Annotated in this window: 53 protein-coding genes, 3 tRNA genes and 1 pseudogene (2 of these 57 only partly in view); 31 read left to right on the top strand and 26 right to left on the bottom strand. The window is 51.7% G+C overall.

Features of this window, described 5'->3' with window-relative positions:
- Nucleotides 1-330, bottom strand: the 5' portion of a protein-coding gene (locus L3K52_10555) for a hypothetical protein (GenBank protein UOG90643.1). 72 nt of this gene lie to the left of the window's left edge; the window shows 330 of its 402 coding nt (coding positions 1-330); it begins with the start codon at nt 328-330; the stop codon falls past the left edge of the window.
- 24 nt (nt 331-354) lie between these two features.
- Here L3K52_10555 and L3K52_10550 point away from each other — a divergent pair, with 24 nt between their 5' ends.
- The 3 genes from L3K52_10550 to L3K52_10540 all read left to right on the top strand — a co-directional run bounded on the left by L3K52_10550 (nt 355) and on the right by L3K52_10540 (nt 3,968).
- On the top strand, nt 355-1,521 hold the full coding sequence (locus tag L3K52_10550) for a polysaccharide lyase (protein ID UOG90642.1): 1,167 nt from the start codon (nt 355-357) through the stop codon (nt 1,519-1,521).
- Nucleotides 1,521-3,872: a mechanosensitive ion channel gene (locus tag L3K52_10545; protein ID UOG90641.1), complete on the top strand. Its 2,352-nt coding sequence runs from the start codon at nt 1,521-1,523 to the stop codon at nt 3,870-3,872. Before L3K52_10550 ends, L3K52_10545 begins: the two co-directional genes overlap by 1 nt.
- 21 nt (nt 3,873-3,893) lie before the next feature.
- Nucleotides 3,894-3,968, top strand: a tRNA-Arg gene (locus L3K52_10540).
- A 71-nt stretch (nt 3,969-4,039) separates the two neighbouring features.
- Here L3K52_10540 and L3K52_10535 read toward each other — a convergent pair.
- From L3K52_10535 to L3K52_10490, 10 genes are all read right to left on the bottom strand, one after another.
- Nucleotides 4,040-4,116: transfer RNA gene (locus L3K52_10535), tRNA-Pro, on the bottom strand.
- Nucleotides 4,117-4,167: 51 nt separating this feature from the next.
- Nucleotides 4,168-4,551 carry a MerR family transcriptional regulator gene (locus L3K52_10530; GenBank protein UOG90640.1) on the bottom strand — a complete coding sequence of 128 codons (384 nt, stop codon included), beginning with the start codon at nt 4,549-4,551 and terminating at the stop codon, nt 4,168-4,170.
- Nucleotides 4,529-4,837, bottom strand: a complete 309-nt coding sequence (locus L3K52_10525; GenBank protein ID UOG90639.1) for an integration host factor subunit alpha — start codon at nt 4,835-4,837, stop codon at nt 4,529-4,531. The genes L3K52_10530 and L3K52_10525 overlap by 23 nt, the downstream gene beginning before the upstream one ends.
- A 15-nt stretch (nt 4,838-4,852) precedes the next feature.
- The gene (pheT, locus tag L3K52_10520) at nt 4,853-7,240 is read right to left on the bottom strand and encodes a phenylalanine--tRNA ligase subunit beta (protein ID UOG90638.1); all 2,388 of its coding nucleotides are present in this window, start codon (nt 7,238-7,240) and stop codon (nt 4,853-4,855) included.
- A 13-nt stretch (nt 7,241-7,253) separates the two neighbouring features.
- Nucleotides 7,254-8,273 carry a phenylalanine--tRNA ligase subunit alpha gene (gene pheS / locus L3K52_10515; protein UOG90637.1) on the bottom strand — a complete coding sequence of 340 codons (1,020 nt, stop codon included), beginning with the start codon at nt 8,271-8,273 and terminating at the stop codon, nt 7,254-7,256.
- Nucleotides 8,274-8,390: 117 nt separating this feature from the next.
- Nucleotides 8,391-8,750, bottom strand: a complete 360-nt coding sequence (gene rplT / locus L3K52_10510) for a 50S ribosomal protein L20 (GenBank protein UOG90636.1) — start codon at nt 8,748-8,750, stop codon at nt 8,391-8,393.
- A gap of 17 nt (nt 8,751-8,767) precedes the next feature.
- The gene (gene rpmI, locus L3K52_10505) at nt 8,768-8,968 is read right to left on the bottom strand and encodes a 50S ribosomal protein L35 (protein ID UOG90635.1); all 201 of its coding nucleotides are present in this window, start codon (nt 8,966-8,968) and stop codon (nt 8,768-8,770) included.
- 74 nt (nt 8,969-9,042) lie between these two features.
- The gene (infC, locus tag L3K52_10500) at nt 9,043-9,570 is read right to left on the bottom strand and encodes a translation initiation factor IF-3 (GenBank protein UOG93995.1); all 528 of its coding nucleotides are present in this window, start codon (nt 9,568-9,570) and stop codon (nt 9,043-9,045) included.
- A gap of 4 nt (nt 9,571-9,574) precedes the next feature.
- Nucleotides 9,575-11,503: a threonine--tRNA ligase gene (gene thrS / locus L3K52_10495; GenBank protein UOG90634.1), complete on the bottom strand. Its 1,929-nt coding sequence runs from the start codon at nt 11,501-11,503 to the stop codon at nt 9,575-9,577.
- A gap of 61 nt (nt 11,504-11,564) precedes the next feature.
- Nucleotides 11,565-11,641, bottom strand: a tRNA-Val gene (locus tag L3K52_10490).
- Between the two features lie 164 nt (nt 11,642-11,805).
- Here L3K52_10490 and htpG point away from each other — a divergent pair.
- The 5 genes from htpG to L3K52_10465 all read left to right on the top strand — a co-directional run bounded on the left by htpG (nt 11,806) and on the right by L3K52_10465 (nt 19,985).
- The gene (gene htpG, locus L3K52_10485) at nt 11,806-13,695 is read left to right on the top strand and encodes a molecular chaperone HtpG (GenBank protein UOG90633.1); all 1,890 of its coding nucleotides are present in this window, start codon (nt 11,806-11,808) and stop codon (nt 13,693-13,695) included.
- Between the two features lie 153 nt (nt 13,696-13,848).
- On the top strand, nt 13,849-14,280 hold the full coding sequence (locus L3K52_10480) for a hypothetical protein (GenBank protein UOG90632.1): 432 nt from the start codon (nt 13,849-13,851) through the stop codon (nt 14,278-14,280).
- A gap of 14 nt (nt 14,281-14,294) precedes the next feature.
- Nucleotides 14,295-14,912: a hypothetical protein gene (locus L3K52_10475; GenBank protein UOG90631.1), complete on the top strand. Its 618-nt coding sequence runs from the start codon at nt 14,295-14,297 to the stop codon at nt 14,910-14,912.
- Nucleotides 14,913-14,949: 37 nt separating this feature from the next.
- A complete protein-coding gene (locus tag L3K52_10470; GenBank protein UOG90630.1) occupies nt 14,950-18,732 on the top strand; it encodes a DUF1800 family protein in 3,783 nt (1,260 codons plus the stop codon).
- 14 nt (nt 18,733-18,746) lie between these two features.
- Nucleotides 18,747-19,985 carry a DUF1501 domain-containing protein gene (locus tag L3K52_10465; GenBank protein ID UOG90629.1) on the top strand — a complete coding sequence of 413 codons (1,239 nt, stop codon included), beginning with the start codon at nt 18,747-18,749 and terminating at the stop codon, nt 19,983-19,985.
- 6 nt (nt 19,986-19,991) lie between these two features.
- Here the strand turns inward: L3K52_10465 and L3K52_10460 are convergent, their stop codons facing one another.
- Nucleotides 19,992-20,438: a PAS domain-containing protein gene (locus L3K52_10460; protein UOG90628.1), complete on the bottom strand. Its 447-nt coding sequence runs from the start codon at nt 20,436-20,438 to the stop codon at nt 19,992-19,994.
- Between the two features lie 88 nt (nt 20,439-20,526).
- On the opposite strand from L3K52_10460, the gene L3K52_10455 reads away from it, so the two are divergent.
- Nucleotides 20,527-20,724, top strand: a complete 198-nt coding sequence (locus L3K52_10455; GenBank protein UOG90627.1) for a hypothetical protein — start codon at nt 20,527-20,529, stop codon at nt 20,722-20,724.
- A gap of 10 nt (nt 20,725-20,734) precedes the next feature.
- Here L3K52_10455 and L3K52_10450 read toward each other — a convergent pair whose 3' ends face one another.
- On the bottom strand, nt 20,735-20,983 hold the full coding sequence (locus tag L3K52_10450; GenBank protein ID UOG90626.1) for a hypothetical protein: 249 nt from the start codon (nt 20,981-20,983) through the stop codon (nt 20,735-20,737).
- A 59-nt stretch (nt 20,984-21,042) separates the two neighbouring features.
- On the opposite strand from L3K52_10450, the gene L3K52_10445 reads away from it, so the two are divergent.
- The 3 genes from L3K52_10445 to lolD are packed head-to-tail and all read left to right on the top strand — an operon-like array spanning nt 21,043 to nt 24,227.
- Complete coding sequence (locus tag L3K52_10445; GenBank protein UOG90625.1) at nt 21,043-22,290, top strand: lipoprotein-releasing ABC transporter permease subunit; 1,248 nt, start codon at nt 21,043-21,045, stop codon at nt 22,288-22,290.
- Nucleotides 22,283-23,554, top strand: a complete 1,272-nt coding sequence (locus L3K52_10440) for a lipoprotein-releasing ABC transporter permease subunit (GenBank protein ID UOG90624.1) — start codon at nt 22,283-22,285, stop codon at nt 23,552-23,554. Before L3K52_10445 ends, L3K52_10440 begins: the two co-directional genes overlap by 8 nt.
- Nucleotides 23,547-24,227 carry a lipoprotein-releasing ABC transporter ATP-binding protein LolD gene (lolD, locus tag L3K52_10435; GenBank protein UOG90623.1) on the top strand — a complete coding sequence of 227 codons (681 nt, stop codon included), beginning with the start codon at nt 23,547-23,549 and terminating at the stop codon, nt 24,225-24,227. The genes L3K52_10440 and lolD overlap by 8 nt, the downstream gene beginning before the upstream one ends.
- Here lolD and L3K52_10430 read toward each other — a convergent pair.
- Nucleotides 24,224-24,781, bottom strand: a complete 558-nt coding sequence (locus L3K52_10430; GenBank protein ID UOG90622.1) for a DUF2062 domain-containing protein — start codon at nt 24,779-24,781, stop codon at nt 24,224-24,226. The two genes, lolD and L3K52_10430, sit on opposite strands and share 4 nt — an antisense overlap.
- 55 nt (nt 24,782-24,836) lie before the next feature.
- Between L3K52_10430 and L3K52_10425 the strand changes: the two genes are divergently transcribed.
- From L3K52_10425 to purH, 3 genes are all read left to right on the top strand, one after another.
- Nucleotides 24,837-27,137, top strand: a complete 2,301-nt coding sequence (locus tag L3K52_10425) for a DNA internalization-related competence protein ComEC/Rec2 (protein ID UOG90621.1) — start codon at nt 24,837-24,839, stop codon at nt 27,135-27,137.
- Between the two features lie 113 nt (nt 27,138-27,250).
- Complete coding sequence (locus L3K52_10420; protein ID UOG90620.1) at nt 27,251-29,575, top strand: hypothetical protein; 2,325 nt, start codon at nt 27,251-27,253, stop codon at nt 29,573-29,575.
- A 93-nt stretch (nt 29,576-29,668) separates the two neighbouring features.
- Nucleotides 29,669-31,237: a bifunctional phosphoribosylaminoimidazolecarboxamide formyltransferase/IMP cyclohydrolase gene (gene purH, locus L3K52_10415; protein ID UOG93994.1), complete on the top strand. Its 1,569-nt coding sequence runs from the start codon at nt 29,669-29,671 to the stop codon at nt 31,235-31,237.
- A gap of 47 nt (nt 31,238-31,284) precedes the next feature.
- Here purH and L3K52_10410 read toward each other — a convergent pair whose 3' ends face one another.
- From L3K52_10410 to L3K52_10380, 7 genes are all read right to left on the bottom strand, one after another.
- The gene (locus L3K52_10410; GenBank protein UOG90619.1) at nt 31,285-31,644 is read right to left on the bottom strand and encodes a hypothetical protein; all 360 of its coding nucleotides are present in this window, start codon (nt 31,642-31,644) and stop codon (nt 31,285-31,287) included.
- A 106-nt stretch (nt 31,645-31,750) separates the two neighbouring features.
- Complete coding sequence (locus L3K52_10405; GenBank protein ID UOG90618.1) at nt 31,751-32,482, bottom strand: arginyltransferase; 732 nt, start codon at nt 32,480-32,482, stop codon at nt 31,751-31,753.
- Nucleotides 32,483-32,485: 3 nt separating this feature from the next.
- Complete coding sequence (locus L3K52_10400; protein ID UOG90617.1) at nt 32,486-33,190, bottom strand: Crp/Fnr family transcriptional regulator; 705 nt, start codon at nt 33,188-33,190, stop codon at nt 32,486-32,488.
- A gap of 86 nt (nt 33,191-33,276) precedes the next feature.
- Nucleotides 33,277-33,936, bottom strand: a complete 660-nt coding sequence (locus tag L3K52_10395; GenBank protein UOG90616.1) for a DUF3365 domain-containing protein — start codon at nt 33,934-33,936, stop codon at nt 33,277-33,279.
- An 85-nt stretch (nt 33,937-34,021) separates the two neighbouring features.
- Nucleotides 34,022-34,489, bottom strand: a complete 468-nt coding sequence (locus tag L3K52_10390) for a hypothetical protein (GenBank protein ID UOG90615.1) — start codon at nt 34,487-34,489, stop codon at nt 34,022-34,024.
- A 25-nt stretch (nt 34,490-34,514) separates the two neighbouring features.
- Complete coding sequence (locus L3K52_10385) at nt 34,515-35,840, bottom strand: outer membrane beta-barrel protein (protein UOG90614.1); 1,326 nt, start codon at nt 35,838-35,840, stop codon at nt 34,515-34,517.
- An 81-nt stretch (nt 35,841-35,921) separates the two neighbouring features.
- Nucleotides 35,922-36,197, bottom strand: coding sequence for a DUF3817 domain-containing protein (locus tag L3K52_10380; protein ID UOG90613.1), 276 nt, complete (start codon nt 36,195-36,197; stop codon nt 35,922-35,924).
- Between the two features lie 185 nt (nt 36,198-36,382).
- Here L3K52_10380 and L3K52_10375 point away from each other — a divergent pair, with 185 nt between their 5' ends.
- On the top strand, nt 36,383-37,588 hold the full coding sequence (locus L3K52_10375; protein ID UOG90612.1) for a hypothetical protein: 1,206 nt from the start codon (nt 36,383-36,385) through the stop codon (nt 37,586-37,588).
- 3 nt (nt 37,589-37,591) lie between these two features.
- On the opposite strand, the gene L3K52_10370 is transcribed toward L3K52_10375, so the two are convergent.
- Nucleotides 37,592-38,290, bottom strand: a complete 699-nt coding sequence (locus tag L3K52_10370; GenBank protein UOG90611.1) for a Crp/Fnr family transcriptional regulator — start codon at nt 38,288-38,290, stop codon at nt 37,592-37,594.
- Nucleotides 38,291-38,462: 172 nt separating this feature from the next.
- On the opposite strand from L3K52_10370, the pseudogene L3K52_10365 reads away from it, so the two are divergent.
- The 6 genes and pseudogenes from L3K52_10365 (at nt 38,463) to L3K52_10340 (ending at nt 44,357) form a co-directional block, all read left to right on the top strand.
- Nucleotides 38,463-39,508, top strand: a pseudogene (locus L3K52_10365) (AAA family ATPase).
- A gap of 91 nt (nt 39,509-39,599) precedes the next feature.
- A complete protein-coding gene (locus L3K52_10360) occupies nt 39,600-40,115 on the top strand; it encodes a Spy/CpxP family protein refolding chaperone (GenBank protein ID UOG90610.1) in 516 nt (171 codons plus the stop codon).
- A gap of 184 nt (nt 40,116-40,299) precedes the next feature.
- Nucleotides 40,300-41,244, top strand: a complete 945-nt coding sequence (locus L3K52_10355) for a metallo-mystery pair system four-Cys motif protein (GenBank protein UOG90609.1) — start codon at nt 40,300-40,302, stop codon at nt 41,242-41,244.
- Between the two features lie 3 nt (nt 41,245-41,247).
- A complete protein-coding gene (locus tag L3K52_10350; protein UOG90608.1) occupies nt 41,248-42,441 on the top strand; it encodes a di-heme enzyme in 1,194 nt (397 codons plus the stop codon).
- Between the two features lie 3 nt (nt 42,442-42,444).
- The gene (locus L3K52_10345; GenBank protein ID UOG90607.1) at nt 42,445-43,644 is read left to right on the top strand and encodes a hypothetical protein; all 1,200 of its coding nucleotides are present in this window, start codon (nt 42,445-42,447) and stop codon (nt 43,642-43,644) included.
- Between the two features lie 92 nt (nt 43,645-43,736).
- A complete protein-coding gene (locus L3K52_10340; protein UOG90606.1) occupies nt 43,737-44,357 on the top strand; it encodes a hypothetical protein in 621 nt (206 codons plus the stop codon).
- Here L3K52_10340 and L3K52_10335 read toward each other — a convergent pair whose 3' ends face one another.
- Nucleotides 44,358-45,224, bottom strand: a complete 867-nt coding sequence (locus tag L3K52_10335) for a hypothetical protein (GenBank protein UOG90605.1) — start codon at nt 45,222-45,224, stop codon at nt 44,358-44,360.
- A gap of 10 nt (nt 45,225-45,234) precedes the next feature.
- The gene (locus L3K52_10330; protein ID UOG90604.1) at nt 45,235-46,530 is read right to left on the bottom strand and encodes a DEAD/DEAH box helicase; all 1,296 of its coding nucleotides are present in this window, start codon (nt 46,528-46,530) and stop codon (nt 45,235-45,237) included.
- A gap of 253 nt (nt 46,531-46,783) precedes the next feature.
- Here L3K52_10330 and pckA point away from each other — a divergent pair, with 253 nt between their 5' ends.
- The 4 genes from pckA to ssb all read left to right on the top strand — a co-directional run bounded on the left by pckA (nt 46,784) and on the right by ssb (nt 51,850).
- The gene (gene pckA / locus L3K52_10325; GenBank protein UOG90603.1) at nt 46,784-48,397 is read left to right on the top strand and encodes a phosphoenolpyruvate carboxykinase (ATP); all 1,614 of its coding nucleotides are present in this window, start codon (nt 46,784-46,786) and stop codon (nt 48,395-48,397) included.
- Between the two features lie 93 nt (nt 48,398-48,490).
- The gene (gene dbpA / locus L3K52_10320; GenBank protein ID UOG90602.1) at nt 48,491-49,867 is read left to right on the top strand and encodes an ATP-dependent RNA helicase DbpA; all 1,377 of its coding nucleotides are present in this window, start codon (nt 48,491-48,493) and stop codon (nt 49,865-49,867) included.
- An 82-nt stretch (nt 49,868-49,949) separates the two neighbouring features.
- Nucleotides 49,950-51,308: an MFS transporter gene (locus L3K52_10315; GenBank protein UOG90601.1), complete on the top strand. Its 1,359-nt coding sequence runs from the start codon at nt 49,950-49,952 to the stop codon at nt 51,306-51,308.
- 32 nt (nt 51,309-51,340) lie between these two features.
- The gene (gene ssb / locus L3K52_10310; protein ID UOG90600.1) at nt 51,341-51,850 is read left to right on the top strand and encodes a single-stranded DNA-binding protein; all 510 of its coding nucleotides are present in this window, start codon (nt 51,341-51,343) and stop codon (nt 51,848-51,850) included.
- A 230-nt stretch (nt 51,851-52,080) separates the two neighbouring features.
- Here the strand turns inward: ssb and L3K52_10305 are convergent, their stop codons facing one another.
- Nucleotides 52,081-52,794 (bottom strand): hypothetical protein, encoded by a 714-nt coding sequence (locus tag L3K52_10305; protein UOG90599.1) that lies wholly within the window; start codon nt 52,792-52,794, stop codon nt 52,081-52,083.
- Between the two features lie 37 nt (nt 52,795-52,831).
- Nucleotides 52,832-53,503: a DNA repair protein RadC gene (radC, locus tag L3K52_10300; protein ID UOG90598.1), complete on the bottom strand. Its 672-nt coding sequence runs from the start codon at nt 53,501-53,503 to the stop codon at nt 52,832-52,834.
- A 52-nt stretch (nt 53,504-53,555) separates the two neighbouring features.
- Between radC and coaBC the strand changes: the two genes are divergently transcribed.
- The 5 genes in view from coaBC to argB are tightly spaced (at most 34 nt apart) and all read left to right on the top strand, a layout consistent with a single transcriptional unit that may run on beyond the window.
- Nucleotides 53,556-54,779, top strand: a complete 1,224-nt coding sequence (gene coaBC / locus L3K52_10295) for a bifunctional phosphopantothenoylcysteine decarboxylase/phosphopantothenate--cysteine ligase CoaBC (GenBank protein UOG90597.1) — start codon at nt 53,556-53,558, stop codon at nt 54,777-54,779.
- Entirely contained in the window at nt 54,766-55,221 is a 456-nt protein-coding gene (gene dut, locus L3K52_10290) for a dUTP diphosphatase (protein ID UOG90596.1), read from the top strand. The genes coaBC and dut overlap by 14 nt, the downstream gene beginning before the upstream one ends.
- A gap of 3 nt (nt 55,222-55,224) precedes the next feature.
- Complete coding sequence (locus tag L3K52_10285) at nt 55,225-56,625, top strand: phosphomannomutase/phosphoglucomutase (protein UOG90595.1); 1,401 nt, start codon at nt 55,225-55,227, stop codon at nt 56,623-56,625.
- Nucleotides 56,626-56,659: 34 nt separating this feature from the next.
- Nucleotides 56,660-56,980, top strand: coding sequence for a DUF3144 domain-containing protein (locus L3K52_10280; protein UOG90594.1), 321 nt, complete (start codon nt 56,660-56,662; stop codon nt 56,978-56,980).
- A protein-coding gene (gene argB, locus L3K52_10275; GenBank protein UOG90593.1) for an acetylglutamate kinase crosses the window boundary here: on the top strand, nt 56,958-57,671 show its 5' portion. Its footprint extends 144 nt past the window's final position; the window shows 714 of its 858 coding nt (coding positions 1-714); the start codon lies at nt 56,958-56,960; its stop codon lies off the right edge, out of view. The genes L3K52_10280 and argB overlap by 23 nt, the downstream gene beginning before the upstream one ends.

The raw sequence follows: 57,671 nt of genomic DNA, 5'->3' as shown, positions 1-57,671 counted from the left end.
CAAGGTCACGAGATGCTGCACACGTTCAGCATCGAATTGCTCAATCTGCTCGATGACTTGAAGTAGCTCAGCGTATTCATCTGCGCTTAACGTATTTGCCCGTTGTTTTTGTGTTAGCAGGTCGTAGCGGCTTTGCACTGTGGCAGGCACAGGGCGGTTGATCAGTTGCAGCAATCTGCTTTCTTGTTCATTCAGGCTATTCGCTTTGCGTCTGGCACACAGCGCCAGCACACGAGCCACAAACTGCTCAAGCTCTTCTGTTGGCAGGCTTTCTACACCGTGCAATAAGTCTTCGGTGGAAACATGCGAGGTGATTTGTATGGTAGACATGGGTGTTACCTGTCAGGTGATTGCATGGTTGGAGTATACCAGTTGTGGCAGGAATGGGGTTTACTCCGCAAGGCTTGTACCGTTTTCCGCCCAGAAACGTTTATAATCCCTAACATGAACAGAAATATCACCCTATCCCTACTCCTCACCATCCTGCCATCCACCACCACGCTGGCAGCCCCGCAAGACGTGCGCACCATCCCCACCACCAACACCGCGCAACCCTTCGAGCTTGCCGCCAAACTGCAATGGAATCCCCACGACAAACAGTGGGACAAAGTGCTAGTGCTCTACAACGGCAACCCCAGCCCACCCACTAGCCACCCGGTGTGGGCATACCTCAACAGTATGCAAATCCCCACCCACCCCGCTACCAAAGCCGGGGAAAACCTCTACTACAAAGCCTTCCACAGCAACGCCTTTTGCGACGGCAATACCCCGCTCACCTCCGGCAAGCCGCTGCGCATCACCTTCGACCAAAACACCCCCGGCCATTACACCGAAAAAGACTACTTCCGCGACTGGAACTGCCCTGGCTGGAGCATGGGCTTAAACAACGTCAGCATCGTTGGCAAGCAAGAAGCCCGCAATGGTCAAGGGCAAGCCTTGCGCCTCCACATTCCCAAAGGCACATCCGGTTGCGTCAACGAAAAAGACTGCGCCAATTGGAAACCGCACATCGGCGCACAACTCGACAGCTTGTATTACTCGTACTGGGTGAAATTCCCGGAAAACTTCGACTTCGTGCGCGGCGGCAAACTCCCCGGCATAGGCAGCTTTGAACCCCGTGTCGGCGGCGTAAAACCCAATGGCAACGACGGCTGGAGCGTGCGCGTGATGTGGGACAAAGACGGCAAACTGGGGCAATACGTCTACCACCCCGACCAACCCAAAAACTTCGGCGACTTCTTCGTGTGGGATATGCCACCCGTGGAAAAAGGTCAGTGGTATCAAATCAAAACCTTGGTGCGTCTCAACACCCCCGGCAAACGCGACGGCATTATCACCACTTGGCTGAATGGCAAACAAGTGCTGGATAAACGTGACCTGCGCTTCCGCAACAGCAGCAATCTCCAGATCGAACGCTTCCTTTTCGCCGTCTTCTTCGGCGGCACAGGCGCAGAATGGGCACCCAAACGTGATGCGCTGCTTTATTTGGACGACTTTACCCTCTCTGTTGACCCACACTGATGATGCAAATTATTCATACCCTTCTCGCAAACCGTTATTGGGCTTGCATCGTTCTGTTAGCGTTATTCACCTTGCCGTTACCAGCAGCCGATGCTGAATTTTCTGTTGCGCATTTGGAAGAACTCAGTGCCGAACTCGATACGATTGAAACAACGTTCAAACAACTTAAGCAGCAAAAGCGGCTCGACATTAGCAAGCTCGATAATTTAACTACCCCCGCTGCTAATTTGGAACAAACCGCTAAAACCTGTGTTGTGCAACAAGAGCAACAACAAACTCAAACACAAGAAGCCATCGACAGTTTGGGCGAAGCCAACACAGATGAAGACGTGGAAGTTAAACGCAAACGCAAAGAACTGACCGAGAAAAAACAGCAACTGGATAAAACGTTATCCCAATGCCGCTTGCTCAGCCTGCGAGCAGCAACCTTATTGACCGACACCCGACAATCACGTCAAAACTTGCTCAAGCAGCAATTGTTAGCGCCTAGCGCGTCCATACTCGCTTACACAGAAGCACTCCTCCTAAACCCAACAGTATGGCAGATGGAAATCAGCAGTTTGCTCCAGACACTGAGCCATCTCCCCTTCAATAAAACGAATGTGTGGATTGCACTCGCCTACGGCTTAGCTGGATTGGTGGCGGGGTTGCTGTGGAGTATTCATAAGCGCCGCGAATACCGGGATGCCTTGCCACCGATTCACGCCACCAGCCCTACGCTGGCAGCGGTGTGGATCAGTCTGTTGCGTTTTTTACCTTATACCTTGTTTGCAGGCTTAGCGGCGTTGTCGCTTTATTTTGCGCCGCCTGGTGTGCCCATTGTGTTGCAATTGATACAAGCCTTGCTGTTATTCGGGCTCAGCTACGGCATTCTGCATTCGCTGTTGCGCCGTACCGGACAAATTGACGGTGTTGTCCCTACGACACAACCAATGGCTAAAAAACTGAATTTTTGGGCACGGCTACTCATTATCGTCACGCTAACGGGCACCGTTTTTCACTCACCGCTATTAGATTCTGCCCTGCAAGCCAGTACCGCCCCCAGTAACACCGTGGGCTTGCTACGCATTGTACTGGGTACAGTGGTTGGTTTTTCACTCGCTCGCTTGATTTGGCTCATGTCGAAGCACTTTTTATTTATTCAGCGCACGCATTTGCACTGGGCGGCAGTGAGCGCATTACTGATTGCTGTCGGCAGTTTATGGCTGGGTTATCGCAATTTCTCGGTATTCTTGTTCACCGGGGTATTTGGGACACTGTTTCTATTGCTGGCAGCTTGGCTGCTACTCAAAATTCCAGCAGAGATCTTTGATGGACTGGATGTCGGGCGCACGCCATGGCAACAGCGCTTGCGGCAGCAACTGGGGCTGCGCAACACTCAAATCGTACCGGGCTTATTGTGGCTACGCCTTGCCAATATGCTGATAGTTTCTGGCGCATTGCTCATCTTATTGCTGCGATTATGGGGAATGCCTGAACAAAACTTTACCCTATTGCTGACGCAACTGGCGAATGGCATCCAGATTGGCGGCTTTACTTTAGAGCCCTTGCGCATTATTGGTGGCTTGCTGATTGTAGGGCTGCTAGTCAGTCTGACGGATATACTGAAAAAGAATCTCGCAGAAAGCTGGTTGCACCGCACAACCTTGAGCCGAGGCGCACGCGAGGCAATTACCACGGTTTCAGGCTATGCCGGTGTTTTATTCGCCATTTTAGTGGGCTTGTCGGTAGCAGGTATTCAGTTTGAAAATCTGGCAATTATTGCAGGCGCATTATCGGTCGGGATCGGTTTTGGCTTGCAAAATATCGTCAATAATTTCGTATCTGGATTGATTTTATTGTTTGAGCGCCCGATTCGGCGCGGCGATTGGATAACAGTAGGCACAGCGGAAGGTTATGTGCGCGACATTAGTATTCGCTCTACTACCATCCAAACCTTTGATCGTTCTGACATTATTGTGCCCAATTCACAAATCATTTCTGGGCAAGTCACCAATATGATGCTGAATGATAATTTCGGCCGCGTGATTATCCCCGTCAATATTGCGTATGGTGCCGATACCGAACGTGTCCTGGCAATATTGCAAGAAGCAGCGAATGCACACCCCTTGGTATTAAAAGACCGTAGCGATATGAAAATTAGCGTGTTCTTTCGGTCATTCAGCGATCATGCGCTAAGTTTTGAATTACGTTGCTTTATTCGCGATATTGAAACCAAACTCAGGGTTACCAGTGATCTAAATCTAGCAATTGACAAAGCGTTACGCCAAGAAGAAATACCCATGCCATTTGTTCGCAACGAACCGTATACGTGGTCAGGAAAAACTGCTAAACCCGAAAATTTCAGTTAGAATATGCGCCTAGTATTGTTTGGCCTCATAGTTTAATGGATAAAACGGCCCCCTCCTAAGGGGCAGCTAGTGGTTCGATTCCACTTGGGGCCGCCATACCCGGATACTGACACACAAAAAAAGCCTTAACAGATTGCGACCTGTTAAGGCTTTTTAATATATTTTAATGGTCGGGACGATAGGATTTGAACCTACGACCCCCACACCCCCAGTGTGGTGCGCTACCAGGCTGCGCTACGCCCCGACTCGAAGGAACCAGAGTGTACTGTAATCGTTCTGCAAGCTCAAGCTGAAATCAGTGGTTGAGGATAAACAGAATGCGCTCCAACTCTTCAACCAGCGGCGCAACATCATTGCCATTCACCATAATCGGCTCCAACGGCAAGATTGCAGGCGGTGGCGTGTGTGCATCGTCCAGTAGTTTCTGCCGCGCACCACTGATCGTGTAGCCTTGCTCATACAGCAAACCGCGAATCTGGCGAATCAACAACACATCTTCGCGCTGATAATAGCGGCGATTGCCGCGTCGCTTCATCGGTTTGAGCGAAGGAAATTCGCTCTCCCAGTAACGTAACACATGCGTTTTCACGCAGCACAAGTCACTTACCTCACCAATAGTGAAATAACGCTTGCCGGGGATGGGCGGCAATTGACTGCTAAGCGGCGTCGCTGCTTCCATATTCCTCTACCCGCTGCTTGAGTTTTTGCCCAGGACGGAATGTCACCACACGGCGCGCTGTTACCGGAATTTCTTCCCCCGTTTTTGGGTTACGTCCCGGGCGTTGAGTCTTATCGCGCAACATAAAATTGCCAAAACCCGACAACTTCACATGCTTGCCGGTTTCCAAAGCATCACGGATTTCTTCAAAAAACATTTCCACCAAATCCTTGGCTTCGCGTTTGTTCAACCCCAATTCTTCAAACAAATGTTCAACCATATCTGCTTTGGTTAATGTTATTGTCATGCACTTTCTCCCTGTTTAACGCAACACCGCACCCACTTCATCCTGAAGTGAAGTAACGATTGTATCGACGATCTGATTGATTTCTGTATCTTCAAGAGTGCGCGAAAAGTCTTGTAAAATCAAGCTCAAAGCAACGCTTTTTTGGCCTTCTGGTATACCTTTGCCGGTGTAGACATCGAATAAATAATAGGACACTAATTGCGGAATTGCTGTTTTTTCCACAGCATTTTCCAACGCAACGGCCAATGCATCATCCCTGACTAACAACGCTAAATCACGTCGAATAGCTGGAAATTTAGAAACCGCCTGATACTTAGGTAGTACCCTCTGCATCAGCAACTGCATATTCAATTCAAACACATACACGGGCTGTTCCAAGCCCAACTGTGCTTCAATTTTAGGGTGCAACATCCCCATCCAGCCAACCACTTCGGCATCCGTCATCATTTGTGCGGACTGACCGGGGTGCAAGGCTGCATGAGCAACGGGCGCAAAATGGAAGCGAGTACCTGTCACCTGCTCCAACAATGCTTCCACATCCCCCTTTAGGTCGTAGAAATCGACCGGACGGTTCACTTGTCCCCATTGTTCTGGGTAAAGATTTCCGGTCAATACGCCGGATAGCATGGTTTTTTGCTGCGGTTTACCGTCTTCACCCTGCGAAAATGCCGGACCAATCTCGAACAAACGCACCCGACTTTGCTGCCGATTCACGTTATAGGCAACCGCACGCAATAAACCCGACCACAACGTACTGCGCATCACCCCTAAATCGGCTGAAATGGGGTTAGCCAGCGCAATGCTATCGACCGCAGGCGCCAAGATTTGCTCCATTTTCGGGTCAACAAAACTGAACGTAACCGCTTCCTGATAACCCCGCGCCACCAGTAGTTGACGCAAGTTTTCACGCTTTACGGCTGTTTCACTCGGCTGAGTAATACGCGGCGCACGCGGGCGCAATTCCGCCGGAATCGAATCATAACCGCGCACCCGCGCCAGCTCTTCGATCAAATCTTCTTCGATGTTCAAGTCGAAACGTGCCAACGGCGCTTGCACTTGCCAGCCCGACTCCACCGCAGTGAATGCACAATTCAAACGCGCCAACACGCCTTCAACCGTCGCCGCGTCCATCGTCACGCCTAACACCCGGCGAATACGTTCAGGACGCAGCAAAATCGTTTTGCGCTGCAATACACCAGCATCCGCTACCGTATCCACCAACGTACTGACTTCGCCGCCGCAAATGCTCACGATCAATTGGGTCGCCCGTTCCATTGCCTTAACCGGCATATCGGGATCAACACCACGCTCAAAACGCGCAGCAGAATCGGTTTGCAAACCGTAGCTACGTGCCTTGCCCATGATTTTTGCCGGGCGGAAATGCGCACTTTCCAGAAACACATTGCAGGTAGCAGCCGTCACTGACGTAGGTTCGCCGCCCATAATGCCCGCCATCGCCACCGGCTGTGCGGCATCGGCAATCACCAGCGTATCATTACGCAAGGTCGCGGTTTGCCCATCCAGCAACTTCAGCGTTTCGCCCGCATTCGCGTAACGCACCACAATGCCACCTTGCAGCGTGTCGAGGTCGAAAGCGTGCATCGGTTGACCAAGTTCCAGCAACACGTAATTGGTTACGTCAACCGTAGCAGAAATGCTACGCACACCCGCACGGCGCAGTTTTTCCTGCATCCAAATCGGTGTAGCGGCTTGCGGGTTGATATTGCGAATGATGCGCCCGACATAACGCGGGCAAGCCTCCGTCGCTGATAATTCAACCGGAAATGTATCAGTATGCTGAACAGTTTGCGCAGGGATTTCCGGCACATTCAACGGCACATCCATCACCAAAGCGGTTTCACGCGCCACGCCAATCATGCTCATGCAATCGCCACGGTTTGCAGTAATTGCCAGCTCGATCACTTCGTCGTCGAGTTGCAAATACTCGCGAATGTCCATGCCCACGGGCGCATCATCCGGCAATTCCAACAAGCCGTCGGACTTGTCGGACATGCCCAATTCGGTCGATGAACACAACATGCCGAACGACTCCACACCGCGCAGCTTGCCTTTTTTGATCTTTAAATCTGTGCCATCGGGTAGTGGTAATACCGCTCCAATCAACGCCAACGGCACTTTAATGCCTGCACGTACATTGCTTGCACCGCAAACGATTTGCAGGATTTCGCCACGCCCATTGTCCACTTTGCAGACGCTGAGTTTATCGGCATCAGGGTGTTTTTCACGTTCAACAACATGCCCCACCACGATATTGGTGAACGCGGTAGCTACTGCATCACGCGCTTCCACTTCGCAACCGGACATGGTGAGTTTGTCGGCAATTGCATCCAGCGTCAGCGGGGTATCAATCCACTCACGCAGCCATTTTTCACTGACTTTCATAAGGTTACTCCGCTTAGCTAAACTGTTTCAAGAAACGCACGTCGTTATCAAACATCACGCGCAAATCATTGATTTGGTAGCGTAACATCGCCAAACGTTCGACCCCGAAACCAAACGCGAAGCCGGTGTATTTTTCGCTGTCGATGCCGACATTTTTCAGCACGTTCGGGTGCACCATGCCGCACCCCATGACTTCCAGCCAGCCCGTGCCTTTGCACACGCGGCAACCGTCACCACCGCAATGCACGCACTGAATGTCGGTTTCGGCGGATGGCTCAGTAAATGGGAAGAACGTGGCGCGGAAGCGCGTCGGCAATTCATCCACTTCAAAGAAGACTTTAAAAAAGGCTTCGAGAATGCCTTTCAAATCCGCAAAAGTGACATCTTCATCCACCATCAACCCTTCCACTTGGTGGAACATTGGGCTGTGGGTCATGTCCGAATCACAACGGTACACCCGACCCGGCGAAATGATACGCAACGGTGGCGGGTTGTTTTCCATATGACGCACTTGCACGGAGGAAGTATGGGTACGCAGCAGCAAGCCGCTATCCATATAGAATGTGTCGTGCATAGCACGCGCCGGATGCGATTCCGGTATATTTAAAGCGGTAAAATTGTGAAAATCGTCTTCAATCTCAGGGCCTTCTGCCAAACTAAAACCCAACTGTGCGAAGATTTCGCTAATGCGTTGAATCGTCTGGGTAACAGGGTGCAAACTGCCCGTATCCATGCGGCGACCGGGCAAGGTGACATCCACCTTTTCCGCTTGCAAACGCGCACTCAAGGCTTCCGCTTGCAGGCTTTGCTTGCGGTCTTCAATCGCAAGAGTCAAGGCTTGCTTGGCAGTATTGATTTCCGCACCCGCCGTTTTACGCGCTTCATGCGGTAACTTGCCCAATTGCTTGAGTTGCTCGGTCAACAAACCTGTCTTGCCTAGATACTGCACACGCACCTGATCCAACGCGGCGAGGCTGACGGCTTGCGAAATCTGCTCGTGGGCTTGGCCCATCAATTCCAGCAAACTTTGCACGACGATTTCCTTAATGTAGAGGGTTATCGGTAAAAAGCAAAAGGCGGAGAGAAGTAACACCTTTCCCCGCCTTGCTCACCCGTTATACGGGTATTTTTCAGTGCATCTTAATGCAGCTTAAACAGCTAGGGCAGCTTTTGCCTTCTCTGCGACTGCACCGAACGCCGTGATGTCGTGGACTGCCAGATCAGCCAAAACCTTACGGTCAAGGCTAACATTGGCTTTCTTCAAACCATTCATCATGCGGCTGTAAGACAGACCGAACATCCGTGCACCGGCATTAATACGCACGATCCACAAAGCGCGGAATTGGCGTTTTTTCTGACGGCGGTCGCGGAATGCGTATTGACCAGCCTTGATGACTGCTTGATGCGCAACCCGGTAGACCCGGCTTCTAGCACCGTAGTAACCTTTAGCCAGCTTGAGGATTTTCTTGTGACGGGCATGTGCCGTTACACCACGTTTAACTCTTGCCATGTTTTAAATCCTCCTGATTACGCGTAGGGCAGCATTTTTTGCACATTGCCGTGGTCGGCTGCAACAACGAAGTTGTCGCCTGAACGCAAATGACGCTTACGCTTGGTGGATTTCTTGGTCAAGATATGACGCAGGTGTGATTGCTTGCGTTTAAACAAGCCACTGCCGGTTTTCTTGAAACGTTTAGCCGCAGCACGGCTACTTTTCATCTTAGGCATCTTGGTCTCCTTTTCATAAGGTAGATAAAACATCCTGCAAGAGTGCCTTGCCTTAACAGGATGGTGTTCCGGCGTTAAGCCGCCGGTTTCTTTTTCGCGCCGAGCATCATGACCATTTGACGGCCTTCGAGACGTGGGAATTGTTCCACAACGGCGACTTCTTCCAGCTCTTTCTCAACGCGCTTGAGGACATCCATCCCCAGCTCTTTGTGAGCCATTTCACGGCCTTTAAAGCGCAGGGTAACTTTAACTTTATCGCCTTCTTCCAGAAACTCTTTGAGTTTGCGTAGCTTGATCTGGTAATCGCCTTCATCCGTTGCCGGACGCATCTTGATTTCTTTGACCTGCACTTGTTTCTGGTTTTTGCGGGCTATCGCGGCTTTCTTGCTTTCATCGAAACGGAATTTGCCGTAATCCATAATGCGGCAAACCGGCGGCTTCGCATTGGGTACGATTTCCACTAAATCAAGTTCGGCGTCGTAAGCCATTTCCAAAGCGTCGCGTAAAGAAACGACGCCTTGGTTCTCACCTTCCGCATCAATCAGACGAATTTTAGGAACGTTAATATCGTCGTTAATACGATGTTCTTTTTCGAGAGCGATAAGTTTAATCCTCAGATAGTGATAAGCGACGTGCAGCAATTTCCGCGTTCAGACGTTGTAAAACTTCCGCCACTGGGAAGGTTCCTAATTCTTTACCGGAACGGGTGCGCATGGCTACAGATTGTGTTTCCACTTCGCGATCTCCGACTACCAACAGGTAGGGGACACGTTGCATCGTGTGTTCACGGATTTTAAAGCCAATTTTTTCATTTCTCAAGTCTGATACAGCGCGAATACCCGCATCAAGCAATTGCTTGGTGGCATCTTGCACGAAATCGGCTTGTTTGTCCGTGATATTCATCACGACTGCTTGCGTTGGTGCTAACCAGAGCGGGAAACGCCCTTCGTAATGCTCAATCAGAATGCCAGTGAAGCGCTCCAATGAACCGAACAACGCGCGATGCAACATGACCGGACGTTTGCGGGTATTGTCTTCGGCCACGTAAGTCAAGTCAAAACGTTCTGGCAAGCTCATGTCTACTTGCAATGTACCACACTGCCAATCACGCCCGATGGCATCACGCAACACGAATTCCAGTTTCGGGCCGTAAAATGCGCCTTCGCCGGGGAACAACGTGTAGGGCAAATTCATGCTATCGAGGGCATTGCCAAGGGCATGTTCAAGTATGTCCCAGCTTTCATCCGAACCGATGCGGTTTTCTGGGCGCGTCGAGAGTTTGATGTGAACATTTTCAAAGCCAAATTCTTTGTAAATGTCGAGCACCAACGCCACCACATCTTTGCACTCTTGCGCCATTTGGTCTTCGGTACAGAAGATGTGCGCATCGTCCTGAGTGAAGTGACGCACACGCATCAAGCCGTGTAATGCACCGGACGGTTCGTAACGGTGTACTTTACCAAATTCCGCCATCCGCAATGGTAAATCGCGGTAACTTTTCAAACCCTGTGAAAACATCAACATACCACCGGGGCAGTTCATCGGTTTCAGGGCGAAAACGCGCTCGTCTTCAGTCGTGGTGGTGAACATATTGTCACGGTAGTTAAACCAGTGACCGGAGGTTTCCCACAGACTACGATCCATGACATCGGGGGTATTCACTTCCACGTAACCAGCCCGCTGCTGGCGTTGGCGCATGTAACCGATTAGAGCTTGGAACACTGTCCAACCCTTGGGATGCCAAAAAACTGCACCGGGAGCTTGTTCGTCGAAATGGAACAAATCCAATTGGCGACCGAGTTTACGGTGGTCGCGCTTTTCAGCCTCTTCCAACATCGTCAGGTAGGCTTGCAACTCTTTTTTGTTTGCCCACGCCGTGCCGTAAATGCGTTGCAGCATTTCGTTTTTCGAGTTGCCACGCCAGTATGCGCCTGCCACCTTCATCACTTTAACGGAAGGAATTTTACCCGTACTGGGTACGTGTGGCCCACGGCACAGGTCGATGAACTCGCCTTGGCGGTAGAGCGACAGCGTTTGATCGGCAGGAATGCCTTCGATGATTTCCGCTTTGTACTTTTCACCCATGTTCAAAAAGAAGCTCACGGCTTCATCGCGTGACAGGGTGCTGCGCTCAACAGGGATGTCTTGCTTGATTAAATCTTGCATCCGCGCATCGATCGCCTGTAAATCTTCGGGCGTGAACGGGCGGGGGGAGGCAAAATCGTAGTAAAAGCCGTTTTCGACCGTGGGGCCAATGGTAACTTGTACTTCAGGGAATAATTGTTTGACCGCTTGAGCCATCAAGTGCGCGGCGGAATGGCGGATAATATCCAAGCCTTCGACATCTTTCGCGGTGATGATACTCAGGGAAACATCGTGATCAATGACATAGCTGGCATCAACCAATTGATCGTTTACTTTGCCTGCAAGCGTTGCTTTAGCCAGACCTGCGCCAATATCGGCAGCAACGGCAAGCACAGAAAGGGGGGCATCGTAAGAACGTTGACTTGCGTCGGGGAGAGTAATGACTGGCATATTGTGCTCCAGTGGTGGCCTATACGAGGGGTCACGTGGTTATAGTGGTTGTGTACGAAAGTGGTAGGCGTAATTGGACTCGAACCAACGACCCCCACCATGTCAAGGTGGTGCTCTAACCAACTGAGCTATACGCCTGTCGCTGAAGGGTGCAAAGTATAGCGTCATTAAAATGAAACGCAAGATTTTTTTGTACTGGCATGACAGATACACCGCAAAAATCATCAATACCCCTTGAAATCCTCCTGCCATCCCCCATCTTGCCGACATCGAAATATACAAGATGTGAGGACGCATACCCCATGACAGCAACGAGCAACAAAGAAAACCTGCAATTTCAAACCGAAGTGAATCAACTGTTACACCTGATGATTCACTCGCTGTATTCCAACAAGGAAATTTTCCTGCGCGAGTTGGTATCCAACGGTTCGGATGCCTGCGACAAGCTGCGTTTTGAAGCTATTGGCAACGACAGCCTCTACGAAACTGACAGCGAATTGCGCGTGGAAGTCGAATTCGACGCAGCCGCTGGCACAATTACCGTGCGTGACAACGGCATCGGCATGAACCGCGATGAAGTTGTGACCAATATCGGCACGATTGCCAAATCCGGCACCAAAGAATTCTTGAGCAAACTGACCGGCGACGAGAAAAAAGACTCGCACATGATCGGGCAGTTTGGGGTAGGCTTCTACGCCTCTTTCATCGTTGCCGACAAAGTGACACTGACCACGCGCCGCGCTGGGGATGCCGCTTCCGAAGGCGTGCGCTGGGAATCCGACGCGCAATCCGGCTACTCACTGGAACAGGTCGAAAAAGCCACGCGCGGTACAGAAATTGTCCTGCACCTCAAAGAAAACGAAAAGCTGTTGGCAGACGGCTGGCGTTTGCGCAATATCATCCGTCAATATTCCGACCACATTCCGCTGCCGGTGAACATGCGTAAAACCGAAGCGGGTGAAATCAAGGATGAATGGGAAACCGTCAACAAAGCCAACGCACTCTGGACACGCGCCAAATCCGAAGTGACGGATGAGGAATACCAAGAATTCTACAAGCACGTTTCGCACGACTGGGAAGACGCGCTGGCGTGGTCACACAACCGCATCGAAGGCAACTCCGAATACACCTCTTTGCTGTACCTGCCATCCAAAGCCCCGTTCGATATGTTCGACCGCGACAATACCCACGGCTTGAAGCTGTACGTACAGCGCGTTTTCATCATGGAAGACAAAGAATTCAAGTTGATGCCACGTTACTTACGTTTCGTGCGCGGGGTGCTGGATTCCAGCAACCTGCCGCTGAACGTGTCGCGTGAAATCCTGCAAGGCAATAAAATCATTGAGAACATGAAAAATGCCTCAGTGAAAAAAATCATTGGTTTGCTGGAAAACATGATTGCCAACGAGCCAGACAAATACCAAAAGTTCTGGAAAGAATTCGGCAAAGTCCTCAAAGAAGGCCCCGGCGAAGACTTCAGCAACCGCGAACAAATCGCCAAGTTGCTGCGCTTCTCCTCCACACTGGATGACAGTGCCGAACAAACCGTCTCCTTGCCGGACTACATGGCTCGCATGAAGGAAGGTCAGGACAAAATCTACTACATCACTGCCGACAGCCACACTGCCGCGAAAAACAGCCCGCATCTGGAAGTCTTCCGCAAAAAAGGCATCGAAGTGTTGTTACTGTCCGACCGCGTAGACGAATGGCTAGTACAGCATTTGATGGAATTTGAAGGCAAATCGCTGCAATCCGTCGCCAAAGGCCAACTTGACCTGTCCGCCCTCGAAACCGAGGAAGACAAGAAAGCGCAGGAAAAAGTCGAAGCCGAAGCCAAAAACATGGTCGAGCACATCAAAACGGCATTGGGCGAAAAAGTTGGCGACGTGCGCGTCTCGCACCGTTTGACCACTTCCCCGTCGTGCATCGTGTTGAACGACCACGACATGGCGCTGTACATGCAGCAATTGATGAAACAAGCCGGTCACGAAATGCCTGACACCAAGCCTGCGCTGGAAATCAACCCAACGCATCCGTTGTTGAAGCGCATGGAAGCCGAAACGGATGACGAACGTTTTGGCGAATGGTCAAGCATTTTGCTGGATCAAGCGATTTTGGCAGAAGGCGGTCAACTCGACGATCCGGCAGGTTTCGTTAACCGTTTGAATAAACTGATGTTGGCAATGGGTTAAAAAAAACCCACTTAGAAAAAAGCCTCGGAAACGAGGCTTTTTTTGCGCACACGTTATCCAATAAGAAAAATTAATGAATATCAGCTTAAGCTATTCCCATCACACTGCAAGTTTGCTTTAATAGTGAAACTCCCAATTACATACAAAAAACTAATGAAAACGCGCAAACATCGGGTCTGGATAGCACTGGGTATATGTCTTAACTTAGCTGGCTGTAACACCTCCAACACTGGCGAGAACAACTGCCCGCCTGTTCCACCTGTCGCAGACAACGCCGCTGCCGACCCATTGCCTGTACAATTCCAGCAACAACAACTGGCGTTAGAAGCTTTGCAAGCCAAATTGAACGATGCGGAACAACGTTTACAGCAAAACCAGCAACAGCTTGCCGAAAAAACCCAGCAACTGGATGCGCTAACCCAAGACACCAACGCCAAGCAAGTTGCCACGACCACCAACACCCTCACCGACTTAGAAGAGCAGTTAGCGCAACAACAACAAGAAATCGAACGCTTAAACACCGCGCTGCGCCAAGCGGACGATGCCAAAGCAGCATCAACCCCCAACACCGTCCCATCTTACTAACGCGAGGGTAAGCCATGACCAACCGCCATTACTTGCACAGGGGATTACTGCTACTCCTGATGCTGCTGACGTGTTTACTGCCCGCTGCCCATGCAGCAGTTGCCCCCAATCTCACCGTGCAAGTTGTCGATGGCACCAACGCTGATGCTTCCTTAGCCAATTATGAAATCAATGTGCGCGAAGTGTTAGCTGACGGTAGCAACGTCTGGCGCACCAAAGCCAAAACCGACACCAATGGGCAAGTCGCTTTCAGCTTGGATGGTTTAGGCGCAGGCAAACGCTATGTTTTACAAGCCAAAAGCTCGCGTGCTAACAAAACCCGTCAAAGTGCCGTGATCGAGACCGCCGGAGCAATGACATTCCGCGTCGGCCTCCCCCTGCTAAACGTCACCCTATTGGATGCGTTGACCCAACAGCCGCTAACTGACATCAGCGTCACGGCTTACAGGCAAGAAAACGGCAAAGCCATCTGGCTAGACAATCTCAAAACCAACAGCAGCGGGCTGGTAATCTTTGAACTCGAAGCACTCAGCCAAGGTATCCCCGTCACTTTGAACGCCAAAGTATTCAACGGTTTTACCGCCACAGCAAACCTATACGCAACCCGGCTCAGCAAACTTTACCCTCGGTGACACGGTTGCCACCCTTGTCGACGGTATTCAAGCTGCATTGCCCCCATTAGCCAACTACGGCGTACAAGTCCGGGAATTATTAAGCGACGGCAAAGCGGCATGGTTTGCCAGTGTTACCACCGATGCGAAAGGGCAATTACGCCTGAATCTGCCACCCAACCGTCAGTTCCGTCTCGAAGCCAAAAGCACCTTCAACAACGCTTACAAAGTCAGCCAACCGCTGCAAGCGGGGCAGCAACAGACCTTCCAAGTCGGCACACCCTTGCTGCAAGCCACCCTGAAAGACGCCGTTTCTGGCGCGGTGATTCCAGCAGTAAAAGTCACGGCTTACCGCATTAAAGCAGACGGCACGAGCGTTTGGCGCACCGAAACCAGCACAGATGCCAACGGTCAAGTGCGTTTCGACCTTCCCGAACTGATGGAGGGTGACAAAGCACAATTATTTGCCGCCCCCTACAACGCTTACCGTGCTGCCAGCCCCATTATCAACCAACCCGGCGCTATGGAGTTCAAGGTCGGTGAAACGCAGGTCAAGGTGATAGATAACACACAAGCATCTGCCCAGCCCTTAGCCAATCAAAAAGTAACAATCGCTGAAAAAATGGCGGATGGCAAAGAAGTGTGGCGCAGCGAAGCCACCACCGATGCCACAGGTCTGTTACGCCTGAGCCTGTTTGCACAGAATGACAACCGCACCTACGTTCTCAAAGCCAAAAGCCCGTTTAACCAAACCTGGAAAACCAGTCAACCTTTGCAACAAGCAGGCGAATATACGTTTACCGTGGGCAGCCAACCCTTGCCCGTCACTCTCAAAGACATCAGTAATGGCAATACATTAGCCAATATCCCAATCACTGCCTACCGCGTGGTTGCAGGCGACAAACTGGAATATATCACCCGCCAAACCACCGATGCCAACGGACGCACTAGCTTTGACCTGCCCGAACTAAGCAATGGCGGCACAATCCGCCTGCAAGCAACCGCCTTCAATAACTTTGGCGCATGGAGCAACGACATCACCAGCAGCACCGCGTTTGAATTCGGCGTGGGCAGTTTGCAAGTCACGGTCAAAGACGGCACACAAGCAGATGGCGCATTACTACCCAATCTGGATGTGCATATTCGCGAAAACATGGCAGACGGCACGACCACTTGGTTCAACAAAGCTACCACCGACGCACAAGGCAACTTGAAAATCGACCTGCCCGGCTTAGATAAAGGGCGCAAATTCTTCCTACAAGCCATGCACCCCGTGACGCAACGCTACAAGAGCAGCCAAACGCTCAATAAAGCGGGCGCGTATACCTTCCTAGTCGGCACACGCCTCATGGCAGTAACACTCTACAATGCCATAACCTCTACGCCCTTAGCCGACAAAGACGTTACCTTGCAAGAAATACAAGCTGGCAATACAACCACTTGGCCTTACATTTGGCGCAGCTCTGCCAAGACCGATGCCACGGGCGTTGCCGTCATTGATTCCGAATTGCTATCCCAAGCAGGCTTGAATTTTGTACTGAGTGTCACGCCGTATAACACGGGCAGAACCATGACCGCACCGTTCCCAGCCCAAACCTATAGCGCTGATTTTCCCGTGGGTACAACCCCCGTTACCCTCGTTGACCGCGATAACGGCAATGCCATCATGCCCAATCAGCGTATTGATGCTTATGAAATTTCCACCGACGGCAAGCTCACATGGCTCAAAAACGGCACAACCGATACCAACGGGCAAGCCATTTTTGACCTAGAAACCCTGCGCAAAGGCACGCGCCACGTATTCAAAGCCTACAACCCGTTTGCCAACAAACAGTATCCCTACAGCCGCATTATCACTAATGCAGGCGCAGTAACGTTTGCGGTTGGTCGCGCCGACAAAGGTGAATTGGATCTCAAACCACCTGTGCTTGAAATCCTCTCCCCCAGCAAAACCAACGTCGGCAATGTCGGCTTTGAACTCAGTGGCAAAGCCAGCGATGACAAAGCGCTGGATAAAATTGACATTAACCTCGTGAGTGGCAGCCTCACCTCCACGCAAACCGCGACCTTGGATAAAGTCACGGGTAACTGGAAACTGCCGATTAACAGCAATGCCCTGCAAATCGGAGAAATCCTTAATGTCACCGCCACGGCGTTTGATGTGACTGGCAATACCACCCGCGTCACCCGCAGCTACCAAGTGCTCGCCGATGAAAATGCTCCCAGCATTACCATCAGTTCCCACCACGCCGATGAAACGGTGTTGAAAACGGGCTTCTTGCTGCAAGGCAGTGTTACCGATGATACCGCCGTCAGCACCGTGCAACTCTCGGTTGCGCAAGAGGGCGGCAACGTATTGGTAACGCCTAAAAATCTTACGCCAACACCCGCCGGTCACTGGGCGTATGCCCTGCCCAACGGCATTCTCAGCCAAGACAGCAAAATTACTATCACCCTGATAGCTACCGACACCAGCGGCAAACAAAGTACCAGCACGCTGGCGCTCAACGTCGCTGGCGCACACGAAGAAAACCGCCAACTCCTCAGTCGCACCACGTTTGGCATTACCGATGCCCTGTTACAAGAAGTCACGCAATTAGGCACGACCGCGTTCCTAGAGCAACAACTCAACCCGACCACACTGGATGACAGCGTGTTTGCGGCAAGCATGGCAAATTCCAACCCCGTCACTTTAGCGGAATTCCAAACCGCGACCTTGCAACGCATGATCGGCAGCCGCCGCCAGTTACAGGAAGTGATGACGTGGTTCTGGGATAACCATTTCAACACCGATTTCCGCAAAACCGGCAATAAGCTGCTGTACGAATTGGCAGAAAACGACGTGTTCCGCGCCAATGCACTCGGCAACTTCCGCAACCTACTCGGTGCGAGTGCCAAAAGCCCTGCGATGTTGTATTACCTCGACAGCGTGAAAAACGTCAAAGCCAATGCCAACGAAAACTATGCCCGTGAAATACTGGAACTGCATACGGTGGGCGTGGATGGTGGTTACACCCAGAAAGAAGTGGACACGCTGGCGGAAGTGTTCACCGGCTGGCAAGTGCAGAATGACCGTTTCTTCTTCAATGCCGTGCAACACAACAGCGTTGCCAAAGTCTTCTGGGGCAATGCGATACCAGCGGGTGGCGTGGATGAAGGCGAACGGGTGCTGGATATTCTAGCGCGTCACCCTGCCACAGCTAACTACCTGTGTTCCAAACTGGTCACGTATTTTGTCAGCGATCAACCTGTTAACAGCCTGCAAGCGCGTTGTGCCGACACATTCTTGGCGCAAGCATCAGCACCGGATCAAATCGCGCAAGTGTTGCGGGTAATACTGACTTCGCCAGAGTTTTACGCGACAGAAAACATTAATAGCAAAGTCAAAACACCGCTGGAATTTGTCACCGCCAGCGTGCGTGCGACCCACGCCCAAGGCACTTATGCCGATTTACCCGCAGCAGTGAAACGCATGGGCATGGATTTATACCAATACTCCTTACCGACTGGCTACTCCGATACCGGCGATGACTGGGTGAGTTCAGCCGCCCTGCAAGAGCGGGTACGCTTCGTCAATCTGTTAGCGAATGCGCGTAGCGGTGCGACTTATTTGGATACCGCCAAACTATTCAATCCGCAGCAGGCTGTCACCGCCGAAAGCATTGCCAGCGATTTGCTGAATTGGACAATCGGTGGTTATTACGCCGAACTGGAATGGCAAACCGCGCTAGAAGTGCTGAATGCAGAAGGTGTATTCAACCCGAATGCCAGCAATGCCGAGGCGCGAATTCGCGAAACCGTGGGCACTGTTTTGAGTTACCCGGAATTCAACTACCAATAAGGCGGGGAAACACTATGCAACGTCGTGATTTTTTAAAGTACATGCTGTCATCCACCGTCGCGGGCAGCGCGTGGTTCGCCAATGGAATGCCGGGCATTGCCACCGCTCAAGCAGCGGCAGCACCGAAAAGCCTGATCGTGATTTTCCAGCGCGGCGGCTGTGATGGCTTGAATGTCGCCGTGCCTTATGGGGATGCAGTGTATTACAACTTGCGCCCCACCATTGCGATTCCTCGCGCTGGGCAAAGCGGTGGCGCATTGGATTTAAACGGCTTTTTTGGCTTGCACCCCGCGATGAGTGCCTTACACAAGCTGTATCAGCAAGGCAATGTGGCAGTCTTTCCCGCAACGCATTACCCCAACGCCAGCCTCTCGCATTTCGACAGTGAGCAATTTATCGAAAGCGGTGTCATCAGCAAAACCAGCAACGGCTGGCTGAATCGCCATTTAGAAGCTTCCAGCAATAGCAGCGGAATGCGCGGCGTGAGCTTCGGCACAGGCATCGATCAAGCGCTGCGCGGTAAGGTATCGGTGTCGTCCTTCAATGATTTAGCCACGTTCGACTTGGATATGGCCGCCACCGCCGAGCAACGCATGACGGCTCGCTTGCAGAAGATTTACGCGCAAAACCCGCACTTGGGTGGTCATAACGGGATGCGTATCCAAAATGCTGGGCGCACTTTATTCGCTGACCTCGCACTGGTGCAACAGTTGGATGTGAAAGGCTATGCACCCGCCAATGGCGCGATTTACCCTGCCAATACGTTTGGCACGCAATTGCGTCAAGCGGCACAATTAATCAAATCCGGCGTCGGCTTGGAGTTGGCAACCGTGAATCTGGGCGGCTGGGATACGCACAATGCCCAAGGCAACCAAGTCGGTTATCAAGCCACTATGCTGAAGATTTTTGCAGACGGAATTGCGGCGTTGTATGCCGATTTAGGCACTGCCATGCAGGATGTCATGATTCTAACCATGACCGAATTTGGGCGCACAGCAGAAGAAAATGGCAGCCAAGGCACTGACCACGGCAACGCGGGATGCTGGTTTGCTATTGGTGGAGGGGTAAATAGCGGCGTGTACGGACAATGGCCGGGTTTGGAGAAAGCACAACTTTACAAGGGACGTTATCTGGCACACTCAGTCGACTTTCGGGATATTTTTGGAGAAATTGCCAGCAAACATTTGGGTAACACTCAACTCGCCAGTTTGTTGCCGGGGCATAGCCACACACCCCTGAATTTTCTGGCATGAAGGCACTCAGCCACCCAGTGCCGCCAAACGCGCTTTGACTTCAGCCAATTCGATCTGCAAAGATACCAGCTCGGTTACGTCTTTTTGTACACCGATATAATACATCACGCCCTCTTCTTCATCGAAGAATGGGCTGATGCTCAAATCATTCCAGAAGAGGGTGCCATCTTTGCGGTAATTGCGTAAAACCACTCTGACGGGCTGTTCAGATTCGATGGCGATGCGAATTCGGTTGAGTTCGGCTTGGTCACGGTCATCACTTTGCAAAAACCGGCAATCCTGATACAAACAATCTTCCGCGTTATAGCCTGTCATTTGTTCAAACGCACGATTAACATACAACAAAATCGTGTCATTGCCTTCGCGCTCGGCAATCGTAATGCCATGCTCTGCATAGTCGATTAGGGATTGCAGCAATTCGGGGCGAATAGCAGAATTTTTAATGATTTCCATGGTGCCTATCCAGTCATGAGTTAAGCAAAATGATACCATTAATCCACGATAAAACACCTATTCAGCCCGTTCAGCGAGGAAAATGATTATGATGAGTTTACTGGCAGCCGTTGGCTTCATGCTGGTCTTAGGGGGAGTCACCGCACTGATTATCGGTGGCGTGCGCTACTTTTTTCCCTTCGTGGATGAATACATTCCAGAGGAATTCAAAAAGCCGCTCACCGTCCAGTTTGCGGCGTATTACCTACTGGCAGGGCTGTTATTACTGCTGATTCAACCCACCTAAGGCTTCACGCTCAATGCACGACTGTATGCAACACCGTATGCCGCTCGAAATACACCGAGAACGTGCCATATTGCCATACCGTAATCCGAGGCCAGCGCTTTTTGACCGGATCAGCCGATTGACGTACCGACTGCGGTTCGCCGTATTGCGCCTTAACACCGTTCATGCTCATGCCACGGCTGGGATAGTCCGCAAACGCAGTATTGGCGAAAAAAGCCATCGCCAGCAACACAGCACTAAACCATTTCGACAAACGCATGTCTGATCTCCCGATACTTCACTATTAAACGACACTCATCACCTGTACAATCGCCACCCATGTTTACACCACTCGAATTATTTATCGGACAGCGCTACACGCATTCACAGCGGCGTAACCGTTTCATCTCGTTCATCTCGTTTGCCTCCATGCTCGGCATCCTGCTGGGAGTCATGGTGCTGATCACGGTCTTGTCGATCATGAACGGGTTTGAAAAGGAACTCAGAGACAAGATACTGGGTGTGGTTTCCCATGTCACGGTTTCGGGGACAAATGGGCAACTCACGGATTGGACGGCAAAAATTGACGGACTAAAGGCACAGCAACACGTCATTGGCGCGGCTCCTTATGTGCAAAAACAAGTCATGCTGACCAATGGTAATCTCATGCGTGGCATTGTGCTGCAAGGCATTGATCCCAAACTGCAAAGCCAAGTCAGCGATGTCAATTTCAAAATGCTGGAAGGCAGTTTCAACAGCCTCGCCCCGCGTGATTACGGCATTGTTTTAGGTGTCGAAGTCGCGACCGCACTCGGCGTCATGCCCGGCGATAAAGTCACGGTCATTGTGCCGCAAGTGCAAGTGACGCCTGCGGGCATATTACCGCGCTTAAAACGCTTTACCGTCACCGGCATCTACCAAATCGGACACCCCGAATACGACGGCATGACCGGCTTTGTGGAACTCAGCGATGCCTCGCGGCTGTTTCGCTTGGGTGACAATATCGGCGGGATACGCTTAAAGCTGGATGATTTATTCGCCGCGCCCGCCATCGGGCATGAGTTGCAAACCCAGTTAGGCAAAGAATTTGAGGTCGTGGATTGGAGCGAAGAACACGGCAGTTTCTTCCGTGCCGTCAAAACCGAACGCATTGCGATGACCTTGATTCTGTTTTTGGTGGTATGCGTGGCGCTCTTCAATCTGGTCGCTTCGCTGATGATGGCGGTGAATGATAAAGAATCGGACATTGCCATTCTGCGCACCTTCGGCATGTCCGGTCAGCGCATTATGCGCATCTTCATGATTCAAGGCAGTATCATTGGCATCTTCGGCACACTGGTTGGCGTGGGCTTGGGCGTGTGGCTATCGCTCAATATTGATACCGTGATTCCGTTTTTGGAAAACACCTTCGGCTTCAAAATCTTTTCATCTGACGTGTTTTACATCAGCGAAATCCCCTCCGATATGCGCTGGGAAAACGTGATTTGGATCGGGGTTGCCTCGCTGATTGCCTCGGTATTGGCAACGATTTATCCCGCTTGGCGTGCCTCGCAAATCCAACCGGCGGAGTCACTGCGCTATGAGTAAAATGTTCCAGCCCATGGAGCTGTTTGTCGGCTTGCGTTACACCCGTTCGCAGCGGCAAAAGCATTTCATCTCCTTTATCTCTTTGGCGTCGATGATCGGCATCGCGATTGGCGTACTGGTGCTGATCACCGTCCTTTCCGTGATGAACGGTTTCGAGCAAACCATGCGTGAACGCATTATGGGTATGTTGGCGCACGTCACGGTATCCGAACACGATTTGGGCGTATCCGACTGGCAAAACGTGCAGAAAGAACTGCTCGATTTCCCGCATGTCAAAGCGGTTTCGCCGTTCATTGAAAAGCCCGCCATGTTGAATCAGGGCGACGAAGCCCGCGCTGCTGTCCTGCAAGGCATTGTGCCGGAGCTGGAACAAAACGTGAGCACCGTATTCCAGCACGTTGTCAAAGACAAAGGCGACATGATGAAATTGCAACCGGGCAGTTTCAACATTGCGATCGGCGCAACCATGGCAAAGGAGCTGAAAGTCGATGTCGGCGATGCCCTAACCCTCGTCAGCCCTAGCGAAAATGCGCTGGAAACCGGCGAAATGCCCGCATTGCAGCGTTTCACGATTGTGGCAATCTTTCGAGTGGATATGCAGCAATTTGACACCACATCCGCTTACGTGAACCTTGAAGACGCCGCAAAAACCTTCGGGATGAACGCCGATGTGACGGGTTTACGCATGACGCTGGATGATTTGTACCTTGCCCCCAAAACCGCCGAAACGATTTTGCAACGCATGGGGCAAGCATGGCCGGATATGTGGGCAAATGACTGGACAAATTTGAACAAAAACCAGTTTAAAGCCATTCAAGCGCAAAAGTCGGTGATGTTTATTATTTTGCTGCTGATCATTGCGGTAGCGGCGTTTAACCTGGTGTCTACCTTGGTGATGGTCGTTACCGATAAGGAAGGCGACATTGCTATTTTGCGCACATTGGGGCTGTCGTCAGGACGGGTTATGCAAATTTTCATGGTACAAGGCACTTTAATTGGCGTGTTTGGCACCTTGATTGGCGTGGCGTTAGGCGTGTTACTCTCCACCAATCTGGATGTGATTGTACCGTTTCTGGAACGTTTGTTTGATACCCATTTCATCAACGCCGATGTGTATTTCATTAGCGAACTTGAATCACGGGTCAACCCCGGCGATGTGATGGTGATTGCCTTGAGTGCTTTGTTTATGTCCATTCTCGCGACGCTTTACCCAGCTTGGCGTGCGTCCAAAGTCCAGCCTGCGGAGGCATTGCGTTATGAGTAAAGTGATTATTTCTTGCCAACAATTGGGCAAACGTTTCACCGAAGGGCGGCTGGATGTGCAGGTATTGCGCGGGGTGGATTTGGCGATTCATGAAGGGGAAAAAGTTGCTATTTTAGGCAGTTCAGGCAGCGGCAAAAGCACTTTACTGCACTTAATGGGCGGTTTGGATTTGCCATCCACCGGGCATGTAGAAGTCCTCGGCAAACGCATGGATCAATTGTCCGATACCGAACGCGGCGTATTGCGTAACGAGTCGATGGGTTTTATCTACCAATTTCACCATTTACTGCCCGAATTCACCGCGTTGGAAAACGTCGCCATGCCCTTGCTGATTCGCGGGATGAAAGTGGCGGAAGCCAGCGCTCAAGCCAGCGATATATTGGCAAAAGTCGGCTTGCAAGAGCGTCTTGACCACAAACCTGCCCAGCTTTCCGGCGGGGAACGCCAACGTGCCGCGATTGCCCGCGCATTGGTGACGCGCCCCAAAGCCGTGTTAGCCGACGAACCCACCGGCAATCTCGACCAACACACCGCTGACAATGTGTTCAACTTAATGCAAAGCTTGAACGAAGCGTTAGGCACGGCGTTCGTGGTTGTTACCCACGACCTGCAATTGGCGGCAAAAATGGATACCGTTTACCGTTTGACTGATGGCGTATTAACTAGCGCCTAATCAGTTGAATCTTGGTCATCTGTTGGCGGCGGTACTGGACGGTTTTTGCGTTCGCGCCGCTCTCTTAAATGCCTGAGCAGATGCAAGCGCCAGAGCAAATGCACGCCGTAGTAGCCCGCAACGGATGACAATATTGCCGTGATAAAAATACCCAACAAAAATGGCTTCCAAATGAGAATCAACCCATTCATGAGCCAATCCAAGCTAGGCTCAAAGTTGAAACCGCCGGGCGGGTGCCCCACAATCGCAGCGCCCACCAAATAAGCACCGTACAACATCGGTGGCATGGTTACGGGATTGGTCACAAACACCAATACCACCGCCAAGGGTAAATTCGCTCGAAAGAAAACGGCTAATAATGCGGCGATAATCGACTGGAATGGCACGGGAATCCACATGCAAAACAAACCGATCGCAAAAGCCGAGGCTACATTGCGGCGATTCAAATGCCATAGACACGGCAGGTGCAGGGTATCGCCCAAAAACTGGAGATGCTTGTGTTCTTTCAGTTTGTCAGGGTTAGGAAATAGCTTACGCAAAAATTTTCGCGGCATGAACTTTTAACAGCAATAACAATTAAGGTCATTCATTATCCATGGTTTGCAAAATATGCGCACCTTTTCAGTGAGTTTTTTTATTGGCACGCTCGTCTTATGGGTACTGCCGCGCCTACCGCTGTTCGATGCGCTGTTTTGGGGAAGTGTTGTTGGTGGCAGTGGCTTGATTGCTGCGGCATGGCATTACCGGCACCGACAAACCGCTATTTTATTGGCTGGCGTGTTATTAGGCAGTGTTTATGCATTGTGGGTAGCCGCTGGCGTGAGGGCTGATTGGCTCCCCGCTGCGTGGGAGGGTGAAGATATTCTGCTCACTGGCGCGATTGCGGAGGTACCCGAACGGCGGGCAGATGGCAGCAGTTTTCTGTTTGATAGCGATAGCGCCACCTATCAAGGACGTTTGCGCGTCGCCTGGTACGCGGAGGATGCACCCACACTGCAAGCGGGTGAGCGTTGGCAATTGCTGATTCGTGGCAAACGCCCCAACGGTTTCATGAATCCGAATGGCTTTGATTACGAACAATGGCTGTTTTCACAGCGCATCGGTGGCAGCGGCTACGTGCGCGAATCGGCGGATAATCAGCGTTTAGCTCCAGCAGCATGGTGGCAACCGAATTATTTGCGCCAACAATTGCAGGAAAAAATCGCAGCGGCACTGCCTGATTCGGGCATGACTGGCTTGGTGCAGGGGTTGGCGATTGCGTATACCGCCAGCATTCCGCAGCAACAATGGGAAGTGTTGCGCCAAACCGGAACGATTCATTTACTGGCGATTTCGGGCTTGCACATTACGATGGTGGCAGGCTTGGGCATTTTGCCGGTGTGGGGAATTTGGCGTTTGTTTCCGGCATTGTATTTGTGGTTGCCATTGCGGGTGGCGGCTGGATTATCCGGTGGGGTATTGGCAACGGCGTATGCATTGCTGGCAGGGTTTAATATTCCCACGCAACGCACCCTGATTATGTTGCTGGTGGTGATGGCGGGCTTGGTGTGGCGGCGGCAAGTGCCGTTCAGTATCACCATGAGCATCGCGCTGTTGCTGGTATTGCTGCTCGACCCCTTGGCGAGTTTGGCAGTGGGCTTTTGGTTATCGTTTTTGACGGTAGCGTTGCTGGCATTTTTGGGAATGCGTCAGCGTAAACTGGGGAAAGCATCCGTCGTCTGGATGCAGTTGGTGTTGTCGCTGGGAACACTGCCACTGGCGGCAGGCTTTTTCGGGATGATTTCACTCAGTTCGCCTATCGCAAACTTGCTGGCCATTCCCATCGTTACTTTTGTGGTCACGCCGTTGGTATTGCTGGGCATGGTATTTGCCGGTTGGTGGGAAACCGCCGCCATGTGGATTTGGACAGTTGCCGCCGCATTGCTGGAATGGCTGATGTGGGTATTGGAATGGCTCGCCGCCCTGCCCTTGTCGTCGGTCTACGTGCCGTTGATTCCCTTGCCTTGGCTAGTGTTAGCTCTGGTAGGATTCATGCTGTTGTGGTTGCCGCGTGGTGTACCGGGGCGTTGGCTGGGTGGGTTGCTAATGCTCCCGCTGATCTTGTATCAGCCACCCAAGATAGCGCCGGGAGCGTTTCGCCTCAGCGTGCTGGATGTGGGGCAAGGCTTGGCAAGCGTGGTGCAAACCGCCAACCATACCTTGGTATTTGATACAGGTCCCAAAGTGTCGGACAGTTTTGATACCGGCGAATTGGTGGTGTTGCCGTGGTTGCGCGGGCAAGGCATTCACCAAGTCGACACTTTAATCGTGTCTCATGCGGATAACGATCACAGCGGTGGCGCTAACGCATTGCTGAACGCCCTACCCGTCACGAATCTGCTGGTCAGTAGCACCGACATACTCCCGCATCATCACCCCAATTTATGCGTGGCGGGGCATTCATGGCAGTGGGATGGCGTAACTTTCACGGTTTTACACCCCGCTGTGGATTTCCTCGACACCAAGGAGAACAACCGCTCGTGTGTATTGAAAATAGCAAATGCCGCTCACAGCGTGTTATTGACTGCCGATATTGAACGCCCCGCCGAAAAATGGTTACTCAAGCAGGGCACTGCTTTACAGGCAGAAGTGTTACTGTTACCGCATCACGGCAGTAAAACCTCGTCCAGCCCAGCATTCATACAAGCGGTGGCGCCCGCGCTTGGGATCGTTACCAGTGGCTATCGTAACCGCTTCAATCACCCGCATCCCAGCGTCACCCAACGTTACGAAGCGCATGACATAAAATTACTGGACACTGCCAAAACCGGCGAATTGCGGCTCGATTTTCCTGCCAATCCCGCAGCCCTGCACTGGCGCGAATGGCGCACCGCAAAAATGCATCTCTGGCACCGTTACCTAATAAAGTAACGTAGCGAAACATTATTATTTATGCCAGAATCTAAGCAATTTCAACATTGTTCATCTCGCAACCAGGATAGGGATTTCCTGTCGTTGTATCCCCGAAGTGCTCAGGAATTATCATGAAATTGGAAGAAAAGGATCTCGACATCTTTAAAAAGCTGGATTCAAACGTTTATCTGACCCTTAATGATAAGCAAGCCTTGAAAACCAGCGTGGATGAATTAGCCTTGCGTTTACAGGAACGGGATCAGCGCCTGCGCGAAATAGCGGGATTATTGCTGGAAAAAGACGGGCATATTCGGGTACGTGACGCACGGATTGATGAGCGCGATAAGCGCATGGAAACCCTAGCACGCTTGCTGGGTGAAAAAGAAAAGCTGCTCACCCAACAAAACCAATTACTCGAAGAAAAAGAAAAAGCCCTGCGTAGCCGTGATGAAGGTGTCGTCAACCGTGACCGTGCCGTACAACAACGTGACGCCATCCTGAGTGACCGTGACAGCCGCCTGAGTATCCTTGAACAAAACCTTGCGCATTACGAAAAACTGTTGCAGGAAAAAGAACTGCAAATCCAAATGCGTGACCGCAGTCTGGAAGACAAAGACCGCTCACTCTCGCGCATTGACCAAGCGATTCAGAGCAAAGACAAACTGCTGCAAAGCCGCGATGACAGCATCGGCAAAAAAGACCAGCAATTGCTGGATCGCGAAGCCTTATTACAAGAGCGCACGCGCCAAACCTTGGAGCAGGAAAAAATGCTCAAGGAACGCGACAAGCACCTCAGCGAACGCGATAACCATATTTCAGAGCGGGATCGCCAATTAGCCGCCCGCGATTCGCACATCGACCTTGCGAACCAGCATTTGCAAGCGCGGGATCGCACCATTGCTGACCGTGATCAGCAAATCCAAAGCCGCGAAGTCTTGCTCAAAGAAAAAGCCACGCTGCTGCAAGAACGCGATCAACGCATTGGCATTCAGCAACAGCAAGTCGAAAAGCGCGATACCACTCTCAGCCAACGTGACCGCGAACTCAGCGAACGCGACCGCACCGTTGCCGAACGGGACAATGAATTGCGCTTGCGGGAAGAGGCCATCCGCAGCCGTGACCAGCAAGGGCTGGATTTTCTGCAAACCATTCGCGAACTCGAAGACCACTTGCAGGAGCGCGACAGCCAACTCAATGAGCGCGACCGCCAACTGATGATGCGTGACGAGCGCATCAATAAAGCGGATGAAGATTTACGCGACCGTGACACCCGCCTCTCCAGCCGTGACCGCACGGTCGAAGAGCGCGATGTGCAAATTACCGAACGCGACCGCCGCGTCAAAGAACGCGATATTTCCCTGCGGGAGCGCGACACCCGTATCAGCGGGCAAGATTTGCAATTGCGCGAACGCGACAAGCAATTGCAATTGCGCGATTCGCAAGTACAAAGCCGCGATGTCACCATCGGCGAGCGCGATCACAGCCTGAAGGAACGCGATTTACACATTACCCAAATCAACGGGCAAATGCAGGAACGCGATGAAACCATTCATGCGCGGGATTCGCTGCTGACTGAGCGCAATGCCGCGATTCAGCAACGTGATGACAGCGTGCGCGAACGCGATTTCCAACTGACCGAACGCGACCAAACCGTTCAACAACGCGATACTTCGCTGCAAGAGCGCGACCGCCACATTCAAAATTTGGGTGAATTTCTCACTGAACGCGACAGCAGCTTGCAAATTCGCGATACCGAAATTGCCGCGCGGGATGAGCAAGTTCGTAACCTGCAATTGGAAGTGCATTTGCGTGACCAAAGCATTGCCGAACGCGATGTGCAATTGCAACTGCGCGACCAAATCGTGCAAGATCGGGATGAATTCCTCTCCGAACGCGAAGAAACGCTGGCGGAGCGTGACGCTACCGTTGCCGAACGCGATGCCCAAATTGAACAGCGTGACCTGCAACTGCAACACAAAGAGGAAGCGTTGCAAGCCCGTGATCAGCAAATTTACCAGCGCGATACCGACATTGCGAAACGCGATACCAGCCTGCACGAACGCGATGTCACCGTGTCACAACGCGATGCGCAACTGCAAGCCCGCGACGCGCAACTCAACAAACGCGACACCAGCTTGCATGACCGTGACCAAACCATTGTGGCGAAAGAAGCGCATATCCGCCGCCGCGATGAACGCTTACAGGAACTCACCTTACGCATCCAACATTTGGAAAATACCCTGACAGAAAACCAGCAACAGCTACAACACCGCGATGAATCCCTGCACCAACGCGATTTGATTATTGCGCAACGTGACCGCCAGATCGACAGGCTGGATAAAAGCGTGGTCAAATACGCGGCAAGCTCCCAAAGCCTGTTTATTAAAGGTGCAATAACCGGCTTAGCCGCCGCGCTGGTATTTGTCTTAGGGTTGCGTTTAATGGCGATTATTTAACCAACGCATACGGCATTGCAGCAAATCACCCCACGGCATAGAATACTGTGTTTTTCGCCTCAGGATTCAAACACGATGACGACTGCCTCTAACTTGCCTGTCACCCGCGCTTTGCTGAGCGTTTCCGACAAATCCGGCGTGCTGGAATTTGCCCAGTTCCTGCACAGCCAAGGCGTACATTTACTCTCCACGGGTGGCACTGCCAAGCTGCTGGCGGATAATGGCGTACCCGTCACCGAAGTGTCCGACTACACCGGCTTCCCGGAAATGATGGATGGGCGCGTGAAAACCCTGCACCCGAAAATTCACGGCGGCATTTTGGCACGTCGCGGACAAGATGATGCGGTCATGGCAGAGCACAACATCGGGCGTATCGACCTGATTGTGGTGAATCTCTACCCATTTGAAGCCACCGTTTCCAAACCCGGTTGCAGCTTTGCAGACGCGGTTGAAAACATCGACATCGGCGGCCCCACGATGGTACGCGCCAGTGCGAAGAACCACGCACACGTGACTATCGTCACGGAACCCGGCGATTACGCGCGTATTCAGGCGGAAATGGAAGCCAGCGCAGGCTGCATCACCCCTGCTACCCGTTTTGATTTGGCGATTAAAGCGTTTGAACACACCGCACGTTACGACGGCATGATTGCCAACTATTTCGGCGCACGGGTTGGCGAAGCCAGTCATGCAGCACCCGCGACATTCCCGCGCACTTTCAGCCTGCAAGTCGAGAAAAAGCAAGATTGCCGTTACGGTGAAAATAGCCATCAAGCGGGCGCGTTTTACGCGGAATACAACGCTCCACAAGGCAGCATTGCCACCGCTGTCCAGATTCAAGGCAAGGAATTGTCTTACAACAATATCGCCGACACTGATGCCGCGCTCGAATGCGTCAAGCAATTCGACGGCGCACCGGCTTGCGTTATCGTCAAGCACGCTAACCCGTGCGGCGTTGCCATCGGCGCGAATTTGCTGGAAGCTTACAACCGCGCTTACAGCACTGACCCTGAATCCGCGTTCGGCGGCATTATTGCATTCAACCAACCGCTGGATGGTGAAACCGCAAAAGTCATCGTCGAGCGTCAGTTTGTGGAAGTCATTATCGCACCAGGGGTTTCGCCTGAAGCGGTTGCGGTGGTCGCCGCGAAGAAAAATGTGCGCTTATTGACCGTGGACATGTGGGGTGAAGACGTTCCCAATCGCTTGGACTTCAAACGGGTGAATGGTGGCTTGCTGGTGCAAACGGCTGACATTGCGCTGCTGGATGAGCTGAAAGTCATGTCTACGCGCCAACCAACGGATGCCGAGTTGCTCGACCTGCAATTTGCTTGGAAGGTTGCTAAATTCGTCAAATCCAACGCAATTGTGTATGCGAAAGGCAATATGACGATTGGCGTGGGCGCGGGTCAAATGAGTCGTATCAATTCAGCACGGATTGCAGGCATCAAAGCGGAACACGCGGGTCTGGTTGTGCCGGGTTCCGTAATGGCGTCGGATGCATTCTTCCCATTCCGCGATGGTATCGACAGCGCCGCCGCCGCAGGTATCAAAGCGGTGATTCAACCGGGTGGTTCCGTGCGTGATGAAGAAGTCATTGCCGCCGCGAATGAACACGGCATGGCGATGGTGTTCACCGGAATGCGCCACTTTAGGCACTAATAGCTACTGAGTAGTTACCACAAAAAGGGCGCAATAAGCGCCTTTTTTCAATACGGTACGTGGAACAGTTGGCGAATGCCCTGTTTCATGCGACTGCTGGCACTTTCTGATTGTGATTGCGAAGCAGCAAAGACTTCACGCGGCGTATAACCAAACGTTTCGTTAAACATGCCAAAGTCGATGCGAAAACTTTCACCTTCGACGTAATAAGAAAGCAATTCGACTAACGGCATTTCGCGGTCGTGATGCGGTCGAACGGTTTTAATGAAACCTTGACGGCTTAATTCGGTTGTCGCTTTCACAATGCGTTTGCGATTATTTTCATCGACAACGTGCCAAGCGATTAGACCACTTTCCGGGGTTGCCTGATCATGATCAATGGCTTTTAGGGTAAATGTCTTAATCATCGTCTGTTTCCTGTGACCCACCAATAACAGTAAGTTATCATAAAATTTATGTATGATAAACATAAGCCAATGAACCAAAGATGAACAGAAAACAATGATTGATCAGTTAGGCCTGATCAGCCGCTAACGGCGTCCAGATGCCATTAACCAAACCTTCGATGGGTTGAAAATTAATTTTGTAGCGCATTTTAGGCGATTCTGCTATCCAATAGCCGGGGTATACAAATGCCAGACCGCATTGACGCGCTTGCTCAATTTGCCACAGCACCGCAAAAGTGCCCAAGCCGCGTGCTTCACCCGCAGACGGCTCGAAAAAGGTATAAACCGATGACAAACCGTTGCTTAACTCATCAACAGCCGCTACCGCCAGTAACTGCTGTTGTTCCCAGAACTCAACCAACAAGGTGTTGCACCACCGCGTCAGCAAAAATCCGGCAAACGTATCCATGCTATCGGTATCCATGCCCCCACCTGCGTGGCGCTGCTGGATATAATCCCGGTACAAAGCAGCGTATTCGTGCTTAAAACCGTTACGGTTCACCACTATGCGTAAATCTTGGTTGCGTTTCCAATTGCGACGCTGGGAACGGTTAGGTTTGAAGTTGCTTACTGGAATCCGGCTAGAGGTGCAGGCGCTGCAATGCCGACAATGTGGGCGGTAAACATCACCGCCGCTGCGCCGAAAACCGCTGTCCAATAAACGCCCGTACAATTCCGACGTCATGTTGTAACACGGGTCGACCAACAAATTCACCGCCTGATGATCAGGCAAATACGGGCAAGGATGCACAGCAGTGATGTATAAATTGAGACTGGCTTCTGCTGACATCCGATTCATGTGCTAACAACTCCCATTAGAGCAGACTGCTTTGCGCAGGCCATCGACATTTTCAAGTTGAATACTACCGCGTTGTTCGTTCAGAAACCCTTGACGCTTCCAATCAGACAGAAAACGGCTCACGGTCTCAATGGTCAAGCCCAAGAGTTCGCCTATTTCGGCGCGGGACAAGGATAAAGCCACCCAGCCACCATTGCTATTTTCACACCAACGAATCAGGAAAGAAGCCAGACGTTCAGCCGCTTTTTTAGCACCCAATTCTAACATCATGTCTTCGGCTTCACGCAAATGCTGAATCCAACGTTTCATCATGGTGTTTTCGATTTCAGGATTTTGTTTTTTTAACGCAGACAATTCCGCTAACGGCAAACGGCACACTTCAATATCATTAAGGGGAATGGCGGTATGATTATAAGCTTCTCCGGCAAAACCGTCGAAACCAAACAAATCGCCCGTGCGCAACACACGTACAATCTGGGTGCGCCCGTTGGGAAGGGTTTTAATCAGTTTCACCAAGCCTTTGCGCAACGTAAAAGCGGTAAGGGAATGATCGCCCTGATAATAAACGGTTTCATCGGCAGCATAGTTGACCACAGACGGCTGAAATGCCTGTATTTCAATGAGCTTATCCATCGGCAATTGAGCAAAAATACTCAAATGCCGAATTTGGCAGGATTGGCAGTGTCCCCTACCCTTAATATTTGACATACCCTCTCCTTAGTTTTACCGCTGGTGCAACGGCATATTAACCTTATACTTTAAGTGTATGGAGAGGGCATGGCAAGCAGCCCGCATTATGGGGCGAGATTTTTCACAACAACAAAAGCACCACGTAAATCGCCTTCTTTATACCCAACCGCTTTGTCTTGCGGGTACAGTTCAGTCAACTTCGCGCTAACCGCTGGGCTGATTTCAGTACCGTGGCATTGCAAGCAATTAGCAGCCGTCGGAATCGCTTTCATAAAACGGAACTCATTGTTCACAATTTCAGCATGAGCAAGCGTTGCGGGGTCTTCACCTGCCGCTTTTTTCGCTTCAAAATCATTCAACACCGCTGTTTGCCATTCATTTGCTTGACCCATCACTGGGTTGCGGTTTTTCAAGCTGACGCGGGTAATTTCTACGCCTTTTTCAGCCGAAACCGCTTTAGCAATCGCCGGAGCGCGTTCTTGGCAGATGCTCATGGATGCTACCGGACCACCGGCTTTCATCGCTGCTTCGAGTTCGCCTTTGAGGGTACCTGCTAGGGACTGCACCGCGCCTTTCGCCGACTCTACCAAAGCCGCTTTATCAACAGCCGGTGCAGCAGACGCTGCGGGAACAGCCTGGGTTGCAGCGGCGGTTTCGGTTTGCTGAGCAGGCATAGCAGCAGGTGCTTCAGCCGCCTTTTCTGCTTTTTCGCCACAAGCCGACAGCAACGCCGCTAAACTTACCATTACGAGATACTTATTCATATCAACACCTTCATACTTATAAAATAATAACCTAAAACACGTCGGACAAACTGCCTAAACCCTTACATCCACGCATTGAAAAAAATCAAAAATTGTCGGCCAAACCTGCTTCATCCTTCACGAACAGAATATTGTCGACTTTGCCTGACTTGACCTTAACCACGGTAACGTGATCTTTCTGACGCGGCATAAAAGCTAAATCTTCCGCCGCATACCCCAACACAATCGTGTAAGGGCGTTCCTGCATTTTCGGAATCGCAAACATTTTAGTGATCATGCTGGGCATACCGCTAATATCCGCCAAAAAATACGCCTGCTTGCTGGTCAGGAAATCGGGGGTTTGCTGTTTCAAATAATCGTTGACCAAATCAGACGCCGGTTTTTCAATCGTAAACAACAGCGTTTGTGCATCAGGTGCAACCGTGACGGGTTTATCGTGCTGATCTTTCAGCGTAATCGCGGGCAAACTGTCGCCGACTTTCAGTTCAGCCGCAAACACGGCAGCGTTCAAGCCCAAGCACAACAATGCGAGTAATAACAATTTTTTCAACATAAAAGCCTCTCAGGTTTATTGGGGGTTAGTGATCATGGTGTTCGCCGTCATGCCCGCTATCCAGACTCCACTGGTATTGCAGCATGAGTTGGTCAAACGTTTTGTTCACGGCTTCACTGCGTCCGTCGCCATTAGTGTCCTCACCAATATCAAAATTGTTGTGAGCTACTTCCAAACGCAGTTGATGCTGCTTCGCGGGCTGCCAAGTAACCGCGACGGTATTACGCTTCATGTCATTGAAATAGCTGGTTTGCGTTGGAAACGGCGGCGCACTGGGGCGACGTGCCTCATGTTTACCACCGACACGTTCGTGGCGCAAACCTACCTGCCATTTTGGGGCTATTTGGTAGCGGCCTTGCACCGAATAACCGTCAACGTGCAAATCGCGTGGCTGCCCAACCAGATTGGGTTTATCTTCGTGGAAAGTCAGAGTCAAATCCTTATTCTGGTATAAATATTCGGCTGCCACGTTGAAATTGCCCACGTTGCTCACCTTGCCCGCGTTGTGTGCATACCCAGCACTAGTGCTCAACAAAGTGGCTTCGCCGCTCAAACCGTGATCCGCATCATTGATGCCGGGGTGATATTGATGCAATTCTTGGTGCTGGCGGGATTGCAGGTAAGACCCACCGCCGCTGATGGCATGTTTTTCACCCAGCTCTTTCTCAGCTTTAACGTAGACATGGCTGACTTGCGGGAAATCAGGCTGTTCGGGATAAGCAATGTTGGCGGTGCCGCCTTTGCTGGTTTGATAGCCGGTAACGCTATCTTCTTGCGCCGCAACGCCACGATTGCCGCCGTCCAATAATTCTATGCCGGTTCTCAAGTGCGTTCCGGCAATTTCCGGCTGCCATTCGAGTTGCACGCCTTCTTCAATCAAACCGCCATCCAGCAACATTTGCACCGGCAAATTTTGCTGCACGAATTCGGATTCGTGCGGGTGAATATTGTTCGCACCGAAGGCGCTCAGCAGCTTGCCTGCTTTGACGCTGGTGTTCGCAGGCAAGCGATAACGCGCCCATGCTTCTTCCAGTTCCACTTCGCCATCTTCGGGTAAAATTACACCCTTGACGCGCCCGTCGAGTTTATCGTTGGCTTGCCAATCCAACCCCGCTTCGATGCTGCGGATGTGTGCGCCCTGCTCCAATCCGCCGTGTGAATGGCCTTCATGCCCACCCGCGCCGTCACTGTGAACGTTGTAAATACCCAGTGCTTCTCCGGCATAACTTCCGGCATTACCACCTTCCGAATCGCCGTAAATCACCGAATCGACATACAACAGCGGTTCAACTTCCAGTGCCAGCACATTACCGGATGCCAGCAATACACCCAATGCGATATTTGCTTTCATTTGCTTATCCTTAACTTGCAACTAAGTTGCGACTTATAGCATAAGAAAGCGGGCTTGCCGATTGAAATTCCGCAATTCACATCAAAGCTGACGCGGTTTTAATACTTTGTGTTCAAACACGAAACTGCCAAACGGGATGAAAGCCGCAAATAAGCCCAAGCCCAACTGTTTGATATTCAAATGTTTACCCACAAAAAAAGCAACCAATGTCACCACATAAGCAATAAAAGCCGCACCGTGAATCGACCCCATCAACGTGACCGCTTCGGGGTAGCCAAACAGACGCTTGGCAGGAACCGCCAAAAATAACAGCAGCAACAAAGTACTGCCTTCGAGGATAGCAATTTTACTCAGCATGAGAATTCTCAATAACGTTGATCAGATCACCAGAATGCGTATTTTCCGAGTGTTTTACTTTGATATTTCTAAATTTGATGGAAGTTTAATCAGAAACGGCGCTGAACTTTGTGGTTTCGCAAAACAATTTGCATTAGTAATTAATAATATAATCACATATTAACTTTTTAACAGGAGATATTCTTATGTTTAACTTACGACACAAATTAGGGGAATCGTATTCCCCCTTGTATTTTTTATCGGCATTGGGTGCAGGCGGTGCAGTTGTTACCTTTTTTATGTACCTGATGTTCATGACGCCGCACCCAGGCACGCCAATACCGACATGGGAATCGCTGCAAGCAGTGCTGCATGGCAACAACCCCATGCTGCAATTATTGGTGGCGGTAGCGCTAGTGGGAACCGTCGTGTTTACGGTGCTGCACGTGCGCTTACTGGTATGGAATGTGAACGAATACCGCTACTTCCGCCGCACCGAGACGTTTCAGAAGTTGCTTAAAAGCAACTCGGAAGTGCAATTGATGGCAATCCCGCTCACGTTTGCGATGACAATTAATGTCGGTTTCATTGCGGGTGCGCTGTTTGTGCCGGGATTGTGGAGCGTGGTGGAATACCTGTTTCCGCTGGCAATTGTAGCATTCGGTATTGCAGGCTGGTTTGCGGCGCGTATTTTCATTGAATTCATGAGCCGCGTGTTGGTCACGGGGCATTTTGATTGCAGCCGTAATAATAATTTGAGCCAGATGTTAGCTATTTTCGCATTCGGCATGGTTGGGGTGGGTTTTTCAGCCGCTGCTGCCATGAGCACAGTACCGTTGACGTCTGGTATTGGTTTGGTGCTGTCATTGCTATTCATTAGCACCGCAGGCTTATTGGCCGTTACCAAATTGATTTTAGGTTTTCGTTCCATGTTGGAACACGGCATTGATCGCGAAGCGTCGGTATCGTTGTGGATCATTATCCCGATCATCACGGTCAGCGGCATTGCGTTGTATCGCTTGTCAATGGCGATGCACCATAACTTTGGCTTGCACATTGAACCGATTGAAAGCCTTGGGCTGTTGACCGTATTGCTCAGCGTGCAAATTCTGTTTGCAGTGCTCGGTTATGCAGTGATGCGGAAACTGGGCTATTTTGACGCTTACGTACACGGCAAAGAAAAGAGTGCGGGGTCATTTGCGCTGATTTGTCCGGGCGTGGCAGGCTATGTGATGGGATTTTTCTTTATCCACGTTGGGCTGGTCGGTACCGGCTTGTTGGAAAAGAATTCACTGGCATATTTCTTCCTGCTCGTGCCGTTGGTGGTGCTGCAAGTCCAAACCTTATGGACAATGTTGCACCTGAATGGCAAGTTGCTGAATAAGCCACAGCCAGCGCTGCTAACAGCATAATTATCACTCAATACCCACCGCTTGACGTAGCCCGGCAGCATCCAGCATTTGGATGTTGCCGCGAGCTTCACCAATAAACCCTTGGCGTTTCCAGTCAGCAAAAAAACGGCTGACTGTTTCAATTGTCACGCCCAATAACTCACCGATTTCACCGCGATTCAAGGGCAAGACTGCCCACGTATCCGGTGAATTCCCCGCACACCAGCGCAATAAAAACGAAGCCAAACGTTCGGCCGCTTTTTTCGCGCCAAGCTCCACTAACATGCTTTCCGCACGATGCAAACGTTCCAGCCAGCGTTTGGTCATTTCGGTTTCAATTTTAGGGTGCGTGTGTTTGAGCTTTAACAAATCCGCCAGTGGCAAGCGGCAAACTTCCACATTGTTCAATGCGATTGCCGAATGCTTGTAAGCAACGCCTGACAAACCACCAAACCCGAAAAAATCCCCATCACGCAGCAATTGCACAATGTGTGAACGTCCATCCGCCAAGGTATTGACAATTTTGACAAAACCTCGACGTAAAGTGAAGGCATGATGTGCTTCCATCCCTTGATGGTAGATAATTTCATCCGGCGCGTACTGGATAATGGCAGGCTGAAACGCCTGAATCTGTTCCACCTCTGCCGTATCTAAAGTAGCAAAAATAGTGATGGGTCGAATACTACAGGTCAAACAATGACCTTTGGCTTGGTGGTGTGGCACGTGCATTACCCTTAAGAAATCTTATTAGTGATTCATAATATACCCATGTTTTAATCAGGTGCAAAATTAGGGGTAATTGAATATGCCATATTTTCTAGCACATTTTACTTGTTAATATTAGAACGCCGCTTATTGCAAGCAGCGTGGAAACGGGAATAACTACCTGTTGGGTTTCTTGCAACGTTATCACTTCCCTCAAACCATGCAGGCAGACATTGCGGCAAAAACTTCCCCGGCTGCTAAAATGGAACGCTTTGTGGAACTGCTTGGTGAGCAGAAATTCCTGCTGCTGATCGACGAATACGACCACTTTGCCAACACCATTCTCGCGGATGACCTGCAACTGTTCCAAAAAATCATGGGCAAAGGCGGGTTTGTACGCAGTTTTTACGAAGTGCTGAAAACTGCCACTCAGCGCGGCACACTTGACCGGCTGTTTGTCACGGGTGTTACGCCAGTAATGCTCGATAGCATGACCAGTGGCTTTAATATTGGTGTGAATTTGTCGCTGCATGAAGATTTTAATGAAGCAGTGGGCTTTACCGAAGCAGAAGTTATCACCCTATTGCAACCGCTGGCGGATACCTGCCATTTATCGCTGGAAAAACTGCTGAGTGATACCCGTGCTTGGTACAACGGCTACCGCTTCAATCTCAAGGCAGAGCAAAGCGTTTATAATGCCAATATGCTGCTGTATTTCGTCAAAAATTTTGACCGCAAACGTTGTGAATACCCCAAGCCGATGCTGGATGAGAATATCGCCTCAGACTACGGCAAAATCATGAAGCTGTTCACCATCGGCAACCGTGATGACAATTTCGCGGTGCTGGATGAATTGTTGAATGCAGGTGAAGTACAAGCCACCCAGCGGCGTAAGCTCGACTTTGACAAGGAGTGTCTTGACCGCAACGATTTCATCAGCCTGCTGGCTTACAGGGGGGTTATCACCTTAAAACGTGATTCGTTGGCTGGACAATTTTTCACCATCCCCAACCAAGTGATCCGCGAGTTGTGCTTAAGGTCAACTTCCAGCATTTGATTGAGCTGAAATACAACAAAAAAGGCGATGGTGACAAAGGTTGGGAGGCCAAGAAACAGGAAGGCATTCAGCAAGTGCAAGGCTATTTGCAATTGCCCAGCATTTCAGCACTCAAGAACTTGAGCGCTTGGCTGATCGTGACTGATACGCAGCGCGTGGAAGTGTCTAAACTGGCTTGACAATACGCAATGCAATGAGCATTCATCACATTCATACTCTTGAAAGTCCCCCTAAAATAAACCTAACAAACCTTAAATCAGGAGAAACCCCATGTTGAAACCGATCAGTTACCTATTGCTGTCCGCCGCGCTTGTTGGCGTAGCTGTTGCCGATGATGCCGCCAAAACAACTGAAGCACATGCCATGCCTGCGGCTACCGCAGCCGTGCCGATTGATGCCGAAGCTGCCGCGAAACAAGCGACCATGAAAAACATGATGCACGCTAATCCGATGCCTAACTACATGGTCATCATTAGAAAAGAAGCGGATACCCTTAAATTGAATGACGAACAAAAAGCCAAAGTCGATGGCTGGTTCAACGAAAACAATTCCAAAGCGGCTGAAGTGGTCACAAAAATCGTCGCCGCCGAACAAGCCTTCGCAGAGGCGTCCATGAGTGGCACAAGTGAAGCCGATCTGATGAAACAGTTTGATGAAATGGCAGCGATGCGCCGCGCTTTAGCAGAACAAAAAACCAAATGCCGCGACCACATGCAAACCGTTTTGACCCCAGAACAATGGACGCAAGTGGTTAGTCTCCAAAAAGCATCTATGACCAGCAAATAATATCTCCCTCACATCCCGCCGATCAAGTGTGTGAAATAACACAGAAAAACGTGTTATTTCACACACCCATCTCATTGATAAAAACTCAAGTATTTAATAAAAAACAAAAAATCATCTGGCACAACATTTGCTATACCAGGAACACAAACCAATATTGACATTTATCAAACCAAAAGGTGGACGCATGAACCAAACAACATCATTGAAAACCGGACTGGCTGTGGCTGGCGCTTTATTCTTGACTGCCTGCGGTGGCGGCTCTAGCAGCAGTGACACCACCAGCACTGCCTCCACCGCAGTAGCGGCAACCGCCGCCACCACTAGCCTGACTATCCCCTTCGCAGCAAAAGCCGGAACAACCAGCATCAGTTGCGATGCCACCCTGACCGGGCTGGGTTCATCCGGTGATAGTGGTAAAGTCAGTGATTTTGCCTTCTACATCCACGACATTATGCTGAAAACCAGTGATGGCAAAAGCGTCAGCACCACCTTAGATGACAACGCTTTCCAAGACCCACAATACGGCGTAGCGATGTTAGATTTCCAAGACAAAACGGATTCCTGTAACGGCGCTGTCAAAACCACCAACAAAGAAGTCAAACTCAAAGCAGCCGTTGACCCCGCCACTGTCACGGGCATTGAATTTATAGTCGGTGTACCTTCCACTGCCAACCACCACAACGCCAGCACTTCGCGTGCGCCTTACAACCGGGCGGGGATGTTCTGGGCTTGGCAGTCTGGTCACAAATTTATGCGCTTGGATATTAACCCCACCGCCTTGGTGACAAAACTGGATAGCACCACCACCAAAACCTTCAACCTGCATCTGGGTTCTACCGGCTGTTCTGGCGACCCAACCATCGGCGCAGTCGTTACTTGCACCAGCCCCAACCGCCCCACCGTCAAATTGGATGGTTTTAAAGTCACCGGTTCAACTACAAGCACGGTCGTGCTAGATTATGCCAAAACCATCGCTGGAACGAACATCAACATTGACACGGGTAGCGCCATTGGCTGTATGTCTGGACAAGACGACAAAGATTGCCCCGCTATCTTCGGCAATCTTGGTTTGGCACACAGCCTTGGCAGTACCACCCCCGGCTCACAACAGGCATTCTCTATTCAGTAACGGATGAAACCAATCAATTTTTTACAGACCACCGCGAGCGTAGCCCTTATCACGGGCTGCGCCTTGCTGTTGAGCGGCTGCCCAGAAAAGGACAGCCGCACGACTATTAACACTGGCGATGGTACAACCTTCGCCAGCCGTGATTTTATCTGGAACATTCCTGCGGATTATCCACTGCCGGTCGTTCCCATCACCAACGTGCTGACCGAAGAGAAATTCCAACTCGGCAAGCACCTGTTTTATGACCGGCGCTTGTCTGGCAATGGCACGCAAGCCTGTGCTTCTTGTCATGTGCAATCCTTAGCATTTTCGGATGGCGCTATCCGCCCGTTGGGGTCAACGGGTGAAATGCACCCACGTCATTCCCAAGCCTTGGTGAATATTGCCTATAACGCTTCCGTCAATTGGGGAAATCCCACCACTGTCACCTTGGAACAACAAGCGCCTGTGCCGATGTTCGGCGAATTTCCGGTGGAACTGGGCATCAACGACGCCAATAAAGACGCCGTTCTCGCACGCTTCAAAGCCGAACCGCGTTACGCCGACCTGTTTGCCAAAGCGTTTCCGGGGGAAGCCAGCCCGATCCATTTCGATAATATGGTCAAGGCGTTAGCGAGTTTTGGGCGGGGTTTGAACAGTTTCAATAGCCCGTTTGACAAGCATGAAGCAGGCGATACCACCGCCTTATCTGCTCCCGCCCTACGGGGGATGCGGCTGTTTTTCGATGAGAAAACCGAGTGTTTCCATTGCCATGATGGTATGAATTTCACCCAATCGTCGTTTGATCGCACCCAAAGTTTCGCCAGCGCGGTGTTTTTCAACAATGGGCTATACAATATTGACGGCAAAGGTGGCTACCCCGAAGGCGGCGAAGGCATTTATGAAATCACCGCTAAGCCAGAAGACATGGGGCGTTTCCGTCCACCCACTTTGCGCAATATCGCCCTGACCGCGCCTTATATGCACGATGGCAGCATTGCCACGCTGGAAGAGGTGGTGCGCCATTACAATGATGGCGGGCGCAATATCACCAGCGGCGCGAATGCCGGGGATGGGCGGCTGAACCCCAACAAGAGCAGTTTCATCCGCCCCATCGGTATGACTGAGCAGGAAATACAGGATATGGTCGCCTTTCTGGAAAGCCTCACCGACCGCGACTTTGTGACCAACCCACGTTTTGCCAACCCTTGGGAATAAGCCATGCTCCGCACTGTTACAAGTTTCGCCTTACTGATCTCACCATTGGCGGTATTCGCTCACACCGACGAACACAAGCACACGCCTGATCCGACCACGACCACCGAAGTCGGCGCGGCTGCCAGCATGACGTGGCATTCGCAAGGCGCGGCAGACAGTGACGGGCTGTGGCGCATTCCCGGCGTGATGATGGGTGGGCATTCCTTGCCCGTTGAAAAAGGCGGCAAGCTGGATGATGCTATCCTGTGGGGTTCACACCGTTTGGGCGAACGCACCACCGTCAGCGCCAAAGCCGGGGTACACAATGACGGCACAACCAGTATTGAACTGGAAAACCTAACGCTGGATTACCAACCGAATACGCCCAAACCCGTTACCCTGAGCGCAGGTTTGCTAGAACCGGCGTTTACGCCATCAGCTCACCATCACCCCAGCACTGACACCTTTGCCGAAAGCACCTTGCTGGCAGATGCGTTTTGGGGCAGAAGTATTCATGACACGGGCGTGCGCGTCGCGGGCAACCCCACTGCCAATACCGAAGTCGGGGTCGAAGTGTGGAACGGTGACTTTTTCCCTGCCAGCAAGGGCGAAGGGGCGCAGGATATTTACGCCAAATTCAACCACGAACGCGCAGGCTGGGATTTAAACGGCGGCGCATGGGCGATGCAGGCAAATGCGGCTAAACGTAGCGATGACCGCTATTTTTCCACCGACCATTCTCACACACCCAGCGGCGTTACCCTGACGGATGTGCAGTTCAGCGGCGACACCCGCATGGCTGGCACTTGGTTTGCACTATCCGCCCCGGAAAAACACGGCATCAAGGCAGGCTTGCGTTACGAAGCCGCACAAGCGCAATCCAGCGGTACGCTGTCGGATACCACCCGCACCGCCAACTATGACAGCGATCACTTGGCCTATGCAGTCACCCCCAGTTTGGAATGGCGCAAGCTAAAGCTCAGTTACCGGCTGGAAAAATTGTCACTGGAAAACGACCTTGGCGGCAATGGTGCACAAGTGTTAGCCGATGAAGCCAAGCTGATCACCGATGCCAACCCCAAGCGCGAAACCGTGCAAGTGAATTGGCAGTTCAACAAAAAGGTGGGAGCACGGCTGGCGTATACCCAAGACAATACGCTGGCGGAAACCGATGATCGGGTCAGTGTTGGGCTGGTGTGGCAAGACACCTTATACAAAAAATAGGCCGTGTTATTCCATTCATGCAGTGCCCAACTGCACTATAGTTAAAGAGATGCACGCATCTATGCTGCATTTCTATCAGCGAGGGCAACACCATGAAACAATTATTAGCCAGTGCGTTACTGCTCACTGCGACAGCGAGCGTGCAAGCCACGGTTTCCGAATATACCGAATTTTTTATCCCTTACGAACGCACGCAAAGCGGCTACGTGTGTTTAGACGAGCAGCTCATGGAGGCTGAATTCGGCATCCCCTTAGCCAGCTTGATGGAAGGGATTTTTTCCGAAACCAAAACCCTGCACCAAGTATTAGGTGGAACAAGCACTTATCAAAACATCAACTTATTGGTGAATGGCACGACCACGATTCCCTACATTTACAACTTTGACCGTTACACCAGCAGCGGGGTGTTTGAATATTCCTTCACACTGGATATGGCAGCATTTAACACCTTAAATGGCGCAACCGTTGCCGGGCGGCAAAAGACCAAAAACACCGCGAAATTGGCGCTCATTGCGATGCTCAAGACCGCAGAAGCCATACACGGCGCGGGTAATTTCAGGGTGTGGGTAAAGTTCAATAACTTGCCATCACAAACGGGTTTGAGCGGGAGTCTGGTGCACAGCGGTGGTGTGGATTGGCCTACCTGGCCTTATACCGCGTCGAGCAGCATTTACAGCACGTATCGGGCAGAGATGCTTGCAGCCGGGTGTTAATCATAAACAAGCACTGCGCAAACGGGCTTCCACCCGCAATGCGGTCATGCGCTGGGTATCCGCGATGGCGGGATATAGGTGAAAATGTGCCGCCACTTCCTGCGCGTAACGACTCGCCAATTGCTCCACCCGCTCGCGACTTTCCAGTGATAATGCCTGCAAGGTCAATAAACGGGGCGCAAGCCGCTGTAAGTAACGGGCGCACAAATCTTGTTCTGCCACTTTTGCCCAGGTTTCACGCAATAACAGCGGCGGAAAATGACTCGCTGCCAGCACGTCGCTCACCACCTCACCAGCGGCATTCAACGCCAGCCCAGTGCCATCGGCTGCCCGCACAAACCATTGCGCTTGCGGATTTTGCCCCGCGCAATATTTCACCTGCTGCTCCAGCCGGTAACTGAGTGGGGGCAGCCCACGCCGCGCTTCTTCGGGGGTATTGTCCAACTCTAATTGGCTGGCGCTGATGCATTTCCATGCGGGGTGAATGGTGGCTTGGCGCATTTCCTGCGGCTGGCGGCAACTGGCTAATAAGGCCAATGGCTGGCGCGTTCTGTCTTCCAGCAACCAAAATTCGTAATAATCGTCTTGTGGCAAGGGGACTTGCGCCGTTTCTAGCGCGGCGACCATCACCCCATGCGCGGCTTCCACCGCAGAGCGGTCAATGCTGGGGTCGAGTGGAAAAGGTTTGAAACCGGCGCTGCGTTCCCAACGGCCGATTCGCGCATAACCGATACCACGCGGGGTGGTGCATTTAAACTGAAGCTCCCAGTCCACACCATTAAAACTTAAGGCGCGAATCTGCGCATTCGCCACTACCTGCAAAACGCCATTGAAAGGATTGTGTAAGCGCTTTGCGTAAGTATCCATGAATAACCTGTTAGTTAGGATGCGGACGGGGTTTTCTGCGCCGCTGTTCACCACCGCCACCTTGCTGACGGCGATTATTGTCTTGCCCGTGATGGGCAACGCGTTCACGCTGACTGCGCGGCGGACGCTGCAAGTCACTTGGCAGCAATTCCGCATTAATCCGCGCAACTGGCAACGGCTTGCCGGTATACGCTTCAATATCTGGCAAATAAAACGCGGTATCTTCACACGCAAAACTGTGCGCTTCGCCCGACGCACCGGCACGCGCAGTGCGCCCAATGCGATGCACGTAATCTTCTGCCACTTGCGGCAAATCAAAGTTGAATACGTGCGACACATCAGGAATGTGCAACCCCCGTGCCGCCACGTCGGTTGCAATCAATACCTGAAAATCACCCGCTTCAAATGCTTGCAACAGCTTTTCGCGCTTATTCTGGCGCACATCGCCGGAAATCAAATCGGACGTAATGCCATTCGCCCGCAAATAATCGTCAATCTTTTCAGCAATGTGCTTGGTATTCACAAACACAATCGCTCGAAACGGCTGAAGCTTACGGATTAACCCAATCAACAACGGAATTTTTTCGTCATTTGCCGGAAAATACACGTGTTCAGCGATATTGTCCGCGCCGACCGATTCGGTTTCGATTTTCACCTGCTGCGGGTTATTCATGTGCTCGTAAGCCAATTCCAACACGCGCTGCGATAAGGTCGCGGAAAACAACATATTCAAGCGCTTTGCCGGTGGCGGCAATTTGTGCATCAAATAGCGCACATCCTGAATAAAACCCATGTCAAACATACGGTCAGCTTCATCCATGACCAACGCTTGCGCGTGCTTCAGCGTAAACACATGCTGCTTGTAATAGTCGATAATGCGCCCCGGCGTGCCGATCAATACGTCGACGGGTGCTTCAAACTGGCGGCGTTGTTTGTCGTAACCCGCGCCCCCGTAGACCAGCACCGAACGCAAGCCGGTGTGTTTACCCAGTTCTTCCGCATCCCGCGCAATCTGAATCGCTAATTCGCGAGTTGGCGCAAGAATCAAACAACGCACACTGCCCGCTGCTGCATCCGGTAGCGGATTCGTCAGCAAATGCTGAAAAATGGCGACCAAGAATGCGCCCGTTTTCCCCGTACCCGTTTGGGCTTGCCCGGCAATATCTTGCCCTGCCAAGGCCAATGGCAAGGTTTCCACCTGAATGCGCGAGCAAAACTCAAAGCCCGCTTCTGCCAACGAAGCCAGTAAGCGCTCATCCAGCGGAAACGTATCGAAACGTGTTTGACTTAAGTAAAAATTTTCCATTGCGTGAGAATATCACAATGAATCAGCAAGTCAGCACAAAAAGCACGCCAACTTTGCCGGATTTTTCAAGAAAACCTTAGACAACCCCGCATTGTCGACAGGCATTCATTAATATGTCGACAATATTGCTATTTATCAGTAAATTTACGCGCAAATGTATTCTAATAGTCAACATCGTGCGCTATTATTCTTTGCCTTCTTACCGTGAACATGACACATTGTCGACACTATACGGCGCTACCGGAGGCGTAATATGAGTACAACTGCTACACTGGCACAACACCTTGCCAGTACGTTGGGGCTTAAAAACACCAATAAACTTTACTGGAACCAATCCTCCCCGGTTCTCTACGAACAAGCCCTCAACCGCAGCGAAGGCAAAATCAGCGAAGCTGGTGTCTTTGTCGCCTACACGGGTACATTTACGGGTCGCGCCCCCAATGACAAATTCATTGTGGATGACGCTGGCTCACACGATAAAGTGTGGTGGGGCAAAGTCAATAAAGCACTCACCGAAGCACAATTCGACCAAGTATTGGCGGATGCGCTTCAGTTTTTGGAAGGGCGCGAATTATTCGTCCAAGACTTGCTGGCTGGTGCAAGCGAAGCCGACGAATTGCCGGTACGCATTATTTCGCAATACGCTTGGCACGCCCTGTTTGCGCGGAATATGTTCATTCGCCCCGACGACTTGAACCGCACCTTAGGCGTAGACGAACCCAAATTCACCGTCATCCACGTACCCGATATGCAAGCCGACCCGGAAAAGCACGGCACGCATTCGGGCGCATTCGTGCTCTTGAACCTGACACGCGGGCTGATTCTGATTGGTGGCACGCACTACGCGGGCGAAATCAAGAAATCCATTTTCTCGGTGCTCAACTATTTGTTGCCACAGCGCGGCATTATGTCGATGCACGCTTCTGCCAATGTCGGCAAAGAGGGCGATGTGGCGATTTTGTTTGGCTTATCCGGCACGGGCAAAACCACGCTCTCGGCTGACCCGAATCGCGCCCTGATCGGCGATGACGAACACGGCTGGAGCGATCACGGCGTATTCAATTTGGAAGGCGGCTGTTACGCCAAAGTCATTAATTTGTCCGCAGAACAAGAGCCGATGATCTACAAAACCACCCAAACCTTCGGCACGGTGCTGGAAAATGTGGTGATGGATCAAGCGACCCGCAAGCTGAATTTGGATGACAATAGTCTCACCGAAAACACCCGCGCCAGCTACCCGATTACGCAAATTCCGGGCGCGTTATACCCCGGCAAAGCAGGCCACCCCAAACACATTATTATGCTGACCTGCGATGCATTTGGCGTATTGCCACCGATTTCCAAGCTCACCACCGAACAAGCGATGTACCACTTCATTTCCGGTTACACCGCCAAAGTCGCGGGCACAGAAAAAGGCGTGACCGAACCCACCGCAACGTTCAGCACCTGCTTTGGTGCGCCCTTCATGGCGTTGCACCCCTCGGTGTATGCGGACTTGCTTGGTGCGAAAATCAACGAACACGGCGTGTCTTGCTGGCTGGTCAATACCGGCTGGACCGGCGGCGGCTATGGCGTCGGTAAACGCATGAACATTCACCATACCCGCAGCATGGTGAATGCCGCGCTGAATGGGGATTTGGATCAGGTGGATACCCGCCGCGATGCCATTTTCGGTTTGAACATCCCGGTTTCGTGCCCGGATGTGCCGTCTGACGTCTTAGAACCGTCATCCACGTGGGCGGATAAAGCGGCGTATACCGCCAAGGCGACCTATCTGGCGTCACTGTTCCACAAAAACTTTGCGCAATACAGTGCGGGTGTTTCTGCTGCTATTTGCGCGGCTGCGCCATTGCAAGGCAAGGAATAATGCCTCACGCCCTTCTCGCGCGCGGGGAGAAGGGCGTTTTGCGGTAAAATCCGCTATAATGTGGCCTTAACCCCTGACCCCAAGAGCCACCCCATGCCCGCTTCTTTCGCGAATTTGAACCTCCCCCCCCAACAACTCGCCAATCTGGGCAACTTGGGTTACAAACTGATGACGGGGATTCAAGCCAAAGCCCTGCCCCACGCTTTACAAGGCGCTGATTTAATCGGGCAAGCCAAAACCGGCAGCGGCAAAACCGCCGTGTTTGCAATTACCTTGCTGGCAAAACTAGACCCGCAAAATTTCGCCGCGCAAGCCTTGGTACTCTGCCCGACCCGCGAACTCAGTGCGCAAGTCGCCACCGAAATCCGCCGCTTGGCACGTTACCAGCCCAATATCAAAGTCGTGACTTTAACCGGCGGGCAACCCCTTGCTCCGCAAGCCGCTTCCCTAGAACACGGCGCACACGTCATTGTCGGCACACCGGGGCGCATTAACGACCACATCGGCAAACACACCATCGAACTCAACCAAATCCACACGCTGGTGCTCGACGAAGCCGACCGCATGTTGGAAATGGGTTTCATGGAAGACATCGGCAAAATCATTAGCCTTACCCCGAAACACCGCCAGACCCTGCTGTTTTCTGCCACCTACCCCGACGACATTAAACGCCTGAGTGCGCAATTCCAACGCAACCCGATCGAAGTCAAAGCCGAAGCCTTGCATACCGCCGGGGTCATTAACCAGTATTCGTACCTGTGCAATAAAACTGAACGGCTGGCCGCACTCGAAACCTTGCTGGCGCATTACAAACCGCGTTCGGCGGTGATTTTCTGCAATATGAAAGTCGGCGTACGCGAAATCACCGAACATTTGAGCCAACTCGGTTTCAGCGTCAAAGCCTTGCACGGCGAAATGGAACAGCGTGACCGCGACGAAGTATTCGTGCAATTCAAACACAACAGCTTCAATTTGCTGGTCGCCACCGACGTTGCCGCACGCGGGTTGGACATCGAAGACCTGCCCTGCGTCATCAACTACGAATTACCGCACGATGCCGACATTTACATCCACCGCATCGGGCGTACCGGACGCGCGGGCAAGGAAGGCATGGCACTCAATCTACTCACCGATGCCGAACGCCACAAACTGGCTGACATTGGCATTGCGCAGAAAACCGAACTGGACTACGAAGTGATTTCCGCCCTGCCCAAAGCGGCGCTCAGCCCTACTCAACCCAGCAATGTCACGCTGTGCATTGCGGCGGGGCGCAAGGAAAAAGTCCGCCCCGGCGACATCCTCGGCGCACTCACCGGCGAAGATGGCATTAATGGTAAATCGGTCGGCAAAATCGACGTATTGGAATACGCCGCCTACGTTGCGGTCGAGCGTAGCGCTGCCAAACAAGCGTTGAATTGCCTGCTGAATGGCAAGATCAAAGGGCGTAAGTTCAAAGTCAAATCGCTATGATAACGTTGTGAGGGATGTTTCATCCTCGGCGAAAACCGCTACTATATGTCCCTACTTTGTTTTGTAGAGCGGTAACAAACCTATGAATAGTCTGGAATGGCGCGTCACCGCCTCCCTTGCTGCGATTTATGCGGTGCGGATGTTGGGTCTGTTTATGATCCTGCCCGTATTCGCGCTGTATGCAGAAACCTTCCCGGATTCCACCCCCGCGTTGGCGGGCTTAGCCATTGGCATTTACGGTTTATCGCAAGCGGTGTTCCAAATCCCACTCGGCATTCTTTCGGATAAAGTCGGACGCAAGCCGGTCATTATCGGTGGTTTGTTGGTATTTGCGCTGGGAAGCGTGATTGCAGCACTGGCGTCATCCATGTGGCTCATCGTGCTGGGGCGCATGATTCAAGGCATGGGCGCGGTGGCTGCGCCAACGATGGCACTGGCGGCGGATTTGATTCGCGAAGAACACCGCATTCGCACCATGGGCGTGATTGGGCTAACCATTGGGGTGTCCTTCATGCTGGGAATGATTCTGGGGCCGATTGTCAGTCAAGTGGGTGGTGTTCCCAGTATTTTCTGGTTAACCATGCTGCTCGCGCTATCGGGGATTGCGTTGGTGGTATTCGTGATTCCCAACCCCGCGCGCACCTTGCAACACCGTGACGCCGGTATCATCAAAAGCTACCTCAGCACAGCGCTTAGTAATGCGGCGTTATTGCGCATGAATGTGGGGGTTTTTATCCTGCATTTGGTGATGACAGCCAACTTTTTGGTATTGCCCACCCTGTTCACCCACGAATTGGGGCTGCCGACGGCGGAGCATTGGAAGGTGTATTTGCCGGTATTCATTGGCTCATTCGTGCTGTCTGTCCCGCTGATTATTATGGCGGAAAAACAGCGCAAGATTCGCCCGCTCTTGCTGGGTTGCACCGTCTTACTGATTATTGCCGAATTACTCATGGCAGCCGGTCATGCTCAGATCGTGTGGTTGCTGGTCGCTTTTTGGCTGTTTTTCATTGGTTTTAACTTTTTGGAGGCGGTACAACCGTCGTTAGTGGCTAAATATTCCGACGTTAATACCAAGGGAACCGCGATGGGGATTTTCAGTAGCTCGCAGTTCTTAGGCATCTTTGCAGGCGGTACTCTCGGCGGCATGGTGAATCATGAATGGGGCGCAACCGGCGTATTCCTGTTCAGTGCGGTGGTGGTGGGCATCTGGTTATTAGTCGCGCTGCAATTGCCTCAGCCGACTTTTTATACCAGTAAAATACTGAAGCTGGATCCGTTGCTGTTTTCTGACCCGCAACGCTTGCATACCGAATTGCTGGCTGTCGCTGGCGTAAAGGAAGTTGCACTCGCCGCCGAAGAATGCATCGCTTATCTGAAAATCGACAAGACCGCACTCGATCAGGCGGGCTTGGATGCATTCTCACCCGCTTCAGCGTAGAATCTCGCGAAATATTGACATAAGGAACGAACATGGCAAATGGTATCAACAAAGTCATTCTGGTTGGCACGGTGGGCAGAGACCCTGAGATGAAATACATGCCCAGCGGTGACGCAATCGCCAATATCAGTGTCGCCACCAGTGAATCATGGAAAGACAAAAATACCGGCGAGAAGAAGGAAGCCACTGAATGGCACAACGTGACTTTTTACCGAGGCTTAGCCAAAGTCGTTGGTGATTATGTTCGCAAAGGCCAATTGCTTTACGTCGAAGGCAGCCTGAAAACCCGTTCGTGGGAAAAAGATGGGCAAAAACACTACCGCACCGAAGTGAACGCCACCGATATGAAAATGCTGGGCGGGCGTCCCGGCGGCGGCATGGGTTCGGGCAATTACGACGACTCATCCGCCGCCCCCGCGCAACGCAGCAGTAATCAAGGCGCTAGTAATGGCGGTGGTTACGGTGGCAATGCACCCTCTGCGCCAGCAGACAATGCACCGAGTCGTGGCTTTGAAGACTTCGACGATGATATTCCCTTCTAAATCGCATCTAGGGGATACCCTTGTACAAGCTGGTCTTGGTGCCAGTAGGCAGGCCGCGACTCAGCCCCTATAATCTTCCCCAGTGCTTGTACTGGAGAGCGCATTAGACGCCAGCTAGGAGGAATACAAGCACTAAACCATGTTGTGACAAGTTATTATAATGACACAACATTAAAATTAGAAAAAAACATCCAAAGCCACCGACTCAAATCGGTGGCTTTTTTCTTTGTTTAACTCTCAAAGCCTTGACCAATCCACGCTGTCAGCGTTTCATGGAACATCACATCGGTCAATTCTTCAACAATTGCCGCTTCAATGTCTTCCGCTTCGTGATCCTGTACTTCGGTTTGCGCCGTTTCCAGCATTTCGGCACGGACTTGCGCCAAATACGCCAAAATCTCTTCCGCTTCAGTGCGTTCAATCGGCAACATCCCAAAGCTGAAGATATTCTGCTCATTCGGCAGCTTCAATAAACGCGACGCAATGCAAATATTGGTGGGAATATTGGTCGCATCCAATTGCGCCAACACGCTTGGCTCATCTGAACCCAAGCGGCGCACTTCCACTTTTTTACCGACTTTGCCCAACACTTCCCACAACGCGAGTTCGGAATGTGCAAACGCATCCAAATACTGACAGGCGAACGATTTATCTTCCTGTTGCACGCGGGCGCGAATAAAGGCTTCCAGCACACTTTCGCCGTCTTCATTGGTTTCGGTCGTTACAAAATGCTCAAACACATGCGAATGCGCCATTTGCCCTAAGGGTTCTTCATCAAGGTAATCCAGCACTTCGTCGCCGGATAATTCCAGCATTTCAGCGGCATAAGCAATCGCATCGGAGAAGACTTCAACCATCCACTCTTCCCACGGCGGGTTCGCAATATAAGCGCTCAGCAGCTCCATTGCGCCGCTGACTTGTTGTTCCTGTTCGGCTGTAATCACGGGATAAATCCTTTTTTAATGGTGGTAAACGGTTATTCTACAACAACCCACGTTCGGCAAACGAGACTACTTGATCGCCGATCACAAAATGATCCAACACCCTAACATCAATTAAATGCAAAGCATCTTTGAGCTTTTGGGTAATGCGCTCATCCGCCTGACTGGGTTCGGCAACGCCGGAAGGGTGATTATGCGCGAAAATAATGGCCGCTGCATTGTGATGTAACGCACGGCGCACCACTTCACGCGGGTGTACACTTGCCCCGTCAATCGTCCCGCGAAACAGCTCTTCGTACTGAATCACCCGGTGACGATTATCGAGGAATAAACAGGCGAATACCTCAAAACGGTAATCGCGCAATTTGGAAGTCAGGTAAAAACGTACCGCCTCAGGGTCACTTAGCGCGTCCCCACGCCGCATCTTTTCGCTGAGGTAACGTTTGGACATTTCCAACACCGCTTGCAATTGCACGTATTTGGCTTCCCCCATCCCGTGCGTTGCACAAAAATTTTGTGCGTCTGCATCAAATAATTGACGTAAACTGCCAAACGTTTGCAGCAGTTCGCGGGAGAGGTCAACCGCCGTCTTGCCCTTGACCCCGACACGCAAAAAAATTGCCAGCAATTCGGCATCGGACAAGGCTGGTGCGCCGCGTAACATCAATTTTTCACGCGGGCGTTCATCAAGAGGCCAGTCAGTAATTGCCATGGGTTTCGCTTTTATTGTTGAGTAGGATTCAAGGGTTTAAAACACAAATTTTATGGCATTCCTTCCTAGTAAGAACATCCTTTTAGGGATAAGTGGCGGTATCGCCGCCTACAAATCCGCTGAACTGACACGTTTGTTAGTGAAACAAGGCGCGAACGTGCGGGTGTGCATGACCGCCTCCGCCCAAGCCTTCATTACCCCGCTGACGCTGCAAGCGTTGTCCGGCAACCCGGTGCATACCGAATTGCTCGACCCGCAAGCCGAAATGGGCATGGGGCATATCGAATTGGCACGCTGGGCAGATGTGATTTTGATTGCGCCTGCCACCGCCAATACCTTGGCACGCTTAACTTGGGGCGTGGCGGATGATTTATTGAGTACGGTTTGCCTTGCCTCCACTGCCCGCGTGATCGTTGCCCCGGCCATGAATCAGCAAATGTGGAAACATGCCGCCACCCAGCACAACCTGCAAACCCTGCAAACACGCGGCGTGACGGTGTTCGGCCCGGCAGAAGGGGTGCAAGCCTGTGGCGATACCGGCTTGGGGCGAATGCTCGAACCTGCGGACATTGTGCGCGAATTAGAAGCCTGTTGCGCTACCAGCCAATTGCTGCAAGGGGTGCGCGTCTTAATTACTGCAGGTCCCACCCGCGAAGCGATTGATCCAGTGCGTTTTCTCACCAATCGCAGTTCCGGCAAAATGGGTTACGCGGTCGCCTCCGCAGCAGTCAGCATGGGCGCAAAGGTCATGTTGGTTTCCGGGCAGGTGGCGTTGGATTGCCCCGCTGGAGTAAGCCGCGTTATCACCGAATCGGCAGCGGACATGCTCAACGCCACCCGTGAAGCCGCCAAACAAGCGGATTTGTTCATTGCCACCGCCGCCGTTGCTGATTACACCCCGGTCAGCGTGGCAGACCGCAAAATCAAAAAAAACGCGGCTACCCTTCATCTGGAAATGCAGCGCACCACCGATATTTTGGCTACCATCAAGCAAACCTACCCGCACCTGTTCACCGTAGGCTTTGCCGCCGAAACCCACGATTTAATGACCTACGCCCGCAGCAAACTGGAACGCAAAAACCTCGACATGATCGCCGCGAATTCGGTAGCAGATGGCAAAGCCTTCGACCAACCCACCAATGCGCTCGAAGTGGTGTGGAAAGACGGGCATACTTCCCTGCCTGAAATGGATAAACACGCGCTTGCCACAGCCTTGATGAAATTAGTGGCAGCCCAATACTTGCAACGGAAGCAACCGACACATGACCACGATTGAATACAAAATCCTCGACCCACGCATTGGCACTGAATTTCCTTTACCCGAATACGCCACCATCGGCTCGGCGGGCATGGATTTACGCGCCTGTTTGGATGCACCGCTGGTATTGAATGCGGGGGACACAGAACTCATTCCCACTGGCATTGCGATTCACATCGGCGACCCAACGCTGGCTGCTGTCATTTTGCCGCGTTCTGGTTTGGGGCATAAACACGGGATTGTGCTAGGGAATCTGGTCGGTTTGATTGATTCGGACTACCAAGGGCAATTATTCATTTCCTGCTGGAATCGGGGTAACGACAGCTTCACGATTCAACCGGGCGAACGCATTGCGCAATTGGTCTTTGTGCCGGTGGTGCAAGTAGCGCTGCAACAGGTTGACGATTTCGACCAGTCGCACCGTGGTGAAGGCGGTTTTGGACATTCCGGGCGGCACTAAAGCATGAGCATTCCGCAACCACTCATCTCCCATTCTTTATTCCGTGCTTACGATGTGCGCGGTGTTTATGCTGACAATCTCACCGAGCACAGTGTGCGCCTGATCGGGCAAGCCATTGGCTCGCAATTGCGTGATCGGGGTGAGCAAGCAGTGGTGGTGGGGCGCGATGGGCGGCTTTCCAGCCCCGCCTTAGCGCAAGCCGCCATTGAAGGCTTAATGGCGGCGGGTTGCCATGTCACCAATGTCGGTTTAGTGCCAACGCCGGTGTTGTATTTCGCCGTGCAATCGGGGCTTGCGCCGCACGGGGTGATGATTACAGGCAGTCACAATCCGCCCGACCAAAACGGCATTAAAATTGTGATCAACGGCGAATGCCAGTACAACGAGCGCATTCAACGCCTGTACGAGCGCATTATTCGCGGCGAACTCTGGCATCAGCCCGATGCAGGCAGCGTGCAAACCGCCAGCATTCTGAGCACATATCAACACACCGTGTGCCAGCAAATCCACCTGCAACGCCGCCTGCGGATTGGGCTGGATTGCGGCAATGGCGCAACTGCATTGTTGGCGGAACATTTTTTCCGCGATTTGGGTTGCGAAGTTTACCCGCTGTTTTGTGAAGTCGATGGCAATTTCCCCAACCATTCCCCCGACCCGACGCAACCTGCGAATTTGCAAGCGCTGCAAACCTTGGTGCGCGAACAAGGGCTGGATATTGGCATTGCTTTTGATGGCGATGGCGACCGCTTGATTGCCGTCGATGGTAATGGGCATATTCTCTGGCCGGATCGTATCCTCATCCTGCTGGCGCAAGCGGTATTGCCACAGCAACCGGGGCGTATGGTCGCCTATGACGTGAAATGCACTTATCGGCTGGAGCAGGCTATCCGTGACGCGGGCGGCATTCCCGGCATGTGCATTAGCGGGCATTCCTTGCTGAAAAAATACATCCGAAAACACAACGCGGTATTAGGCGGGGAATTCAGTGGGCATATCGTGTTACGCGATCGTGGCATGGAATACGACGATGGCATGTACATTGCCGCGCGTTTGCTAGAAGTGTTGTCCTGTGAGACCGCTACTCCCGCGCAAGTATTCGCCCGAATTTCTGAAGGTTTCAGCACGCCAGAACACAAGGTCTACTTTGCCTCTTACGAAGCGGCAGCAGCAGTGATGCAAATCTGGATGCAAGATCAGCAACTGCACGCACAACGCCTGATTACGCTCGATGGAATGCGTGCCGAATACGCCGACGGCTGGGGTTTAGCGCGTGCCTCCAATACCAGCCCCACTATTACCTTGCGCTTTGAAGCCGATACGCCGGAACGCTTAGAAGCCATCCGCGCCCTGTTTCGTGCCGATATTCAACGCCTGCAATTGACCCCGGAGGCATTGCCGTTTTAATCTTGCTCCCCTTACCCTCAAGGATTCTCACCACATGAGCAAGAAACAAAGCAGTTCGCAAGACAATGACCCGGAATTCTGGGACTTGGCAGAGAAATTTATTGAGCTGGCGAATACCTCCGTCGACACCAGCGATTTAGGCAAAGTTGGCGCTGCCATGCTGTATGCAGCGGCACGCTTCAACACCTTCGTTGTTGCTGCCTCCTCCATTGACCGCAAAGAATTCATCGAAGACGCTGACGATACGATGGATTACCTCAGCAAACAATTCCGCCACATGCTCGGCGACAACCTGCGTGATTTCAAAGACAACTACAAGGTCTATATCAAACATGACGACGAACAGCCCGAATAGTACCGCTGCTATTCTGATGGAGGCGTTGCCTTACATCCAAAAATATTCCGGCAAAACCATTGTGGTCAAATACGGTGGGAATGCCATGACTGACCCGGCATTGCAACAAAGCTTTGCCCGCGACATCGTGCTGTTGAAACAAGTGGGGATTAACCCGGTGGTTATTCACGGCGGTGGCCCGCAAATCGGCAATCTGCTCAAGCAAATCGGCAAGGAAAGCCATTTCGTGGATGGAATGCGCGTCACCGATGCCGAAACCATGGACGTGGTGCAAATGGTGCTGGGTGGCTTGGTCAATAAGCAAATCGTCAATATGATCAATCAAGCCGGTGGGCGGGCGATTGGTTTGACCGGCAAAGACGGCAATATGATCATTGCCCGCAAAATGCAACACCCGGACGTTGACCTAGGGCATGTCGGCGAAGTCATCGAGATTGATGCCAGCGTGGTCAAAATGTTGGAAGAAGACCGCTTTATTCCGGTCATCGCCCCGATTGGCGTAGGCAGAGATGGTACCAGCTACAACATCAACGCCGACATCGTGGCAGGTAAAATGGCGGAAGTGTTGAATGCAGAACGTTTGCTATTACTCACCAATACGCCGGGGGTACTCAATAAAGTGGGGACTTTGCTGGAAATTTTGAGTCAGCAAGACATCCAAGCATTGATTGCCGATGGCACGATTCAAGGC

It is taken from the genome of Candidatus Thiothrix sulfatifontis, from assembly GCA_022828425.1.
In the GTDB taxonomy this organism is placed as follows: domain Bacteria; phylum Pseudomonadota; class Gammaproteobacteria; order Thiotrichales; family Thiotrichaceae; genus Thiothrix; species Thiothrix sulfatifontis.
The sequence above is the reverse complement of the archived record's forward strand: the minus strand, read 5'-3'. Positions and strand labels throughout refer to the sequence as shown.

What these genes read in the sequence shown, in the direction of transcription:
- L3K52_10410 (UOG90619.1), bottom strand. Translation starts at nt 31,644, where the DNA reads ATGATTAAGACATTTACCCTAAAAGCCATTGATCATGATCAGGCAACC.
- htpG (UOG90633.1), top strand. Translation starts at nt 11,806, where the DNA reads ATGACAGCAACGAGCAACAAAGAAAACCTGCAATTTCAAACCGAAGTG.
- rplT (UOG90636.1), bottom strand. Translation starts at nt 8,750, where the DNA reads ATGGCAAGAGTTAAACGTGGTGTAACGGCACATGCCCGTCACAAGAAA.
- L3K52_10455 (UOG90627.1), top strand. Translation starts at nt 20,527, where the DNA reads ATGATGAGTTTACTGGCAGCCGTTGGCTTCATGCTGGTCTTAGGGGGA.
- L3K52_10545 (UOG90641.1), top strand. Translation starts at nt 1,521, where the DNA reads ATGATGCAAATTATTCATACCCTTCTCGCAAACCGTTATTGGGCTTGC.
- L3K52_10400 (UOG90617.1), bottom strand. Translation starts at nt 33,190, where the DNA reads ATGTCAAATATTAAGGGTAGGGGACACTGCCAATCCTGCCAAATTCGG.
- radC (UOG90598.1), bottom strand. Translation starts at nt 53,503, where the DNA reads ATGGCAATTACTGACTGGCCTCTTGATGAACGCCCGCGTGAAAAATTG.
- L3K52_10335 (UOG90605.1), bottom strand. Translation starts at nt 45,224, where the DNA reads ATGGATACTTACGCAAAGCGCTTACACAATCCTTTCAATGGCGTTTTG.
- L3K52_10285 (UOG90595.1), top strand. Translation starts at nt 55,225, where the DNA reads ATGAGCATTCCGCAACCACTCATCTCCCATTCTTTATTCCGTGCTTAC.
- L3K52_10465 (UOG90629.1), top strand. Translation starts at nt 18,747, where the DNA reads ATGCAACGTCGTGATTTTTTAAAGTACATGCTGTCATCCACCGTCGCG.
- L3K52_10420 (UOG90620.1), top strand. Translation starts at nt 27,251, where the DNA reads ATGAAATTGGAAGAAAAGGATCTCGACATCTTTAAAAAGCTGGATTCA.
- L3K52_10475 (UOG90631.1), top strand. Translation starts at nt 14,295, where the DNA reads ATGACCAACCGCCATTACTTGCACAGGGGATTACTGCTACTCCTGATG.
- L3K52_10550 (UOG90642.1), top strand. Translation starts at nt 355, where the DNA reads ATGGTTGGAGTATACCAGTTGTGGCAGGAATGGGGTTTACTCCGCAAG.
- L3K52_10375 (UOG90612.1), top strand. Translation starts at nt 36,383, where the DNA reads ATGTTTAACTTACGACACAAATTAGGGGAATCGTATTCCCCCTTGTAT.
- thrS (UOG90634.1), bottom strand. Translation starts at nt 11,503, where the DNA reads ATGCCAGTCATTACTCTCCCCGACGCAAGTCAACGTTCTTACGATGCC.
- L3K52_10380 (UOG90613.1), bottom strand. Translation starts at nt 36,197, where the DNA reads ATGCTGAGTAAAATTGCTATCCTCGAAGGCAGTACTTTGTTGCTGCTG.
- L3K52_10355 (UOG90609.1), top strand. Translation starts at nt 40,300, where the DNA reads ATGAACCAAACAACATCATTGAAAACCGGACTGGCTGTGGCTGGCGCT.
- dut (UOG90596.1), top strand. Translation starts at nt 54,766, where the DNA reads ATGACCACGATTGAATACAAAATCCTCGACCCACGCATTGGCACTGAA.
- L3K52_10530 (UOG90640.1), bottom strand. Translation starts at nt 4,551, where the DNA reads ATGGAAGCAGCGACGCCGCTTAGCAGTCAATTGCCGCCCATCCCCGGC.
- L3K52_10480 (UOG90632.1), top strand. Translation starts at nt 13,849, where the DNA reads ATGAAAACGCGCAAACATCGGGTCTGGATAGCACTGGGTATATGTCTT.
- L3K52_10425 (UOG90621.1), top strand. Translation starts at nt 24,837, where the DNA reads ATGCGCACCTTTTCAGTGAGTTTTTTTATTGGCACGCTCGTCTTATGG.
- L3K52_10315 (UOG90601.1), top strand. Translation starts at nt 49,950, where the DNA reads ATGAATAGTCTGGAATGGCGCGTCACCGCCTCCCTTGCTGCGATTTAT.
- L3K52_10445 (UOG90625.1), top strand. Translation starts at nt 21,043, where the DNA reads ATGTTTACACCACTCGAATTATTTATCGGACAGCGCTACACGCATTCA.
- rpmI (UOG90635.1), bottom strand. Translation starts at nt 8,968, where the DNA reads ATGCCTAAGATGAAAAGTAGCCGTGCTGCGGCTAAACGTTTCAAGAAA.
- ssb (UOG90600.1), top strand. Translation starts at nt 51,341, where the DNA reads ATGGCAAATGGTATCAACAAAGTCATTCTGGTTGGCACGGTGGGCAGA.
- L3K52_10405 (UOG90618.1), bottom strand. Translation starts at nt 32,482, where the DNA reads ATGAATCGGATGTCAGCAGAAGCCAGTCTCAATTTATACATCACTGCT.
- pckA (UOG90603.1), top strand. Translation starts at nt 46,784, where the DNA reads ATGAGTACAACTGCTACACTGGCACAACACCTTGCCAGTACGTTGGGG.
- L3K52_10345 (UOG90607.1), top strand. Translation starts at nt 42,445, where the DNA reads ATGCTCCGCACTGTTACAAGTTTCGCCTTACTGATCTCACCATTGGCG.
- pheT (UOG90638.1), bottom strand. Translation starts at nt 7,240, where the DNA reads ATGAAAGTCAGTGAAAAATGGCTGCGTGAGTGGATTGATACCCCGCTG.
- L3K52_10390 (UOG90615.1), bottom strand. Translation starts at nt 34,489, where the DNA reads ATGTTGAAAAAATTGTTATTACTCGCATTGTTGTGCTTGGGCTTGAAC.
- lolD (UOG90623.1), top strand. Translation starts at nt 23,547, where the DNA reads ATGAGTAAAGTGATTATTTCTTGCCAACAATTGGGCAAACGTTTCACC.
- L3K52_10430 (UOG90622.1), bottom strand. Translation starts at nt 24,781, where the DNA reads ATGCCGCGAAAATTTTTGCGTAAGCTATTTCCTAACCCTGACAAACTG.
- dbpA (UOG90602.1), top strand. Translation starts at nt 48,491, where the DNA reads ATGCCCGCTTCTTTCGCGAATTTGAACCTCCCCCCCCAACAACTCGCC.
- L3K52_10450 (UOG90626.1), bottom strand. Translation starts at nt 20,983, where the DNA reads ATGCGTTTGTCGAAATGGTTTAGTGCTGTGTTGCTGGCGATGGCTTTT.
- L3K52_10360 (UOG90610.1), top strand. Translation starts at nt 39,600, where the DNA reads ATGTTGAAACCGATCAGTTACCTATTGCTGTCCGCCGCGCTTGTTGGC.
- coaBC (UOG90597.1), top strand. Translation starts at nt 53,556, where the DNA reads ATGGCATTCCTTCCTAGTAAGAACATCCTTTTAGGGATAAGTGGCGGT.
- L3K52_10440 (UOG90624.1), top strand. Translation starts at nt 22,283, where the DNA reads ATGAGTAAAATGTTCCAGCCCATGGAGCTGTTTGTCGGCTTGCGTTAC.
- L3K52_10525 (UOG90639.1), bottom strand. Translation starts at nt 4,837, where the DNA reads ATGACAATAACATTAACCAAAGCAGATATGGTTGAACATTTGTTTGAA.
- L3K52_10395 (UOG90616.1), bottom strand. Translation starts at nt 33,936, where the DNA reads ATGAATAAGTATCTCGTAATGGTAAGTTTAGCGGCGTTGCTGTCGGCT.
- L3K52_10350 (UOG90608.1), top strand. Translation starts at nt 41,248, where the DNA reads ATGAAACCAATCAATTTTTTACAGACCACCGCGAGCGTAGCCCTTATC.
- L3K52_10340 (UOG90606.1), top strand. Translation starts at nt 43,737, where the DNA reads ATGAAACAATTATTAGCCAGTGCGTTACTGCTCACTGCGACAGCGAGC.
- L3K52_10460 (UOG90628.1), bottom strand. Translation starts at nt 20,438, where the DNA reads ATGGAAATCATTAAAAATTCTGCTATTCGCCCCGAATTGCTGCAATCC.
- L3K52_10330 (UOG90604.1), bottom strand. Translation starts at nt 46,530, where the DNA reads ATGGAAAATTTTTACTTAAGTCAAACACGTTTCGATACGTTTCCGCTG.
- L3K52_10280 (UOG90594.1), top strand. Translation starts at nt 56,660, where the DNA reads ATGAGCAAGAAACAAAGCAGTTCGCAAGACAATGACCCGGAATTCTGG.
- L3K52_10385 (UOG90614.1), bottom strand. Translation starts at nt 35,840, where the DNA reads ATGAAAGCAAATATCGCATTGGGTGTATTGCTGGCATCCGGTAATGTG.